Source organism: Mesorhizobium sp. B1-1-1 (assembly GCF_006442955.1).
Lineage (GTDB): Bacteria > Pseudomonadota > Alphaproteobacteria > Rhizobiales > Rhizobiaceae > Mesorhizobium.
On record NZ_VFWW01000012.1, the window covers coordinates 114,367 to 171,253 of the forward strand.

Below are 56,887 nucleotides of genomic sequence, written 5' to 3' on the forward strand. Positions count from 1 at the left end.
TCCTGTCGCACGGCAATGAAGGCACGCACGCCGCCGGCTACGTCATCGCCGGCTTCTCCAAACTGGTGATGGCCAGCGATTTCGTCATCGGCCTGATCGTCTTCATGATCCTGATCGTGGTGAACTTCATCGTCATCACCAAGGGCGCCACCCGTATCGCCGAGGTCGGCGCCCGTTTCACCCTCGACGCCATCCCCGGCAAGCAGATGTCGATCGACGCCGACCTCTCCGCCGGCATGATCGATGACAAGACAGCGCAGTTGCGCCGCCGCGAGCTGGAAGAGGAATCCTCCTTCTTCGGCTCGATGGACGGCGCCTCGAAATTCGTCCGCGGCGACGCCATCGCCGGCCTCATCATCACCGCCATCAACATCGTCGGCGGCATCGCCATCGGCTATATCAGGCACGGCATGGGCATGGGCGAGGCCGCCGACGTGTTCATCAAGCTGTCGGTCGGCGACGGTCTGGTCACCCAGATCCCGGCGCTCATCGTCTCGCTCGCCGCCGGCCTGCTGGTTTCCAAGGGCGGTACACGCGGTTCGACGAACCAGGCCGTGTTCGGCCAGCTCGGCGCGCATCCGCGAGCGCTCTATGTGGCGGCGGCGCTGCTGGTGCTGCTCGGCCTGATGCCCGGCCTGCCGTTCTTCCCCTTCTTCGCGCTCGCCGGCGGCATGGCCGGCCTCGGCTATGTCATTCCGATGCGCCACAACCGGGCCATGGCCGAGGCCGAGGCGCTGAAGAACCAGGAGAAGGCGACCAAGGCCGAGGAAGAGAAGAACTCGGTCAAGGCCTCGCTCGCCACCGCCGAGATCGAGCTTCTGATCGGCAAGCAGCTTTCGACCCGGCTGCTGGTCTCGCATCAGGAGCTGGTCTTCCGCATGGCCAAGATGCGCAAGAAGTTCGCCCAGCAATATGGCTTCGTCGTGCCCGAAGTGCGCGTCGCCGACGATTTCGCCATCCCGCCGAAAAGCTATCAGATCAAGGTGCACGGAACGGTGGTCGCCGAATATTCGATGCGCGTCGGGGAGATCATGGTGCTGCTCGGCAACCGCGACGTTCCCGAAATTCCGGGCGAGGAGATCCGCGAACCGGCCTTCGGCATGCGTGCCTATTCCGTCATGGAAACATTCGCCGAGGATCTGAAGCGCGAGAACTACACCTTTGCCGACAACATGTCGGTGCTGCTCACCCATCTCTCCGAGGTCATCCGCAACAACCTGCCGCAGCTTCTGTCCTACAAGGACATGAAGGCGCTGCTCGAGCGCCAGGATCAGGAATACCGCAAGCTCGCCGACGAGATCTGCACCACGCACATCTCCTATCCCGGCCTGCAGGCAGTGCTGAAGCTGCTGCTGGCCGAGCGTGTCTCGATCCGCAACCTGCACCTGATCATCGAGGCCATCGCCGAGATCGCGCCGCATGTGCGCCGCACCGAGCAGATCGTCGAGCATGTCCGCATCCGCATGGCGCAGCAGATCTGCGGCGATCTTTCGGAGGGCGGCGTGCTCAAGGTGTTGCGTCTCGGCAACCGCTGGGACCTCGCCTTCCACCAGAGCCTCAAGCGCGACGCCAAGGGCGAGGTGCGCGAGTTCGACATCGATCCGCGCCAGCTCGAGGAATTCGGCCAGGACGCCACCAAGGCGATCAAGAAATTCCTCGAAGCCGGCGAGCGTTTCGTCCTCGTCACCGCGCCCGACGCGCGCCCCTATGTGCGCATGATCATCGAGCGGCTGTTCACCACGCTGCCGGTGCTCTCGCATGTCGAAATCGCCAAGGGCGTCGAGATCAGGGTGCTCGGGACCATATCGTGAGCGTTCTCTCGCAAGCGGTCGTCATCGCGGCGTTCCTCGCCTTCTGCCGCATCGGCGCCTGCTTCATGCTGATGCCCGGCCTGTCCAGCGCCCGCATCCCGGTGCAGGTCAGGCTGTTCGTTGCGGTCGCCGCCACCGGCGGCCTGCTCGCCTTCCTGTGGGACAAGATCTTTCCCTTCGTCGATCCGCGTCCGCAGATCCTGGTGCCGATGATCGTTTCCGAACTCCTGGTCGGCGGCCTGATCGGCGCCATGACCAGGCTCTACATGGAAGCCCTGCGCTTCATGGGGTCGGCCATCGCCATGCTGATCGGCTATGGCGGCTCGGGCGGGCCAGCGATCGAGGAGCCCGAACCGCAGGCGGCGCTCGCCGCCATGATCTCGTTCTCGGCACTGCTGCTGCTGTTCGTCTTCGACTTCGACCATGAGATCATACGCGCGCTGGTGACGTCCTATACGGTCGCGCCGGTCAACGTCTTCTTCAACCCGCAGGCGGCACTGGTCGATGTCGCCGACACGGTGTCGGACACCTTCTTCCTGGTCATCCGCCTCGGCAGCCCTTTCGTCGCCTATGCCATTCTCGTCAACCTGACGATCGGCTTCGTCAACAAGCTGACGCCGCAGATCCCGATCTATTTCATCTCCCAGCCCTTCGTCATCGCCGGCGGCATGCTCATCTTCTATTTCGCCGTCGGCTCCATGCTGTCGCTGTTCGTCGACGGCTTTGTCGACCTGACGCTGGCGAGGTGACATGAGCACGCGCAAGGACCGCCTGAAGAAGCTGGTCAAGGTTCAGGAACAGTTGAAGGCGCTGCACGAGACGCGCCACGCCACCCTCCTCGCCGCCGCAAATGCCGCCGAAGCCGAGGCCAAGGAACTGGTCGAGCATTTCGACAAGGACAATTCCCTCTCCGGCCTTTTCCCCGATCTCTACCACCGCCGCATCGCCCAGGCCGTCGTGCGCCAGGAGGCGAACCTCGAAAGCGCCAGGAAGGAGGCCGGCCTCGTCGCGTCGGCAACCGCGCGCACCAACATGGTCGAGCGCGCCTACAAGGACGTGCGCAACCGCGACGAACGCGAACGCTCCGACCGCGAACGCCTCGATCTGATCGCGCAGAAGCGGGGACAGGAGTAGAGGAGGAGGTCTGGACGCAAAGCAAGCCTTCGCAGCGGAATCCTGACTGACCGCTTTGCGCCTCGTACGGGCTATGGATGCAATTTCGCGTCTACCCAGAAGCCGCCCGTACAGCCTGTCGAAGAATGTGCCGAGCCTCCGCATTGCGGAGGATCGTAAAAAGGCGACGTTTCAGCTAGCTTGTTATCTGTTCGGCGGCAGCTTCCTCGAGGCCCGCTGCCGCTTGGAGGGCAAGACCGCGAGCCGCTGCCTGTGAATCGTAAAATTCCTCCAGCGCATGGACCCTGCCCCACCGCAGGGTAAACACGTGGAGACCTCGGTTGATGTACGACGTGTCGCCGTTGAGTAGGGTCGCGGTGCCATCCCACTGGGCAAACACAGTGGTATGCCATGGCCAGCCCTCCACCCAGATGTGATTGACCGTGAGATGGAGGGTGGGCAGAACACGGCCGAGGCGTTCAAACCAGCGGCGCAGGGCTTCCTTGTCGTGGCGCTCTCCACCAAGCGCGTGGGCGCCGCCAACCCGATGATGGACATGCGGCGCGAGTGCTTTCACCGCCGCATCCCAGCGATGATTGTTGACGTCATCGAAGCTCTTTCGGATCGATTTCTCGACAAAATAACTATATAGCATATCACTCTCCTCCAACTCATTCGGTAGCGCGATCGAAGGTACCTGTGGCGAGCTGTTCGGACGCAGCCGACGCCACGCAGGGTCTGCGCGTCAGCGCATTGTCGCGTCGGCTCGCAGGTATGTGTCGGTCTCGGTCGAGATCGTGACCTCCTCGCCCGACCTTGAGAACGCGTAAAGCGAATCCTGGTGGCCCGGCATGGAAAAGGCCACGGAGTCGCCGTCAGCAAGGCCCATGACGAAGCGCAGCGGATCACCTCCGATCTTCGGCGCGAAGGTGGCGGTGACCTCCAGCAGGCCGCCGTTGACCGGGACGTAGTAGACCACCATGTCGAGCTGTCCCTCGTGCAGGCTGGCAGCTTCGATCGGCCGTCCGATGGTCGCTTCCTCGGCAAAAGCCGGGTTCGCAAGAAACATCGCGGCCAGAACGGACGCACTCAGGGTTTTGCGGATCATCTCATATCTCCTTTTTTGGATTGCGTTCGACCTCTATATAATGTATAGATTACGAATGCAATCTAAAAAGGAGATGGCGATGCGCGTAAGTCGCACTCAGGCCGCGGAAAACCGCGAAACCGTGATCAATGTGGCAAGCCGCCTTTTTCGGGAGCGAGGTTTTGACGGCATTGGCCTCAAGGATCTGATGAAGGGCGCCGGGCTGACCCAGGGCGCCTTTTACAAGCAGTTCGAGTCAAAGGACGACCTGGCGGCGCAGGCATCCAGGCGCGCGATGGAAAGCGCCACCGACAAGTGGTCGGCCGCGACCGCGGCAAACCCTGGGAAACCGCTCGACGGGGTGATCTCATTCTACCTCAGTATGGATCATCGCGCGGAAAAGATGGACGGCTGCCCGGTCGTCGCGCTCGGCTCGGATGCGGCCAGGCAAGGCGCCGAGGTGAAGGCCTCATTCGAGGCCGGCATCAAGGAGTACCTCGAGATGCTCGGCAGTTGGGTTGGCGAGGACGACAGCGAAAAGGCCGGCGACAAGGCAATGGCCGTTCTCTCGACAATGGTCGGCGCGGTCATGCTCTCTCGGGTGGTCAACGACCCCGACCTCGCGCAGGCTTTTCTGGATGCGGCGGCCGATCAGGTTCGCGAGACAGTCGCCATCTGAACCATGCGGGCAGCGGCGCCTGATCCATCGCTCACCGCTCGGACCGAACCGCCGCGCGCGACTGCGAGGAAGTAACGGATAGTCGTCCCAGCCGGTCGATCATGGAGAAGTTCGCGTCGTCACGTGAAGCCTCCGGTGCGATTTCGCACCACCGTAATGCGTATCTTCCGACTGCATAGCGCGCCTGGGCATGCCTACCTCTTGGCGTGAGGCAGCGGCGATGCGTCCGCCCGAAGGAGAAGCGCGATGAGCTATTCCACCATGAGATTTGGGGCTGTTGGCCAGGCATTGGCCCGTATGTTCGGCCGCCAGGAAATGGCGGTGTGCGTGGCAAGCACCCGGCTCGGCGCCCTTCGGCACTAACATCGGAACGCCTGCGCGCGCTCGCGCGGCTCATCTAGCTGAGCGGCATCAGCTGACCTCCGGGCCATCTGTCCGGTCGTCCGGCCATTTATAATCGGAGATCAAGGGCATGAACATCGAACTCAAGGGCCGCAAGGCCATCGTCACCGGATCGACCGCCGGCATCGGCCGCGCGATCGCCGAAGGGCTCGCGCGCGCAGGCTCCGCCGTCGTCGTCAATGGACGTACGGAAGAGCGGGTCGCCGCGACGCTCCGGGAACTGCGCGCGCTGCTGCCTGACGCCGACCTCACCGGCATTGCCGCCGATCTCGCGACGGCCGAGGGCTCGGCGGCGCTCGCGGCGCAGGCGCCGGATGCCGACATCCTCGTCAACAATGTTGGCACTGCACGTCCCAATGGCTTCTTCGAGCAGGACGACGCCGCATGGCTCGACCTCTTCCAGCTCAACGTGATGAGCGGCGTGCGCGCCGCGCGCCACTATATGCCGGGTATGGTCGAGCGCGGGTGGGGACGGGTCGTCTTCATCAGCAGCGAGTCCGCGCTCGCTATCCCCAAGGAGATGATCGACTACGGCATGACCAAGACCGCGTTGCTGGCCGTGTCGCGCGGGCTGGCCGAACTTGTCGGTGGCACCGGCGTCACGGTCAACGCTGTCCTGCCGGGGCCGACCGACTCCGAGATTCTCGGCGGCTGGATGAAGGCCACCGCGAAGGAGCAGGGCATCACGCAAACGGACGCCGAGCATAATTTCCTGAAATCGCTGCGTCCGACCACGCTCATCAACCGGTTCGCGACAACCGAGGAAGTCGCGAACATGGTCGTCTACACCTGCTCCGAGCAGGCCTCGGCGACCACCGGCGCCGCACTGCGCGTCGACGGTGGTGTGCTCCGCTCGATCGGATGAGCCGCGTCCCACCGCCGCGGTGGCATGAGGGTCGCCGCGGCTGAGCCAGCCTCAAATCGGCGCCGGCTCGGGTGACTCCTGTCGGCAGCGATTGTCGGATCGTCGAGCCGCCTGGGGTGCGCCGCCGATCGACCGGGCCGAGGTCAAGATCGACGAGGGGCCGTGGATCGCCAAGAAACATACCTGTCGGGAGAGCAACGGACAGGTGACCGCCGTATTCAGGTCAGTTGACGGCTCGGCGCGTCGAGCCGAGCAGCCTGGAAGCTGTGTTTGCTGATGCCAGGAGCCGCCGTCTGCTCTCGGCCCTTACGCGTGCGTGCAGCAATGCGCCACTGTCCGGAATTACGGTTGGGAAGAGCGCTCGTCCGCCGGTTGCGGGAATTGCCCTTCGTTGTTCATGCTTACTTCTGTGACCAGCTTGCGGCGAAGCGCCGTGCTGTAATCGTTTGGCCCTTTCGGCGTCATGACGAAGGCCTGGGAACCGCCAATGACCGATTTGGCAAAATAGGATGCCAGCGAATTGCCGGGATCGTCGCCTTCGGTGGGAATGGCGATCGCGTTGATCGTATATCCCTTGGCAATGGCGTTCAGCCTGCTCGGCTGAACAGGAAGTCCGTCGTTGTTCTCACCATTGGAAGAGATATCGATGACCTTCTTGGCGGCATTTCCAGGAAACTGGTCCAACAGAAGACTGCCAATGTCGATAGCCGAGGAAACCGATGTTCCGGATCGCCCTCGACGGATGACGCCGGTATCCCCTTTCCTGCTGATCTCCGCCGCCGCCGCTCTTGCATCTTCCAGTCCGCAAATGCTTGTCCACGGCAGTATGGTGCGTGCGTGTCCGGGGCTCGACCATTCAAAGTAGGCCACGCCGATGCAGCCGACGTAATTCCGGCCGATGGCGGCGATGATCTCGGGCGACGTGAGTGCCGCGGCATGTCCCTCGCGTTGCAGATCGGCGATCTTTGGATCAATCGATGACGAGAAGTCGACCGCGAACACGATGGCAACGTCGACATTCGCTGCATGCGCCGGGAGATTCCAGAACGCAGAAGCTGCAAGTATCCCCGCCAGTCTCAGGAGTGAATTGGCTCGCCTTGCCAGCCCCCTTCCCGATGGCTTTGTGGGCGAAAAAAGATTGGCCCCGCCTATCGGCTGCACCCGCCCGCGAAAGGAGACCGCTCCAGAAGAGGGACCGGCGTCCTGATACATACCTATAAACATGCCATTCTCCATCGCGACAACCGATCGTTGTCAAAGCCGCCCATTTTCAACATGTGGAAATTTGACGAGGGACCTTGGACCCGACGCCGAACAGCAGCAGATCGGCCTTGGTCCACAAAAGATAACAGCCGAGTAACGTCAGCGGCATGATGAGTGCCGCGAAGGACTCGCCCGACCAGACCACCGGCAAAGCCTGGCCGAGGGCGACGGTTGTCGCCACCACTGCCGGCAACCTGCTGGCGAGCACCGCACTGCGGAACGGATCGGGCCAGGCGGTCGGCCACACCGGAACCGGCCTGCCCGGCCTGTGAAAGGTGCTGCCGAACTTGCCGAGCGCATGCAGCAGGCCGGAGGTCGCCGCAAGCAACGGGTCGCCGAGCAGCAAGAGCGCGATGCCGAGCCCGATTGCGCCTAATCCCGAGAGGAAGTCGCCCAGACGATTGAGGGCGGGATCGGGAACATCCGGCTTTGCCCAAGCCCGGTGGTAGGCTTCGCCGCCCCAGAAAAAGACGAGGGTAGCCAAGGTGAGCGCAACAGTGCCATGGCTGCCCGCGAAATAGTCCATCACCGCCGCGATGACAGCGCTTTCCTCATGCTGGCCGACTGGCGCGGCCGCAATTTGGGTTGCAAGACCTACGATGAGGCCAAGCGCGTTGCCACTGTTGTAATAGCCGCCGGGTCCCTTCATGCGGGCACCAAGGGCCGATCTCAAATGTGCGAGCGGAAGAAGGACTGTCCACGCGTTCATCGCAGCGCACCCGCGGCCTGTCCGGCCGCGCTCGATACGGCGACGTTCGCATCAGCGGCAGTGGTCATCGCATTCCTCCACCGGACCTGAACTGTTGACGCGGCGTTCGCCTGCCCCGCTTGCCGGCGCTGTTGCAAAGGCAGGGGCAATGTCGAAGCGTTGGTTCGAAGCGGTCCGCAAGGACGCACGTGCCTGCGGCGCTCGGTTCGATCGTGCCACGGAAAGGATCGCACCGAGAATGATCGCTGCTCCCAAGGCGCCCGGCCACGAACTCCGCTCGCCCAGAAAGATCGTCGCGCCCAGCGCCCCGAAGACGCTTTCGGCACTGACGATCACGGCGGCGTGGCTGGCCGGCGTGAAGCGGAGGGCAGCCGTCTGTATGCCGAAGGCTATCGCGGTGGAGAAGACGCCGAGTATCGCCAATTCCGGGCCGGCTGCGAATGCGGCGGCCAGCGACAGGTTGCCTTGCATTGCCCCGAGCGGCAGGGCGAAGACTGCGGCGCCGAGGAATTGTGCCGCGGCGGCGGTGAACGGCCGCGCATGGGCCTGCATGTGCCGGCCGAGCTCGACCGCCCAGAGCGCATAGCAGGCAGCCGACAGGATGGCGGTGAGATCGCCGCTGCCGAGGCCGCCGATCCCATCCGACAAAAGCAGGGCTCCGACCAGGGTCAGCCCGGCAGCGATCGTGAGGCCAGCTGTCGGACGCTCGCCGACGAGCAACCAGGCGGCCAGAGGTGTCATTACGGTTGCCGTGCTCACCAGAAAGCTTGCATTGGTGACCGAGGCTCCGACATAGCAAAGCTGCTGAAGCGTGATGGAGATGGCGAACAGCGCGCCCACCCTGGCCAGGCTCGGAAAATAGCCCGCCCCGATCGCCACTCGCCTTTCGGTCAAGACAAAGGGCAGCACCAGCAGCCCGCCGATCAGGCAACGCAGACTTACCGCGCTCATGGCGTCGAGATGGACCAGCACCGTCTTTTGCGAGACGTTGCCGAAGCCCCACAATGCGGCTGCAAGGAGCAGCAGCAAATTGGCTCTTGTTCTGGACACGCGTCCCCCTTGAACCAAGCATTGCGTTGACTTGGCCGCCTAATTTAGCGAAGTCTAAATGACCTGCCGTCACGGGAGCGCTTGAAGCGCGGTGACGGACGATTGCGGAACGTTAGATTTGCGTTAGAATTTCGTCAGGCTGAGGCAGCAGATGCAAAGTGACGACGGCGGCGCTGCAAATAGAATCTCACTCTTCGGCGGCTTCCGTATTGAAACAACTGGCCCGCTTCGACTGGTCGGGAAACGCGGCCCGGCAATCGTTGCTTATCTGGCCCGATGTCCGGGCATGGCAGCGACGCGGGAGAGACTGGCTGATCTGCTATGGGGCGACAGCGATGGCGAACATTCGCGCAACAGTCTTCGCCAAGCGCTCAGCGTCCTGCGCCGCGATCTCTCGGGTGTCGATCTTATCCATTCCACCGGAGAGTTGATCCACCTCAGGCCAGAGGCGTTCCGGGTCGATGTGGAGGAGTTCGAGACGGGTTTATCGGCCCGCTCCGCGCAGGAACTCGAAAAGGCTCTGGCGAACTACACCGGCCCGTTCCTCGACGGTCTCCATGTGGGAAGCAATGGCTTCGACGACTGGGTCGCGTCGGAACGCGACAGGTTGCTCGGTCGTGCGCTTGAATCGTTCGAGAAACTGGCTCGCCTCGTCGACGCTGAAGCGGGCCTCGTCCTGGCCGATCGCGTCCTGGCTATGGATCCGGCGCGGGAAGAATCCTATCGGCTCAAGATGGAATTGCTCCTTGCTTGTGGTCAACGCGACAAGGCGCTCAGGACATACGAGGCTTGCAGAAGCATGCTGAAGAAGGAGTTCGGCGTCGAAGCCGGCCCTGAGACGCGGGCACTATGGCAGTCCCTGCTGCTCACTTCCGACACGGCGTCACACGCACCGTCGGCAGGTGGTGTTGCGGCCAGCCATCGTCTCGGACACCCCTCCATCGGCGTTGCCGACTTCACCAATCTGACCGGAAAACAAGGCGACAATTTTTTCTCCAAGGGACTGGTCCAGGACATCACGACAGCCCTTTCCGAGGTGGCCGACTATGTCGTGCTCTCCGCGGTTCCCCCGACAGATAAGATCGGCCCGCGCCAGGAAGGTAAAGCGCCGGGAGCGCTGCGGGCACAATATGTGCTCAGCGGCAGCATCCAGAGATCCGGCAATGGGCTGAGGGTGAACATCCAGCTTGTCGATGCCGTCGGCGGTCATCATGTCTGGGCCCAGAAGTTCGACGGCCACTCCGAGAATGCGCTCGAATTCCAGGACAGGATCGCCCAGTCCGTCGTTCTGGCGGTGATCCTCGAACTTCAACTGACCAACTGGAAGGTCCGCGACAAGAGTCCGCCTGGTCCCCCTGAAGTGCGCAGGTTGGTGAACGAGGCGCTCATGAAATATTTTGAGATGACCCACGACTCGCTGCTGGTCGGGATGGAACTTGCGACGAAGGCGCTCTCGACAGGGCCCGACAACGCCCGTGCGAAGCGGACGCTCTCGATCATGATTTCCATGGGCATCGCGTTTGGCGCGCTGCCCCGCGAGCAGGGCAATATCGAGTATACGCTGGCGCTTGCCGAGGCCGCGGTGCGGGCGGTGCCGGACGATGAAATTGCCCGGTGCATCTTGTCATTCGCTCTCGAAAGTTGCGGTCGTATCGACGAGGCGATCGTCGAATGCCGGCACGCGATCAGCCTCAACCCAAATTATCCGAGCGGCCACGGCGACATTGCGATGCTCTTCGCGCTGCGCGGACAGGTCAGCGAAGCCGTGCGCGAGGCGAACGAGGCGATCCGGCTGGGAACCCATGACGTCATCGACTACTGGCGTCACCACGGGCTCGTTATGGCGCTGTTCGCCGGCGGAGACGATCAGCGGGCGCTCGAGGTCGCGCGCAAGGTGGTCAGGACAAAGCCGGGCTTCGTTCGTGGCGCGCTTTATTGGGCCGCAGCCGCGGCCGCAACCGGCAATCGCGATGAAGCGTCGCGGGCCATCCATCATTGCCTGTCACAACTTCCGCATCTCAATCTGAGCAATGTCTGCCCTGGCTTTGTGCCGCGCTATGTGAAGGATCATCACCATTCCCGGTTCCTTGAAATGCTGTCGAGGGCCGGTCTTCCCCCGTCCTGAAGCCCCTCGCGTTCGAACGGATTCGGGCGAGACGCTTTCTGCAGGTCGTTCTCCCAAAACCGGAAGCCACTTTTTACGCGACATGCGTTGTTGAAAATCTGGCTACGCGGCTGGATACAGAGAACCCTGGCCTTCCTTCCTCCCCCCGCAAGCCTGCCACAAGCTTGTTGAGGCATGGTCTGGCCAAGGAAAACCGATAAAAGGCGGACTTTCTTGGCGATCTCTCCACCCAGCGACATCGTGATGGATGTTGTCCGAGCAGCCGAGCCGGCGGATCTCGCGGCCGCGCGCGCCGCACTGACCAGGCATGCGGGCGGCGTTGCCGGCAGCTTTTCGGTCGAGGCCGCTTCGGCCGGGACGATGCTGTCGCGCGCCACCGCCGACCAGGCCGTGGCGGCCGATCCATCCAAGAAGTTCAAGAAATTCGAAGCCATGGTGCTCCAGACCTTCATCCAGAACATGATGCCCAAGGACACCGAGGGCGTGTACGGCAAGGGCCTGGCCGGCGACATGTGGAAATCGCAGCTCGCCGAGCGCGTCGCCGACGTCATGGCCGAGCGCGGCGGCATCGGCATCGCCAAATCGCTGCTCGCCGACCATTATCTCGAAGGCAAGCGCAAGGTGCCGATCGGCCCGGTCTCCGGCGGGCCTGAAAAGACCGAGATCGACCGGCAGAGCCGTCTGTCCACCTCGCTCGTCCAGGAGCTGCAGCGCAAGGCCGCCAGGTCCATGACCGGCGATGAAACGACCACAAAGACAGACATCAAGATCTAGACTGGGAAACGCCATGGCCGACTTTTCGGAATTCACCGCCAACCTGCCGGCGCGCACGGCCACATCGGAAGCCCCGGTCGCACTCGCGCGGCCCGGAAACCTTGCCGCCATCATCGGCCGCATCGAGGAAGTCGTCGAGCAAGAAACGGCCGGGCTGCGCAGCGACACCGGCTACGACCTCAAGGCATCGAACGCGCGCAAGAGCCGCTATCTCTATGAACTGACCCGTGCCATGCGCGGCGGCAGCGAAGCCGAGTTCCTCGAACAGCACCGCGAAGGCCTTGTCCGGCTTCGCCAGAAGCTTGCGAAGAACGAGGCAGCGATCCTGGCGCATCTGAGCGCCGTCAACGAGGTCGCTGGCCTGTTGCGCACCGCCATCCAGCGCGCCGAAACCGACGGCACTTATTCCGCCGGCGAGTTCGGCCGGGCGCGCGGTTAGCGCGTGGTCGCCGGCTCGGGTGCCTGAATGGTCAAGGTCATCGCCATCGCGGTCTGGATCTGCGTCGCCACCCTCGGCGCGGTGTTCTATTCGTTCCAGGCCGCCGGCGAACGCGGCGTCGGCGAAAAGCCGAAGCCGATGCTGGGCGGGCTGGACTACGTCAAGACCGAGGTCATCTCGGTGCCGCTGATCCGCAACGCCAGGATCGACGGTTATTTCCTGACCAAGTTGGTCTACACGGTCGAACCCGAGCAGATCAAGAAACTGTCGATCCCGGCCGAGGCACTGATCACCGACCAGGTCTATTCCTACCTGTATTCCAATCCGCAGATCGACTTCACCAAGAAGGAGACGATCGACCTCGACGCCTTCCGCGCCGCGATCCGCGATACCGTCAACACACGCGTCGGCGCCACACTGGTGCATGAGGTTCTGGTCGATCAGGTCAATTTCCTGAGCAAGGATGAGATACGCGACAACTGGTTGCGCCGCCGGCAGGAAGCCGGCGCCACTGCGTCCGAGATGACCAAGGCCTTCAAGTCGCATTGAGCCCCCGGGCATGCCACTGGCCAGGCACGGTGATCCGGTCCTCGCCCGGTGCGGCGATAGGAACCAGGCCCTGCAATTCGCGTTGACGTAAACGTCAATCCAAAGCTATATGCGGCAGCGACCGTGGCCGCGAAGATGCATGGCCCTCGGGCGGATCGATGTGTCGTGGCGCGACAGATGCAACCAGATAAGCAGATGCAACCGAACAGGCAGATGCAACCAGACAGGAGAACAGCGTGAGCGTTCAGGAGATTGCCGACAAGATCAGGTCGCGCGTGGCCAGCAGCGGGTTCGATCGTTCCGTGAAATTCGACACCGGCAGCGATGGCGTCATCGTCATCGACGGCGCCGATGTCTCGACCGCCGACGGCCCCGCCGACTGTACCATCAAGCTCTCGCTCGACGATCTGGACTCGCTGATATCGGGCGATCTCAACCCGACCATGGCGTTCATGACCGGCAAGATAAAGGTCGAAGGCGACATGTCTGTCGCCATGGCGCTCAGCCAGTTGATCGGCTGAGACAGAAGACCGCCGAGACTGTTCTCGGGACGAAAACGCCGCCGTTTCGGGCGGCGTTTTTCGTTCGTTTGGGGCTCAGCGCCTCAGGCCGCCAGCGCCTTCAGCTTGCGTCCCGCGGCCTTCAGCGTGCCATGGACGCCGTCGAGCGCGCCCTCCACCAGTTCCACCGCGAGCAGCCGATGCCGCTCATACGGGCCCGGCATGGCCAGCGAACCGGTCTTTGCGGCTGAGAAGCCGAAGCGGCCGTAATAGGGCGCGTCGCCGACCAGCAGGATCGCCGCGTGGCCGAGACGCGCGGCTTCGGCGACCGCATGGCGCATCAGCGCCGAGCCGATGCCGGCACTCTTGAGCGAAGGAGCGACCGCCAGGGGCCCAAGCAACAGTGCTGCCGGACCGCCCTCGCCCAGCGTGACGTCCCAGAGCCGCACCGTGCCCATCACGGCGCCCGATGCGTCGCGCGCGACGAAAGCCAGGCCTTCGGAGGGCCGCCGGCCCCGCCGCAGCTTCTCCGACGACTTCGTCTTGCGCTTCGGCCCCATGGCGGCATCGAGCAACGCCTCGCGCGCCACGATGTCATCAGGCGTTTCGGCAACGATGGCGAAAGCACGGGCACTCTCCCCCCTCGAGGGGGAGATGTCGCCGAAGGCGACAGAGGGGGTCGCCGCGCGTGAAGCGCTAGCCCCATGCGGTCCAAGAGACGTCGAGGCGGCTGAGACAAACCCCTCCGGCCAGTTCGTGACCATCTCCCCCTCAAAGGGGGAGATGTCGCGCGCAGCGCCTTCGACAACGAAATTTGCAATGTCCATTTCCGCGATCCCTTCACGAGCGGAGACTGTTCCACAGGCGAGCCCGGATGGGCGACAAACGCCCACCTGGGATGATCTGACGGTTCTTTCGAACCGTCAGATCACGTAGGATCGGAGAGGCTCGAAGCCGTTGAAGGCGACCGCCGAATAGGTGGTCGTGTAGGCCCCGGTGCCTTCGATCAGCACCTCGTCGCCGATGGTCAGCGACAGAGGCAGCGGATAGGGCGTCTTCTCATACATCACGTCCGCCGAATCGCAGGTCGGGCCGGCGAGCACGCAAGGCGCGGTTTCCGAGCCGTCATGCGCGGTCACCAGGGGATAGCGGATCGCCTCGTCCATCGTCTCGGCCAGGCCGCCGAATTTGCCGATGTCGAGGAACACCCAGCGCACATTGTCGTTGTCCGCCTTCTTCGAGATCAGCACGACTTCCGACTTGATGACGCCGGCATTGCCGACCATGCCGCGGCCCGGCTCGATGATCGTCTCGGGAATGGCGTTGCCGAAATGCTTGCGCAGCGCCGAGAAGATGGCCTGGCCGTAAGCCTGGGCCGCCGGCACGTCGCGCAGGTAGCGCGTCGGGAAGCCGCCGCCCATATTGACCATCTTCAAGACGATGCCTTCTTCGGCGAGCGTCGAAAACACGGTCTTGGCATCGGCCAGCGCGCGATCCCAGGCCGTCAGGTCGGTCTGCTGCGAGCCGACATGGAACGACACGCCATAGGCGTCGAGCCCGAGCGCCTTGGCATGGCGCAGCACGTCGACGGCCATCGCAGGCACGCAGCCGAACTTGCGCGACAGCGGCCATTCGGCGCCCTCGCCATCGGTTAGCACGCGACAGAACACGCGGGCGCCTGGAGCGGCGCGGGCGATCTTCTCGACCTCCTCGACGCAATCGACGGCGAACAGCTTGATACCGAGCTGGTAGGCGCGCGCGATGTCGCGCTCCTTCTTGATGGTGTTGCCGAAGGAGATGCGGTCCGCCGGCGCACCGGCGTCCATCGCCATCTCGACTTCGGCAACGGAAGCGGTGTCGAAGGACGAGCCCATCGCAGCAAGGAGGCGCAGGATTTCCGGCGCCGGGTTTGCTTTCACCGCATAGTAGATCCTGGAATCGGGCAGCGCCTTCTCGAAGGCGCGGAAATTGTCGCGCACGACATCAAGGTCGACGACGAGGCAAGGACCGGTCGGACGTCGGGTGGCGAGGAAGTCGAGGATGCGCTGCGTGGCCATCGGGTTTCTCCATCACGCCTTTCGGCGCGCACAAGGGTGCGGACGCGGGCTGTCGGCCTCGCGAACACGCGGTGGACAAAGGCGGGACGGAAATCCATGGAACCAGCCGGTGGAGACCCCGGAACCATGAAACGCCGTCTCGCGGCGATGAACCTTGGCCTTGCCCGGCTTCGGTTCGCTTTGTCTGCCTTGGCTTGGACTGGGAGAACCCCGTTCCGCACTGCCGGCAATGATGGTGTGCCTCTTCAGTAACCCCGGTCTTTGGACAACCGGCAGAGAACCAGAAAGGCCCGCACCGTCGTTGCTTCAAGGTGTCCTCGGTCTGGCGGTTGGCCGCTAAACCGACTGGAGGGGTTGGCTCCAGTTACCTTACCGATTTCCCTCACCATTCAGAGGGTCGGCGGACACCCACAGGCACGTGCGACTTTGGGCAAGCGCGATATAGGGGCAGAGAGATTCACAATCAATAAAAATCGTATCGCAGGTTGTAAAAATTCCGGCATCGAACAATGTTGGTTTCACCGTATCCGGATATCGAACGATGACAGGCACGCACGCCCCTCTCGACGCCCTTCGGCACCCTCGCAAGCTATCGGTGGTCGGGCCTGTCGCTGGCCCTTCCGGCGGCGACATTGCCCTGATACGGCTCGGCCGAAATCTCGATGCCGCACGAAAGGCCTGATTCATGGACACACTGACCCGCATGCGCGCCTTCATCGACGTGGTCGAGGCCGAGGGCTTTTCGGCGGCGGCGCGCAAGATCGGCCGCTCCAAGGCGCTGCTGTCGAAATATGTGCGCGAGCTGGAGGACGAGCTCGGCGCGCTGCTGCTCAACCGCACCACCCGCCAGTTCTCGATGACCGAGGCCGGCCACACCTATTATCGCCGCGCCTCCGAGATCGTGCGCGAGGTCGACAGTCTTGCCGACGCCGTGCGCGAATCCTCCGGCGATGTGCGCGGCAGGATCAAGCTGTCTGCGCCGCGCACCTTCGCCGACGCGCCGATCGGCCAGTCGCTGATCGACTTCGCCAAGCAATATCCCGACATCGTGCTCGACATCCAGCTGGACGACCGCTTCGTCGACCTCGTCGAGGAAGGCTTCGATCTCGCGGTGCGCATCTCGCGCCTGGAGAACTCGTCGCTGATCGCCAGGCGTCTGGCGCCGTTCTCGACGCGGCTGTGCGCATCTCCCGAACTCATCGCAAAACATGGCATGCCGGTACGGGCGCAGGATCTCGGCCGCATGCCCTGCATCGTCGACACCAATGGCCGCGGCTTGAACAACTGGCAATTCAAGGGAGACGGCGAGGATACGGTGAGCGTCTCGGTCTCCGGCCCGATCGAAGTCAACAGCCCGATGGCGGCACGGGCTGCTGCCCTGTCGGGGTTGGGATTTGCCATCCTGCCGGATTTCATCGCCGTGCCGGATATTGCGAGCGGCCGGCTGGTGACGGTGCTGGATGACCGCACCCTGTCGGGTGCCGGCATTTTCGCCGTCTATCCGCACCGGCGCTATTTGCCCGCCAAGGTGCGTGTCTTCGTCGATTTCCTGGTCCAGTGGTTCAGGACGCGCGAAACCGCATGACCGCCTTCAATTGCGGCGCGGTCCCATTTTCGCCCCCTTTCTGGTAACTGTCCACTTCTCTCCGAAGCCAAGGGAATCGCGACCGCGAATGCATCTGAAACGGCACGCAATCATGCTGGCTTCGGCCCTGGCGGCGACATTGGCCGCCGTTGGACCGGCCGAGGTGCATCCGCACGTTTTCGCCGAGGCCCGCCTCGACGTGATCCTCTCCCCGGATCACCAAAGCGTGAAAGCGCTGCGCCATCTCTGGCGCTTCGATGATCTGTTTTCCAGCACTGTCATGATGGAGTTTGACAAGAATTCCGACCTGAAGCTTGACGACAAGGAGTTGAAGGAGGTCGCGGACACGGTCCACGCCTCGCTGGCCGAATTCAACTACTTCCAGCTCGTCACCCAGGACGGCAAGGACGTGCCGATGACGCCGCCGCCGCATCTGATGGCCAATTTCGACAACGACCAGCTGATCATCCTGTTCGAGTCCGAACCAAAGGCGCCGATCAAGCTCACCGGCAAGATCGATATCGGCGTCTACGATCCGACCTTCTACACGGCGATCGACTTCACCGAGGACGCCAACATCACGGTCGAGGGCCTGCCCCCGAACTGCACCGACAAGGTGGTCCGCCCCGACCCGGATGAGGCCATCAAGGAAAACCAGAAGACCCTGACGGACGCCTTCTTCAACGACCCGACAGGCACCGACATGAGCAAGATCTTTGCCACCAAGCTCGAACTGACCTGTCAGCCAGAAGGATGAACCCGGTGATGAGACCATCCCTGCGTTTGGCATTCGGCCTGTTGGCCATCAGCTTCGCGATGGTGCATTTCGCCGGCTCGGCTCATGCCCAGAGCTCGCTCGGCATCGGCGTCAACGATGGCATGGCGCCGACCACCGGCCCGTTCGCCCACATCCTGATGTGGATCAATCTGCGGCAGCAGGAATTCTATCGCGCGCTCGCCACGGCGATGAAGGCGATGCGCCAGGACAACAGCAAGCTCTGGGTGCTCATCGGCCTGTCCTTCGCCTACGGCATTTTCCACGCCGCCGGCCCCGGCCACGGCAAGGCGGTGATCTCGTCCTACATGGTCGCCAACGAAGTGGCGCTGCGGCGTGGCATCCTGTTGTCGTTCGTCTCGGCCCTGCTGCAGGGCCTGACCGCGGTCGCGGTCATGGCAGTCGCCTATTTCGTCCTGCGCGGCACCGCCGTCTCGATGACCGACGCGGCCTGGTTCATGGAGATCATGAGCTTCGTCTTCGTCACCCTGTTCGGCGCCTGGCTGCTGTGGCGCAAGCTCGGCCCCTCCGTCCTGCGCCTGTTCGGCAGAGGTCCCGCCTACAGCCTGTCGGCGGCTCACGCGGGGCATTCCCATGCGGGCCATTCGCATGCCGGTCATACAGGTCACACGGGCCATTCGCATGCCGCTCACAGCCATTCGGCGAACGCGCTGCATGGGCATGAACATCACGACCATGGGGATGACCATTCGCACGATCACCATGACCACGGCGCGCATGACCATCACCACGATCATGGCGCGCACGATCACGCGCACGCGGCGGGCGAGGTCTGCGAGACCTGCGGCCACTCGCATGCGCCAGATCCGGCGCTGCTGTCCGGCGACCGCTTCGACTGGCGCACCGCCTGGACGGCGGTGGCCGCGGTCGGTATCCGCCCCTGCTCCGGCGCGCTGATCGTGCTCAGCTTCGCCCTGCTCAATGGCCTGTGGCTCGGCGGCCTGCTGTCGGTGCTGGCGATGTCGATCGGCACCGCCATAACCGTCTCGGCGCTGGCCACGATCGCGGTGACCGCAAAGAACTGGGCGGTGTATTTCGCCGGCGACGGCCGCATGGGCAACCGCATCCATTCGATCGTCGAGATCGGCGGCGCCGCCTTCGTGTTCCTGTTCGGACTGCTGCTGCTGTCGGCGAGCCTGACGGGTGGCGTTTGACCCGGAAGTAGCGCCCCAAGGTGTGTTGAGATTCAGGTCAGGCCGTGCCGAGAACGGTTGATATCGAGAACCGGAGCGGAGCGTACTTAAAGTACGTGAGCACCGGAAGCGCAGGTATCAGCCGTTCGCAGGCCGGCATCACCTGAATATCAATACACCTTGCCGCCGAGTTCATCCTCGATATGAGCGCGGATAATCTCGTCAAAGCTCTTCTCGGCACTGAAGCCGAGTTCCCTTGACCGCCGCGCCTCGAACCGCGTCGGCCAGCCCTTGACGATCGCCCAGATCGTCTCGTCCGGCTCCTCGCGGATCAGGCTCACCGCCTTCGGCCCGGCGATGCGTTCCAGCGCCTCGATCTGCTCGCCGACGGTGACGGCGACGCCTGGCATCGTCAGGTTGCGGCGCGGCCCGACGGCGGCGCCGTCGATCCCGGCCGCATGGATCAGGAAATTCACCGCCGAGCGTGGGCTGGCGTGGGTATGGACGACGGTGCGCGGCACCGGCAGGATCGCCTCCTGACCGTTCAGCGGCTCGCGGATGATGCCGGAGAAGAAGCCGGAGGCCGCCTTGTTCGGCTTGCCCGGCCGCACGCAGATGGTCGGCAGCCGGATGCCGATGCCGTCGAAGAAGCCGCGCCTGGAATAGTCGGCCAGCAGCGCCTCGCTCATCTGCTTCTGCGTGCCGTAGGAGGTCAGCGGCGTAGTGTGGAATTCATCGGGAATGACGTCCGGGAACGGCGCGCCGAACACCGCGATCGACGAGGTGAACACGACGCGCGGCGCAAACCCAGCCAGGCGGACGGCATCGAACAAGGCGCGCGTGCCGTCGAGATTGACGCGGTAGCCGAGATCGAAATTGGCTTCCGCCTCGCCCGATACGATGCCGGCGAGATGGAACACGACGTCGGGCCGCGACGCGACCAGCCTCTCGGCGGCGCCCGCCTCGGCGAGATCGCCGGTATGGCTGTGGATGCTGACGCCATCGATGGCCGGCGCCTGTGGCGGTACGATGTCGTGCAGGTCGAGCGCGGAGATCTTCTGGCCGCGCAGCCTGCCGTCCTTTGCCAGCCGTGCAATGAGCTTGCGGCCGACCATGCCGGCGGCGCCCGTGATCAGAATGCGCATGTCGAACTTCCCTTATTTGCTCTGATTTTTGCGTTGGCTGCGCGCGCGCAGCCAGAACACCAAGAAAAACGCCAGCACGAACGCGGTGCCGAAGATGCCGGCGAGCACGGTCGAAAGGCCGCCGAGGGCCAGCATGATGTTTGGCAGGAAATAAACGGCAATGCCGAACAGCAGCATGATCGACAGCGCGGCGATGGCGGCGTTCTTGGTATCGCGATCCATTATGCTGTCCCGGCGTGGCCAGGGGTCGTCGAGCTCGGATTCAAGGCGCTTGGGTTCCCTGCGTCAGTGATGGTGGCCATGATGCAAAGCCGCGTCATGCCCCTGGTGGTGATCATGGTCATGACCATGGTCGTGCTCGTCGCCGTCGTCGGCGCACTGGCCGAATTCAGGTTCCACCGTGGCATGGCTGATGCCATGCTCCGACGCAAGCCGCTTCTTGATCGCGCTGACCGCCTTGTGCGCGTCCACGCCCTCGTTGAGGCAGGCATGCAGCGTCGCCATGCTGCTGGTGCCGTCGATCGACCAGATATGCATGTGGTGCACCTCGCGCACCCCCTGGACCGTCGTCGCGATGTCGCTGGCGATCAGGTCCCGGTCGAGGCTCGGCGGCACCCCTTCGAGCAGGACGTGGGCGGCCGCGCGCATCAGCGACCATGCCGTGGACAGGATCAGCAGCGAGACCAGCACCGACAGGATCGGATCGATCGGGGTCCAGCCGGTCGCCAGAATGACGATCGCCGCCACGATTGCCGCGGCCGAGCCGAGCAGGTCGCCGAGCACATGCAGTATGGCGCCGCGCATGTTGAGGCTCTCACGGTCGCCGCCATGCAGCACCAGGAAGGAGCCGATGTTGACCAGCAGGCCGAGGATCGCCACCACCAGCATCGGCCCGCCCAGCACCGGCGCCGGCGTCTGCAGGCGCTCCCACGCCTCGTAGACGATCCACAGCGCGATGACGAAGATGGCGATGCCGTTGGTGTAGGCCACCAGCGTCTTGACCCGGCCGAAGCCATAGGTCAGGCGGACGGTCGCCGGCCGGTCCGCAAGATGAAACGCATACCAGGCCAGGCCGAGCGCAATGGCGTCGGCAAGCATGTGGCCGGCATCGGCCAGCAGCGCCAGAGAGCCGGTGAAGAGGCCGCCAAGCGCCTCCGCCACCATAAAGCCCGCCGTCAGGCAGGCCGCGATCAGAACGCGCTTCTTGTCGGTCGAGCCATGACTATGCCCGCTGTGGCCGTGCCCGCTGTGGCCGTGCCCGCTGTCGTCGTGACTGTGCGCCAATGGCAAACTCCCATGCCCGGATTCAGCTCAAGCGCCGAATTCCGCGCGAAAATCCTCGAGCCGTCGTTTCTGCTGGCCGGCACCGTCGAAATTGGCCGGATCGAGCCACGCCTCGTAGGCTTTGCGCAAGGCCGGCCATTCCTTGTCGATGATCGAATACCATGCGGTGTCGCGGTTTTCACCCTTGACGATCAGGTGCTGGCGGAAAACGCCCTCGAACTTGAAGCCGAACCGTTCCGCGGCGCGCTTCGACGGCTCGTTGCGGTTGTTGCATTTCCATTCGTAGCGGCGATAGCCGAGCTCGTCGAAAATGTATTTCATGAACAGGAACTGCGCTTCCGTCGCCGCCGGCTTGCGCGCGATGAGCGGCCCCCAATAGATGTTGCCGATCTCGATGACGCCATAGGCCGGATCGATGCGCATCAACGTCTGGCGCCCGGCGACCTTGCCGCTCGGTTTGTCGATGACGGCGAAGAACAGCGGATCCTCGCTCGCCTCCACCTTGTCCAGCCAAGGCTGGAAGGCGGCGCGGGTTTCCGGCGGATAGTCGGGCAGCCAGGCGAAGCGGCCATCGACGTCGGCCACGGAAGACGCTTCATAGAGGCCATCGCCATGCTTCGCGGCGCTCAGCGGCTCAAGCCTGACATAGCGGCCCTCCAGCACCTTGCGCTCCGGGCGCGGACGCGGTTGCCAGTCCTTGAGATTTTCCGACACCGAAAGCTCCAATCCGTTTGACTTTTGCGGGCCGAAGCTCACAAAAACGCAACCGCATAGCAAGAACCACACGGACGGGAAAAATGCTCCACACGATTTCGGCCTTCGATCGTCTCGGCGAGGAAAACGCCTTCGCCGTGCTCGCGAGGGCCACGGCACTCGCCCAACAAGGCCGCGACATCGTCAATCTCGGCATCGGCCAGCCCGACTTCAAGACGCCGCAGCACATTGTCGAGGCGGCGATCAAGGCGCTGCGCGACGGCCACCACGGCTACACGCCGGCGAACGGCCTGTTGGCGACGCGCGAGGCGGTGGTGCGCCGCACGCTGACCACGACCGGGGTCGAGGTATCGCCCGAGGCGGTGATGATCCTGCCCGGCGGCAAGCCGACCATGTTCGCCGCCATCCTGATGTTCGGCGAACCCGGCGCCGAGATCCTCTATCCCGATCCCGGTTTTCCCATCTACCGCTCGATGATCGAGTTCACCGGTGCGGCACCCATCCCCGTGCCGATGCGCGAGGAGAACGGCTTTGCCTTCTCGGCCGATGAGACGCTGGCGCTGATCACCTCGAAGACGCGGCTCCTGATCCTCAATTCGCCGGCCAACCCGACCGGCGGCGTCACGCCGCGGGCCGAGATCGAGAAGCTGGTCAAGGGACTGGAGGCACATCCGCAAGTGGCCATCCTCTCCGACGAAATCTATGACGTGATGACCTATGATGGCGAAAAACACTGCTCGCTGCTCGAGTTTCCCGAAATCCGCGACCGGCTGATCGTGCTCAACGGCTGGTCGAAGACCTGGGCGATGACCGGCTGGCGCATGGGCTGGTCGATCTGGCCGAACGGCGACAAGGGCGCCCATCTCTACGACAAGGTGCGCAAGCTGGCGGTCAATTGCTGGTCCTGCGTTAACGCGCCCAGCCAATTCGCCGGCATCGCCGCCATAGACGGCCCGCAGGACGACGTCGAAAAGATGATGCGCGCCTTCGATCGCCGCAGGAAGATCGTGGTCGAGGGACTGAACGCCCTGCCAAACATATCCTGCATCACGCCCAAGGGCGCCTTCTATGCCTTCCCCAACGTGTCGAAGACCGGCTGGAAGGCGAAGCAACTGGCCTCCGCCCTGCTCGACGACGCCGGCGTGGCACTGATCGGCGGCCCCGATTTCGGCATTCTCGGCGAGGGCTATGTCAGGCTCTCCTACGCCAATTCCGAGGAGAACATTTTGCGCGCGCTGGACAGGATCGGAGCGTTCCTGGCCAAGTGAGGCCTCCGGCGTTCGCCGCGAGTCCGCATCGATTGCCGCTGGCGGCATGGCAATGTCATGATGCGTCGGGAGGCGCATGGCCAAAGACTGTGCCTGCGTGCGGGGAGCCGCTACGATCGTCGGATCAGGATCGAAATGGGGGGCCTCGATGTTTTATGCAATTCTTGCCTATCACGTGGAAGACGCGATCAAGGCACTGACGCCGCAGGAAGATGCGGCACTGATGACCGACCTGCTCAAGATCCACGACGGGCTCTATGCGAACGGCAGCCTCGGCCCCTCGGCGCGGCTTGGAGCGACCCAGTCGGCCTGCACCTTGCGCGGACCCGGCGACGGGATCGTCATCGACGGCCCCTTCGCCGAGACCAAGGAACAGCTTCTCGGCCTCTATGTCGTCGATTGCGCCAAGCGCGATGACGCGATCGCCATCGCGCGCGATCTGCGCCGCGTCAACCCGACCGCCGTCTACGAGATCCGCCCGATCGCGCTCTATCTGCCGGGCGTGGCGCTGGCGGGGGCCTAAGGCAACTCCAGAAAGCGCGTAGAGGTTTCCCGGGAAAAGCGCGTAGCGCTTTCCCTTGGGAATTGCGCAAAAATAAAGGCTTGGTCAGCCTCTGCCCACGAACGGCATCTTGGTCGCCATCACGGTCATGAACAGCACATTGGCCTCGAGCGGCAGGCTGGCCATGTGGACGACGGCGTCGGCCACGTGCTGGACGTCCATCACCGCTTCGGCGGCAATGGAGCCGTTGGCCTGTGGCACGCCGACCGTCATCGGTTGCGCCATGTCGGTCAGTGCATTGCCGATGTCGATCTGGCCGCAGGCGATGTCGTAGGGGCGGCCGTCGAGCGCCAGCGTCTTGGTCAGCCCGGTGATGGCATGCTTGGTCGCGGTATAGGGCACCGATCCCGGGCGCGGCGCGTAGGCCGAAATGGAGCCGTTGTTGATGATGCGGCCGCCCATCGGTTTCTGCTTGCGCATGGCGCGGAAGGCCGCGCGGGCGCACAGGAACGAACCGGTGAGATTTACGCCCACAATATCGTTCCACACCTCGACCGGGATCTCGTCGATCGGCGCCGACTTGTAGCCCATGCCGGCATTGTTGAAGAGCAGGTCGACGCGGCCGAACGCCTCCGCCACCGTCTCGAACAAATCATCGACCTCGCCGGGCTTGCTGATGTCGCAGGCGACAGCCAGTGCCTTGGCATCCGTCTGCTCGGCCGCGGCGATCGCCTCGTCCAGCAGCGCCTTCCGGCGTCCGCAGAACACGGTGTTCCAGCCGGCTTTGAGCAGCGCGGTGGCGACGCTCTTGCCGATGCCCGTGCCGGCGCCGGTGACGATGGCGGTTTTTTCGGTCATGGCAGATATCCTCCGGCTGCGCCGCCTTTTGCTCGACTGATTTTCAGGTGGTCCAGGGACAAAAGGCATCGCAAATGACGGCGGCGATGGCAAGCGGGACACTGGTATCCAGGGCAACGAATCCAAGCTGACAGGTCTCTTCGGGCCTTCGACCCCGCGCTGTCGAGGGAGCATTGAACGGAAAAACCGCCTGTGCGGCGGGTCCCTGGCGCAACTCAGCACCATAACCAAATATCTACCATAGTTGCCTTCACCCAGTCAAGGAAAAAATTCCTATCAAGGGTTCGGAGCCTGGCCGGGTGCCGAAAAGTACAATTCCTTTTTGGGAGAAGCCCGGAGGGCCGCCAAAAAGGGCGGTCATTGGCGACCGCCCTGATCTGGACCGGACTTGGGAGGAGGAAAGCCGATCCGACTGTCTAGAATCATGCGCTTCCTGGGTTAACGAGAGGTTAACGCCACGAAGGCCCGCCTGTTCCGTTTTGGCCTACCAGCGTGGATTGGGTGAGGTCCCGGCCTTGGCAGCCGGCACTTTGACCGCCGAAACCGTTGCCTCGACATGGTCGATCAGCGCATCCGGCAGGCCGAGCCGGCCCGCGAGCAGATCGAGATAGCCGCGCTCGGCGCGTGTGTCGGGATCGATTGTAAGGCGCGACGCGGTGTAGAGCTCAAGCTTCTGCGCGTCGGTCTTGGCGCCGGCCACCAGCGTGTCGAGGTCGAGCGGGTTCTCCAGCTCCGCCATCAGGAATTTTTCCGCATCGGAACCGATCCCCGCGAGGCTCAGCTTGCCGGCGATCTTCTTGCGCTCCTCATCGTCGACATGGCCGTCGGCCTTGGCCGCCGAGATCATCGCCCGCACCAGGGTCAGCGTGAATTCGTCCTCGCCCTGCGGCGCTTGCGACGGGTGGAACGCAGTGTCCTTCGGCGGCGGCAGCAATTCCGGTTCGCCGGCCGCCGGCGCCTGCTCGGGTGCATTGCCGGCCTTGTAGTTCTGGTAGGCCTTGTAGGCGAGGCCACCGATCGCTGCCAACCCACCGAGCTTGACGGCGGCACCGGTGACCTGGCGCCCGGCGCCGGTTCCAAGCAGCACCGCGGCCAGCGCGCCCGCCGCAAGAGGATTGTCCTTGGCCATCTGCACCGCCTGTCCGGCCTTGTCGCGGACCGTGCCGCCGGTGCCGGGAATTTGCGAGCCGAGCAGATCGTCGAGAAGCTTCTTGGGATCGAACATCAATGCCTCCAGGATTGCCCGGCCGAACGGGCAGGTTTCGAACGCCGAAGACGTAGGTCCCTAAACCTGGCATTGCAATGACGGGCGGCCGCTTTGCCCCGGCCCAGGCGCCTTGATCAGGACCCGATATGCGGTCCCCTGCCCCGCGCCTGCGCCAGCTCGACCTGCCGCTGGCGCTCGGCATAGCGCTGGCGGTCGTCGTCCGACCGAGCGTCGAAACAATGCGGGCAAGAAACGCCGGCGGCAAATTTCGGCGATGTCAGCTCGTCCAAGGTCAGCGGATGGCGGCAGGCGCGGCACAGCTTGGCGTCGCCCTCGGCGAGGCCGTGCGACACCGAAACCCGTTCGTCGAAGACGAAGCATTCGCCTTGCCACAGGCTTTCCTCGGCCGGCACTTCTTCGAGATATTTCAGGATGCCGCCCTTGAGATGGAACACCTCCTCAAGGCCGAGCGACCTGACATAGGCCGTCGCCTTTTCGCAACGTATGCCGCCGGTGCAGAACATGGCGATCTTGCGGCCTTCCAGCTCCGCGCGGTGCTCTTCCACCCAGGCCGGGAATTCGCGAAAGCTCGCGGTCGCCGGATCGATGGCGCCCTTGAAGGTGCCGATCGACACTTCGTAGGCGTTGCGCGTGTCGATGACGATCGTGTCGGGTTGCGAAATCAGCGCGTTCCAGTCGGCCGGCGCGACATAGGTGCCGGCACTCTTCGCCAGGTCAATGTCTTCGACACCCATGGTGACGATCTCGCGTTTCAGCCGCACCTTCATGCGGTGGAAGGGCATTTGCGCGGCGCTGCTGTATTTCACCTCGAGGCCGGACAGCCCGTCGATGGCTTCGAGATGTTCGATCAGTTCGGCAATCGCCGCATCGCTGCCGGCGACCGTGCCGTTGATGCCTTCATGCGCCAGAAGCAGCGTACCCCTGATGCCGCGCCCACAGCAGAAGGCAGCCAGCGGCGCCCGCAGCGCCTGGAAGGCGTCGAGCCGGGCAAATTTGTAGAGCGCGGCGACGCGGACAGGCTGGGATGGCGCGGACGGTGTCATTGCCAGAGCAACTAGACGCTCGTAAAAGCCGTTTCAAGGTGAAACGGGTTGGACGGCCTGCCATGGCCCTGTTCCGGAAGAGCCCGTAAGCTACCCGGCGTGCGTGACATCACGACACGCCCGGTTGCGTGGACAGGAAAATACCCGTCTGCTAATCGGTTGAATTGACAACGATATGGAGAAGAAGATGCCCAGCAAGACCGAAAAACTCCTGTCGTTGCTCAACGGTCAGCCGGTCATCCCGGTGTTGAAGATCGCTGATGTTGCCAATGCGGTGCCGTTGGCCCGCGCCCTGGCGCGCGGCGGCCTGCCGGCGATCGAGATCACGCTCAGGACCGCGGATGCGCTGGAAGCGATCCGGCGCGTGGCCGGCGAGGTCGAGGAAGCCATCGTCGGTGCCGGCACCATTCTGGATGCCCGCCAGTTCGATGAGGCGGCCGCCGCCGGCTCGCAATTCATCGTCAGCCCGGGCATAACCCGCGAGCTTCTGGCAGGCGCCGCCGACAGCGAGGTTCCGCTGCTGCCCGGCGCCATCACCCCCGGCGAGATCATGGCCGCGCGCGAAGCCGGCCTGCGCTTCCTGAAGTTCTTCCCGGCCGAGCAGTCCGGCGGCATCGCCTCGCTGAAGGCATTCGCCTCGCCGCTCGCCGACGTGAAATTCTGCCCGACCGGCGGTATCACCGGCAAGAACGCGGCCGACTATCTCAGCCTGCCCAATGTCATCTGCGTCGGCGGCTCCTGGGTCGCCCCCGACGACATGGTCAAGGCCGGCAGGTGGGACGAAATCGAAGCTCTCGCACGCGCCGCGAGCAAGCTCGCCGGATAAGCGCTTTCGCGTTCACCAGCGCAGCGGGCCATTCTCGTCGAAATAGCCGGCGGTCGGACCATCGGCATCGAGCGTCGCCAGGCGCACGATGATCTCGGCTGCCTGCTGCACCGTGCGACCGCCCCTGTGCCCGTTGAGATCGGTCGCGGTGTAGCCGGGAGCAGCGGCATTCACCTTGATGCCGCGCGGCGCGAGCTCCCTGGCGAACGCCACCGTGATGGCGTTGAGCGCCGTCTTGGAGCTGCCATAGCCCATTATGTTGGGCGACTGGTTTTCGCCTGTTGCGTCCTGCGCGCGGGCGATCGAGCCGATATAGCTGCTCACCATGACGATGCGGCCGGCGGGCGATGCCAGCAGAAGCGGCAGGAATGCCTGGGTGACGCGGACCGGGCCGAAGACGTTGACATCATAGGTGGCCTTGATGTCGGCGATATTCTCCCGGCTCGGCGGCAACTCATACCGCCCGTTCGAGCCGAGCGCGTCGACATATCCAGGAGCAATGCCGGCATTGTTGACCAGCACGTCGAGGCTGGCTACCCGCGCCGCGACGGTCCTGGCGGCGGCCGCCACGCTTTCGTCATCGACGACGTCGAGTTCGAGCCACTCGACGTCGAGCCCTTCGCTGCGCAGCGCCTGTGCCGCTGCGGTGCCGCGTGCGGCGTCGCGGGCGCCGAGCCAGACCTTGAATCCCGTTGCCGCCAGGCGCCGTGCGGTCTCCAGGCCGATGCCCTTGTTGGCGCCGGTCACCAGTGCGCGCTTCGATGTCGTCATATCCAAATCTCCTTTGTGGAGGCCTGACGCCTGTCGCCTGGAAGTGGCCCGGTCCGGGAAAACGACATGCATAAAACAAAGGCCCAAGACGCGTCGCCAAACGCGACGCGCCTTAGAGATGGCGGATTGCGGCCCGCCTCGCGCGCCGAAAACTCTCTTGCTCTTGCCTGATCCTCTCACCTGGTTGCGCGGCCCACGCGGATCGGCAATGCTGAAACGATGAGAGAGGCGCTGCTGGAATTGATCGCCATCGCCGGCCGCCATGCGCATGGGCGGCGGACAAGGACGGCGATCCCTCGCGTTACGATCGGCCGCAGCGAGGTCCCGACGCCGCCGATGCCCGAGCTTTGTCAGCCGACGGCGCTGTTCGTGCTGCAAGGCACGAAATCGGTGCTGATCGGCGAGCGCACGCTTCGTTATCAAGCCGGCAGCTATTTCGTCTACGCGGTCGAGACACCCGCCACCAGCCAGCTGATCGAGGCGAGTATCGCGCATCCCTATGTGGCCATCGGTTTCGCCCTCGATGTCAAGGCGATCGCAGCCCTGCTCATCGAGCACGAGCCGGCCGTCGGTGGCGACGATTTCATGACCTACCTGGCCAATGACGACCTGCTCGACGCGTGGCGCCGGATGCTGCGGCTGCTCGACAGGCCCGCCGAGATTCCCGTGCTCGCTCCCCTGCTCGAGCGCGAGATATTGTTTCGCCTGTTGCAAGGCCCGCAAGGCGCGAAGTTGCGCCAGCTCGCCGGCGCCGACAGCCGCTTGTCACAGATCCGCCGGGCGACCGCCTGGATCCGGGCTCACTATGACGAGCCTATCGAGGTGCGGCGGTTGGCCGAGCTCGCCAATATGAGCAGCGCTGCGTTTCATCGCCACTTCAAGGCGGCGACGGCGATGAGCCCGATCCAGTACCAGAAGCAGGTCCGCCTGCTGGAGGCCCGCCACCTGCTGCTGGCCCAGCCGGGAAACGCCGCGCGGGTTGCCTTTACCGTGGGCTATGAAAGCGCTTCGCAGTTCAGCCGGGAGTATGCGCGTCAGTTCGGGTTGCCGCCTGCACGCGATGCCGCGCGGCTTCTGGCGCGGGGCGAAGCGGCCGCGCTGGACATCGACTGAACCATCCCGGGCGGCACGAAAAAGCCCGGCCGGCTTGCGCCGATCGGGCTAGTCTGGTGCCATGATAGTCAGTGGTGTCTTGGCGGTCAGTTGCAGACCCTGACGTTCTCGACCGCCTTGTGGTGATGCTTCCAATGCGTGACCATCTTGGTCCGGCAGTGATGCTTGCCATTTTTGATGATCACGGTTTCGGCTTGCGAGGGAGCAAAAGCCGCCGATGCCGCCACCAGCGCCAGGACGGATGCCAACAGGATCTTCTTCATGAATATCCTCGGGGTTGGAACGCAGCCATTCTAGCCGGGAAACAGGCAGCTTTTACCTTTTCACGAGAAGTTCAGGCACCCGTGATCCCGCGGGGCCGGGGCCGGCTTCATGCATGCCGGTTGTGCCCGCACACAGCCGGCTGACAACGAAAAGCCGCGCCGGTTGCCCGGCGCGGCTTTCGGAATGCCCGGTCTTTACTTCGTCTGGAAGCGCGCGACGGACAGGAATTTTACGGCATTGCCGGTGAAACGGTTGGCATCCGCCATCTGGTCGCCCTGCTGGAAGCCGGCCGTGTAGACCTCGCTCGGCGGCGTGTGGACCACGTTGTAGGCGTAGCCCGGCGCCGTCGTGGCGCTCGAAACCGTCGCGACATTCTCGCCGCTGGTCAGCGCCCAGCGGGCGGCCTGCGGTGCGGCGGCAACCACGATGGCCTTGGGACCGGGTTTCAGGTCGCGGGCGGTGGCTCTGGCCTCCTTGCGGGTCGTCTTCACGCCGGCGCCGATCGCGGCGACCGGATCGGAACCGGCAGCGCGGGCGACGACGGCCTCGCGCGGCGATGCGGCATCGACGCCGGACGGGTCGTTGAAAGCCGAACGAGGCTCGGACAACGACGCAACCCGATAATAGTCAGCCTGCACGGGAAGCGCCTCGGCCTCGTCGAGCACGGCTTTGACCGCATCGGGCTTGACCGCATCGGGCTTGGCCGCATCGATATTGGTCATATCCGGCCGCGCGCTCGGCAGCACCGAGAAGGCATCGGTCGCGGTCTTGCCACGCTCGGCCGTCTCGGCCAGCGCCATCAGCACATCCTTGCTGGGCGCAGGCGCCAGCACCGCCGGCAACGTGTGTTCGGGGCGCCATGTCGGCAAAGGTATGTTGTTGGCGGCAACCTGCGCTGCATCGGCGGCGACCGCCGAGGGATCAGCCTTGCCGAAAGGCATATTCGCCGGCGTCTGCACGGTTGCCACGGTCTGTTCGGTGCTGGCCGTCGCATCCGCCATGCCGAAGGGAACATTTTCAGGCGGCTGCGCGCCGACATCGACTTTCGGCCGCGGCGCGAAATCGGGCAGCGGGATGCTGCGTGCCGGCAACGCCGCGATGATCGTCTCGGGCGTATCCTTTTCCGGCTCCGGGGCCTGCTCCTCGGCGACCTGCGGGATCTCGGCGCGCTTGGCGTTCTCGGGCGCCACGATCGCGATCCCCGGCAGGGTGCCGCTCTTGGCGGTGCTCGCCGGTACCGGCTTCACGCTTCTCGGCTTCGGCGCCGGCTCTGCCGATGCGACATCGGCGCTGTCGTCGGCCTCGTCGTCGCCGCCGCCGAAGAAGGCAGCCAGGAGTCCGCCGGACCTTTTGGAACCACCGCCGGCGCTGGCCAGCTCGATGGCGGCGCCGCCGGAGCCCTTGCGTGCCTTGTATGAGGCAAGCGCCTGCTCAAAGCCAGGCAGCGGCCGGCCGTCGCTCGGCACGTGCAGCGTCTTGCCGTTCGGGAACAGGCTCACCAGTTCCTGTCGGCTGATGCCGGGCCAATGGCGCACATTGCCGACATCCATGTGGACGAACGGCGAACCGGATCTCGGATAGTAGCCGACGCCGCCGCCCTGCATCTTGAGCCCGATATTGCGCAGCTTCTTCAGCGGCACGCCCGGAATGTAGAAGTCCATCGCCTTGCCGAGCATGTGCTGGCTCTTCTCGGCGACACCCTTGCTGCGACTGCGCAGCATCGAGTTCGTCGACGGCGAGCGATAGCCGCAAACCACCTGGATATAGTCGGTGGCGCCGCTTTCCCGATAGGCTTCCCAGACCAGGTCCAGCAGGCGCGGGTCCATCTTGGTCGGCTCGTTGCGGCGCCAGTCGCGCAGGATGATGTTGATCTTCCTCAGCCCGGCCTGATCGTAACGGCCGTTGCGCTTGTAGACGATCTCCGCCTTCTCGTGCGTGTGGAGGTGGTAGAGCTTCAGCGAACGCACTTCGGCCCTGGCGCCGGTTGCGGCAGCGGCAAGAAAACCAAATGCGACAATCATGGCCGCCAGCCACTTCGGCCAGACGCTCAAATGATAGTGCCGCCCGTTTGTGTGTCGTTCGATTCTGTTCAAATCAAAAGGCCTTGCAGGCTGCCGTTTGTCCCCGGATTTGCCCAAACGGACGTGTCGTTGTCACATCCGAATATCGATCCTAATGGTTAATCATCGCTTATTGAAGCCGAAATGCGGTAAGACCGTGGCGATATCCCGCCAAAAATTGTCCACAAGGTTTCTTGGTAAACCGCTGGTTTAGATCATGATTCCTCGTTTGGCCGAAACACGATCTGTTACCGTTAGCCTTAATGCGTGAACGGGACCGTCGGGGACGTCGCCATCGGCGCGCCACACTCCGGTCCAGTCAATGCACCGGCGACATGATGGCAGCGCAAGCTGGTCCCGGCCTTGCGTGACCGCACTCGGGCCGACCGCTCTCAGGCCGGACATCGGGCGGCTGTGCGCGATAGCGCCCTCAGGAAGCGAGCCGGTCGAGCCTGCCGGTTTCCGGATCGATGCCGTATTCCTTGAGCTTGCGGTAAAGCGTCGAGCGGCCGATGCCGAGGCGGCGGGCGACTTCGCTCATCTGGCCGTTGTAGTGATCGATGGCGAGCTTGATCATCTCCAGTTCGACATCCGCCAGGGCGCGCACATTGCCGCGTTCGTCGAGCGCGCGCAGCGTGCCGAAGCGTGGCTGAAGCCGCATCGGCGATTCGGGTTCGGCAGCCGAAACGCCCTCGCCGGCCAGCGCCCGCTCATCGCGCGGTTCGACAGCCAAGAGCGGCCCGGCCGGCGCGATGTCCACATCGAGGCGGACCGTGCCCTCCACCTGGGCGCGGATTTGCGGGAAATCCTCGACGCCGAGCACATCGCCTTCGCACAGCACCGAGGCGCGGAAGACGGCATTTTCCAGCTGCCGGATATTGCCGGGCCAGTCATAGGCCTGGAGCACGGCGAGCGCCGCCGCCGAAATGCCCCGCAGGCGATGGCGCGGGTCCGCCGGAGCCACCTTCTCCATGAAATGTGTGACCAGATCGGGAATGTCGTCGCGGCGGTCGCGCAATGGCGGCACATAGATCGGGTAGACGTTGAGCCGGTAGAACAGGTCCTCGCGGAACTTGCCGTCCTTGACCTGCTGCAGGAGATTGCGGTGCGTCGCCGAAATCAGCCTGATGTCGACCCGGACCGTGGCGCGGCCGCCGACCGGATCAACCTCGCCATCCTGGACGGCGCGCAGCAGCTTGACCTGCACGTCGAGCGGCAGGTCGCCGATCTCGTCCAGGAACAGCGTGCCCGAATGCGCTTCGACGAATTTGCCGGTGTGCTTCTCCGTAGCTCCGGTGAACGAGCCCTTCTCATGGCCGAACAGGATCGATTCGACCAGATTGTCGGGAATGGCGCCGCAATTGACGGTGACGAAAGGTTTCGAGCGGCGGTCGCCGCTGCCCTGTATGGCGCGCGCCACCAGTTCCTTGCCGACGCCGGATTCGCCCTCGATCAGGATCGGGATGTTGGATGCCGCCGCTTTCTGGCCGAGGCGGATCACCTTGTCCATGGCGGGACTGTGCGTGATCATGTCCCTGAAGGTCAGCAGCCCGCCGCGCCGGCGCGACGTGCGCTTGACCTCGCCTTCGACAGCCTCGACCTTGAGCGCGTTGGCGATCGAGGCCTGCAGCCTGTCGGGAGAGGCCGGCTTGACGACGAAGTCGAAGGCGCCGTGGCGCATCGCCGAAACCACGGTCTCGATGCCGCCCTGGGCGGTCTGCACGATGACCGGGATGGTGATGCCGCGCTCGCGCATCGCCTTGAGCACGCCGATGCCATCGAGATCGGGCATGACCAGGTCAAGGATGACCACCGACACGTCGCGGGCGCCGGGTCCGTCGAGGGCGTCGAGGCCGGCAGCGCCCCCGTCGACCACGATTGCGGTGTGGCCGAACCGCGTCACCGCCGCCTCGAGCAGCCGGCGCTGCACGGGATCGTCATCGACTATGAGTATGGAACCTGTCATGACTGTCTTGAGCCGCCCGCCTGATATCCCCATGGACCATCTTGGCACAGGGTTCTAAATAAGGTTTCAAAAAACCCGGTGAACGAATTCCTTAGGATTTGACCGGCTTCTCCGTTCTCCTTGATTCTGGCCCTGGCCCGGCCACTTGATTCAAAAGAAGGTATTGTCGATGCGCGTGATGTTTGATCGGCGGCTTGCGGCGCCAGCTTCCGGTCAGGGCGCCGCCGAGCTTGGCGATCTGCCGGAATGGAATCTTACCGACCTCTATGCGGGCATGGAGGCGCCGGAGTTGAAGCGCGACATCGCCAAAGCCGCCGCCGATGCGATCGCCTTCGAGAGCCGCTGGAAGGGCACGCTATCCGCCGAGGCCGAGCGCGGCAGCGCAGGCAGGCTGGGCGAGGCGCTTGTCGCCTATGAGGCTCTGGAAGAGCTGATCGGCCGCATCGTCTCCTATGCCGGCCTCATCTACGCCGGCAACACCGCCGATCCGCAGCGCGCCAAGCTCTATGGCGACATCCAGGAGAAGATGACCGACGCCAGCGCGCATCTTCTGTTCTTCGCGCTCGAACTGAACCTGATCGACGACGCGGCCATCGAGGGCGCGCTCGCCGCCGACCCCGCCTTCGGTCATTACCGGCCCTGGGTGCTCGATCTGCGCCTGGACAAGCCCTATCAGCTCGAGGATCGCGTCGAGCAGCTGTTCCACGAGAAGTCGATCACCGGGCGCGGCGCCTGGAACCGGCTGTTCGACGAGACTATGACGGACCTGCGCTTCGACGTCGACGGCGAGGAGCTGACGCTGGAACCGGCCCTGAACCGATTGCAGGATGCCGACGGCGAGGTGCGACGCCGCGCCTCCGAGGCGCTCGCCCAGACCTTCCGGAGGAATTTGCGCACCTTCACGCTGGTCACCAACACGCTGGCCAAGGACAAGGAAATCTCGGACCGCTGGCGCGGTTTCGAGGACATCGCCGATTCACGCCATCTCGCCAACCGCGTCGAGCGCGGTGTGGTCGATGCGCTGGCTTCGGCGGTGCGCGAGGCCTATCCGCGCCTGTCACACCGCTATTACCGGATGAAGGCGCGCTGGCTGGGCATGGAGGTGATGAACCACTGGGACCGCAACGCGCCGTTGCCGGAGACGCCGCAGGCGGTGATTGGCTGGGACGAGGCCAGGAACACGGTGCTGTCCGCCTATCAGCGCTTCTCGCCCGAGATGGCCGAGATCGCGCGGACTTTCTTCGACCGCAACTGGATCGACGCGCCGGTGCGCCCAGGCAAATCCCCCGGCGCCTTCGCCCATCCGACCGTGCCTTCGGCGCACCCCTACGTACTGCTCAACTACATGGGCAAGCCGCGCGATGTGATGACGCTGGCGCATGAGCTTGGCCATGGCGTGCATCAGGTGCTGGCCGGCGGCCAGGGCGCGCTGATGGCCTCGACGCCGCTAACGCTGGCCGAGACGGCGTCCGTTTTCGGCGAGATGCTGACCTTCCGCTCGTTGCTCGAGCAGACCACCGACAGGCGCGAGCGCAAGGCCATGCTCGCCCAGAAGGTCGAGGACATGATCAACACGGTCGTGCGCCAGATCGCCTTCTACGAATTCGAGCGCAAGGTGCATGCGGAGCGCCGCAACGGCGAACTGACATCCGACAGGCTCGGCCAATTCTGGCTGGAGGTGCAGGCGGAAAGTCTGGGCCCGGCGATAAAGTTGCGCGACGGCTACGAAGTCTTCTGGACCTACATCCCGCACTTCATCCATTCGCCCTTCTACGTCTACGCCTATGCGTTCGGCGACTGTCTGGTGAACTCGCTCTACGCGGTCTACCAGAACGCCGAGCGCGGCTTCCAGGACAAATATTTCGAGATGCTGCGCGCCGGCGGCACCAAGCATCATTCGCAGCTTCTGGCGCCTTTCGGCCTCGATGCCACCGATCCCGCCTTCTGGCAGATCGGGCTTGGCGTGATCAGCGGCTTGATCGACGAGCTGGAAGCGCTCGACAACTGAGGCGTCTTCTGTACGTCGTCCCCACCTGCTCAGAACAGTTTAGCCGGAATGCATATTGGGCCCACACTATTCTTGGTCTAAATATCTGTTCTTGAATAACTCTCTTTCGTAGTTTTCCCATAGCTTTCCGTAAGCTCTATGATAGCCTCCCCGCCAAGCTCAGCCGGAGCATGCGGGTCGGGCGGGGAAGTCTCAGCCGATCGCGGCGTTCCGGTGCACGCGACGACGGCCATTGGCCATGGCTTGCAAAGCCGACGCCGACGGCTCGACTGAGGCCGGCTGTTCCGCAGGCGGCCGAACCATCATCGAGTAGTCCTTCGCCGAAGGTCATTAAGTCCAATGCCGCGGCAGACGGATCTGACTGGAGAGAGAGACAATGGGCACTTTTTTCTACATGCTCCTGGCGTTCCTTGTGGGTGTGCTGGTTGGCTGGTTCATCTGGGGACGCCTGCGCGGTGAGCTCGACAGCTTGCGCGGCGACCTCGACCGCACACGCAGCGAGCGCGACCGGCTGCGGGCCGACAGCGATCGCCTGACCGGCGAGTTGGATGCCTGCGGGCGCACCCGCGCCGATCTCGAGCGCCAGCTGCGCGAGGCCTCGACCGGCTCCGGCCCGGCAAAGGCGGCGGCGCCGGCGCCGGCCGCCTTGATGTCGACGCCCACCCCTGCCAAATCCGCTCCGGCGGCCAAGCCGGCGCCCAGGAAGCCGGCTGCGGCCAAGGCCGCTTCCAGCGCCGCGAAGACTGGCGCGCCGAAGGCCGCTGCCGCCAAGGCGGCACCCAAGGCCAGCGTGGCGCCCAGGAAGGCTGCACCGGCGAAGGCCGCGCCGGCCAAGGCGGCTTCCGGCAAACCCGACAATCTGCGCCGGCTGATCGGTATCGGCCCGGTCAACGAGAAACTGCTCAGGGCACAAGGCGTCACCAGCTTTGCCCAGATCGCCGCCTGGACAGCCGCTGATATCAAGCGGATCGAGGACGTCATGAATTTCGACGGCCGTATCGCGCGCGAGCGCTGGATCGAGCAGGCCAAGCTGCTCGCCGCCGGCAACGAGGCGGAATTCGCCAGGCAGTTTCCGTCGGCTGGAACCGCCAGCAACACCTGAGCGACAGGGCAGATCCGACGATTGCGGCCGGCGGCGCGAACGAAGCGCCGCCGGTTTGCTTTTGGCCGCAAGGTCTGCCCACGGATCGGGCGACAGGTCGGGTTTAAGTGGCAAGGTGCCGCTCCCTCGATTGCGCGCGGCTGCCCCCCCATATAGAGCCATCATTGGCTTCATCGATCCACGCCCGAGTTCCATGCCCCTGCCCGCCGCAATTTTCCGCAATGACGAAAGCGCGCGCCAGCTCGTTTTCGACCGACCGGACGACATCATCACGGCGCACGAGGCCCGGGATTTCTCGGCCGCGCTGCAGGCGGCCCAGGCCGCGCATGATGCCGGCAAGTGGCTTGCCGGCTACTTCTCGTACGAGGCGGGCTACCTGCTGGAGCCGAAGCTGGTTCCGTTGCTGCCGGCCGGGCGCCGCGCCCCGCTGGTCTGCCTGGGCGTCTTTGACGCGCCGGTGCAAGAGCCGGTGCCGCCCCGTAAGGCGGCGGCGACCAACGGCCCGATCTTCGATGCAAGGGCGACATGGTCGTTCGAGGATTACGAGAAGCGGTTCTCGCGGCTGCACCGGCACATCAGGCAAGGCGACTGCTACCAGGGCAACCTGACCTTCCCGGTGCATGCGCAATGGTCGGGCGATCCGCTCGCCGCCTTCGACGCGCTGACCGAACGCCAGCCGGTGAAATATGGTGCCCTGGTTTCGCTTGGCGATCCGGTCGTGCTGTCGCGCTCACCCGAACTGTTCTTCGAGATCGACGCCCAGGGCATGGTCGAGACCCATCCGATGAAGGGCACGGCGCCGCGTGGTGCGACGGAAGCCGACGACGAGCGCCAGAAAACCTTCCTGCGCAATGACGAGAAGAACCAGGCCGAGAACCGGATGATCGTCGACCTGCTTCGCAACGACATCTCGCTGATCAGCGAGGTCGGCACGCTGGAAGTGCCCGAGCTGTTCCGCATCGAAACCTATCCGACCGTCCACCAGATGGTGAGCGACGTCAGGGCGAAGCTGCTGCCGGGCCTCACGATCCGCCAGATCTTTGCCGCGCTGTTTCCCTGCGGCTCCATCACCGGCGCGCCGAAAATCCGCGCCATGGAGATCCTGCATGACCTTGAAGGCACGCCCCGTGATGTCTATTGCGGCGCCATCGGCTGGATCGCACCAGGCGGCACGATGCGCTTTTCCGTGGCGATCCGCACCATCTCGCTCTTTCCCGGCGGCGAGGCCGTCTACAATGTCGGCGGCGGCATCGTCTTCGATTCAACCGCGCAGGAGGAGTATCAGGAGTGTCTCTTGAAAGCCCGCTTCGCGACGGGAACGCCGCCGGTTTCGAATTGATCGAGACCATGCGCTGGGAGCCGGCCACGGGCTTCCTGCGCTTGGAGCGGCATCTGGCGCGCCTCTATGGTTCGGCGGCCGAACTCGGTTTTGCCTGCGACCCGCAACGTATCGGTGACGTGTTGGGCAAGGCTGTCGATGGCGCGCGCAACGCCTTGCGCACGCGCCTGGCTTTGGCGCGCAGTGGCGACGCGGCCGCCTCGGTCCAGCCCTATGAGCCGCTCGCCGCCGATAAGGTTTGGACGCTGCGGCTGGCGCGCACGAGGCTCGATTCGAACGACATGCTGCTGCGCCACAAGACCAGCCGCCGGCAGGTCTACGCGCATGCCCGTGCCGAATACCTCATCACCCAGGCCGACGAAGTGCTGTTGGCCAACGAGCGTGGCGAGATGTGCGAAGGCACCATCACCAATGTCTTCGCCGATTTCGGCGACGGCATGCTTTTGACGCCCCGCCTCGATTGCGGGCTGCTGCCTGGCATATTGCGCGGCGCGCTTCTGGATGAAGGCCGCGCCCGCGAGGCGATCTACAGCTTTGACGACTTGAAATCCGCCAGGGCGCTCTATGTCGGCAATTCACTGCGCGGCTTGATCCCGGCAAAACTGATCTGAAGCATGACATCGCTGCCCACCCACACGCCCTATGATGGCTCGTCCAAGCTGTTCACCATCGGGCTGAAGCCGCTTGCCCTGGCCGACTGGATCGAAGTCGACGAACATCTCCTGCCGTTCCTCGCCGAGAAGCAGCGGCTCTATGCCGAAATGCCCGGCACCGTGTTCGTCGAGGAAGACGGCACGCGCGATGCTCAGCGCGAAGTGCTCGACCTGCTCGAAGCGCACTTGCCGCGGGCATTTCCCGAGACCCATCGGCGTGCCAGTGGCGGGGTCGAGGTGATCGGCGCCGCCGGCAATCCCGAGGGCGACTTCGCCAAGGCGCCGCTTGTCGCGGCCTCGCTGCTCGTCCAGGAAGACCTGATCCTGATGCGCCGCGGCGAAGACGGCTGGCGGCTCGCCGCCGGCTCGCTCTGCTTTCCCTCGTCCTGGTCGCTGCTCGAAAAATTCGGCAAGCCGTTGCAGCAGATCCATGCGCCCGTGCCGGGTTTTGGCCCTGGCACGCGGCCGGCCGAGCTGATCAACCGCATGTTCGACGGCCTCCAGGGCCAGGCCGTGGAGCGCTACAACTGGTCGATTCAATCGGGCGATGCGCTCTACCATCCGCTATCCAATGTCGAGCGAATCGAGCGCGCCGCCAGCCGCCCGTCGCGATTTGCCGATGGCGACGCCAATGCCCACGCCTTCATCCGCGTCGAGCGGCAGACGCTTCGAAAATTGCCCGTCTCGGGCGACATCCTATTCACCATCCGCATTCATCTCGACCCGCTGGCGGCGTTGGCGCATCACCCCGACCGGGCAACGCTGGCTCCGGCTTTCGCTGCCCAGCTCGAAGCGCTCGACATCGCCCAGCTCGATTACAAGGGCTTGACATCAGACCGCGACCGGCTGGTCGGCGTCCTTAACCAAATGGCGAACGCCGCCTGACCGGCGGTTGGCGCTTTTCACTGGTTTATGACAATGATCTGTGATGTAGCGCATGCCCGTTGGGCGAGAATGCCCGGGTTTGCACCTGTCTGAAGGAGTGCTCGATAAAATGGCGAATGAAAACTGGCCCGTTTACGGTGAGATCACCGGCCCTGTGGTGATGATCGGCTTCGGCTCGATCGGACGGGGCACGCTGCCGCTGATCGAGCGCCATTTCAAGTTCGACAAATCGCGCATGACGGTCATCGACCCGCTCGGCACCGACCGCGCGCTGCTCGACGAGCGCGGCATCACCTTCATGCAGGATGCGGTGACCGAGAAGAATTACAAGAAGCTCCTGACCCCGCTTCTGACCAATGGGGGCGGCCAGGGTTTTTGCGTCAACCTGTCGGTCGACACCGGCTCGGTGGATCTGATGCGGCTCTGCCGCAAGCTCGGCGTGCTCTACATCGACACGGTCGTCGAGCCATGGCTCGGTTTCTATTTCGATGCCGAGGCCGACAATGCCAGCCGCACCAACTATGCGTTGCGCGAGTCGCTGCTCAAGGAAAAGCACGACAAGCCCGGCGGCGCGACCGCGGTCTCCACCTGCGGCGCCAATCCGGGCATGGTCTCGTGGTTCGTCAAGCAGGCATTGGTCAACCTGGCCACCGATCTCGGCCTCGAGTTTTCGGAACCCGCGCAGGAAGACCGCGAGGGCTGGGCGAAGCTCATGAGGAAGGCCGGCGTCAAGGGCATCCACATCGCCGAGCGCGACACCCAGCGCACCAAGAAGCCGAAGCCGATGGACGTGTTCTGGAACACCTGGTCGGTCGAGGGCTTCATCTCCGAGGGCCTGCAGCCCGCCGAACTCGGCTGGGGCACGCATGAGAAATGGATGCCCAAGAACGGCAAGAAACACAAACATGGTTCCAAGGCCGCAATCTATCTGGAGCAGCCCGGCGCCAACACGCGCGTGCGCTCGTGGTGCCCGACGCCAGGTGCCCAATACGGCTTCCTGGTGACCCACAACGAGGCGATCTCGATCGCCGACTTCTTCACCGTGCGGTCCAAAAAGGGCAAGGTTCAGTACCGCCCGACCTGCCACTACGCCTATCATCCCTGCAACGACGCGGTGCTGTCGCTGCATGAAATGTTCGGCGCTGCCGGCAAGGCGCAACCGGTACACCATGTGCTGGACGAAAACGAACTTGTCGATGGCGTAGACGAGCTCGGGGTGCTGCTCTACGGCCATGACAAGAACGCCTACTGGTACGGCTCGCAACTGTCGCTCGCCGAAGCGCGCAAGCTGGCGCCTTACCAGAACGCAACCGGCATGCAGGTCACCTCGGCGGTTCTGGCCGGCATGGTCTGGGCGCTGGAGAACCCCGAAGCCGGCATCGTCGAGGCCGACGAGATGAACTACAAGCGCTGTCTGGACGTGCAGTCGCAATATCTCGGACCGGTGAAGGGCTATTATACCGACTGGACACCGCTCGATAATCGGCCCGGCCTGTTTCCGGAGGACCTCGACCGGAACGACCCGTGGCAATTCCGCAACATCCTGGTGCGATAGCGTCGCGCCAAGCATGCCTCACTGCCTTGCAATCGCCCGGAAATCGGGCGATTGAAGGATGCGGACGGGAGCAAGCCGCGTCCATCTGGACGCATGAACTACGCTCTTGAAACTTGGATGCATGCACCGTGCTTTCCGAAAGTCGTTTTCCGATTTCGGGCCGACGGGCGAGGAGAGGATTTTTACATGACCATTGCGCGCAAGATTCTTTCGATGAGTGTTGCGGCGGCCACGATGGTGGGGCTGGCCGCTTGTGCAACCAGCGGTCCCGACGAGCCGTCGATAGGGGCCGCGCCGAAGGGCGTAGAAGGCTCCTGGATCGACGCCAAGGGCACCGGTCTTTCGACCTTTGCCGGCGGAACCTTCACCACGGTAGCGACCGATACCGGCCAGAAGCTGTCCGACGGTACCTATACGATGACCGGCGCCACTTCGGTCGAGATCCACGGTACCTCGCTGATCCGGCAGACGCCGGTGAGCTTCAACTGCTTGCTGGTGTCCACCAGCCAGCTCAACTGCACCAGCGGCTCCGGCCAGAATTTCGTGTTGACCCGGCGCGCCTGAACCGCCAGGCATTCAGACATCCAAGGACGGCGGCCAATGGCCGCCGTCCTTTTTTGTGCCCCGCAGAGATCAACGGGGTTTTGCCCCGATTTTCCCTTGCATGCTCCGGAACGCGATGGGAACATGGCTGAAAAAGCCGGCTGTTAGAGACCGGTCAAGCAAGAGCGCTAAACGGCTCTGATCAGCCTATCCGGGAGACGAAGATGAAGAAGCTTGCCGCCATTGCCGCCCTTTCCGCGTCGACGCTGGGCCTGTCGGCCGGCGCATCTTTTGCCGATTACACGCTGAATATCCTGCACATCAACGACTGGCACAGCCGCATCGAAAGCAACAACAAATACGAATCCACCTGCTCGGCCGACGAGGAGACAAAGGGCGAATGCGTCGGCGGCGCCGGCCGGCTGGTCACGGCGATCGCGCAGGAGCGCAAGAAGCTGGAAGGCCAGAACGTGCTGTTGCTCAGCGCCGGCGACAATTTCCAGGGCTCGCTGTTCTACACGACTTACAAAGGCAAGGCCGAAGGCGAGTTCCTCAACGACATGAAGTTCGATGCCATGGCGCTCGGCAACCATGAATTCGACGACGGCGAAACGGCATTGGCGCCGTTCCTCGACATGATCAAGTTCCCCGTGCTCGGCGCCAATGTGAAAGCCAACGCGCAGTCCAAGCTCGGTGACCGCGTCAAGCCGTCCATCGTCGTCGAGGTCGGCGGCCAGAAGATCGGCATTATCGGCGCCGTCACCAACGATACGCCCGAACTCGCCACTCCCGGCCCCAACATCGCCATCGAGGACGACGTCAAGTCGATCACGGCCGAGGTCGAGAAGTTGAAGGGAGAGGGCGTCAACAAGATCATTGCCGTGACCCATATCGGCTACAACAGGGAGCGCGATGTCATAGCGAAGATCCCGGGCGTCGACGTGGTCGTCGGCGGCCACAGCCATACGCTTTTGTCCAACACCGATCCGAAGGCGGCAGGCCCCTATCCGACCATGGTCGACAATCCGGACGGCTACAAGGTGCCGGTCGTGCAGGCGGCGTCCTATTCGAAATATCTCGGCGAGTTCAAGGTCGTGTTCGACGACAATGGCGTCGTCAAGTCGGCGAGCGGCGACCCGATCCTCCTCGACAAGTCGATCACGCCCGATCCCGCCGTGCTCGCCCGCATAAAGGAGCTCGGCGCGCCGATCGAAGCGCTTAAGAACAAGGAAGTGGCCGAGACGACCGACGTCATCGACGGCAGCCGCGAGAGCTGCCGCGCCCGCGAATGCGCGATGGGCAATCTCGTCTCCGACGCCATCCTCGACCACGTCAAGGGACAGGGCGTCGAGATCGTCATCTCCAATGGCGGCGGCCTGCGCGCCTCGATCGACAAGGGCACCGTCACCATGGGCGAGGTGCTGACCGTGCTGCCCTTCCAGAACACGCTGGCGACCTTCCAGATCTCGGGCAAGGACCTTGTTGCCGGGCTCGAAAGCGGCCTCAGCCAGGTCGAAGACGGCGCCGGCCGCTTCCCGCAGGTGGCCGGCCTGAAATACGCCTTCGACAAATCCGCCCCGGCCAATGCCGGCCGCGTCAAGTCTGTCGAGGTGATGGAGAACGGCGCCTGGACGCCGCTCAATCCCGACAAGGACTATCTGGTCGCCACCAACAACTATGTCCGCCAGGGCGGCGACGGCTACAAGGTTTTCGCCGAAAAGGCCAAGAACGCCTATGATTACGGCCCCGGCCTCGAACAGGTGGTCGCCGACTATCTCGGCGCGCACCGGCCCTACACGCCCAAGCTCGACGGCCGCATCACCGAAATCGCCGCGACGACAGCGGCCGCGCCTGCGGCGGAGCCCGCCAAGCCAGCCGAAGCAATGCCCGATCTGCCTGCCAACTCCGGCGATATCGCCAACACGCCGCCGGCCGTGTCGACCGAGGCCGCGCCTGCGCCCGCACCGGCAACGCCTGCCGCTCCGGCAACGCCAGCACCTGCGGAACCGGCAAAGCCTGCCGAAGCCGCCCCTGCCCCGGCAACACCCGCGCCGGCTGAGCCGGCAAAGCCCGCCGAGGCCGCACCGGCCGAAACCAGCCATGTCATCGTCGCCGGCGATACCTATTGGGACCTGGCAAAGAAGGCCTATGGCGACGGCACCAGGTGGAAAGTCATTTCCGAAGCCAACAAGGGCTACGAGCCGCGCCGGCTTCCGGTCGGCGCCACCTTGACCATACCGCCGAGGTAACCGCCTTCGCCTTTGCGCGCAGGGACACCCGCCGAAACAGGGCGGGCGTCCTGTTTTTGGTAAGGTGCGGCCAGACGCTGCATTGAAAAGCAGCGCGGCGTCGCTACTTTCGCGCCGTGTTCGGAGACCCGCAATGCCGCCTTCCATCCCTGTCGACGCCAAGCCCGCGAGGACCGTGGGACCGAGACCGGCCGGACATTCGCCGGCCAAGGCGGGCAAGGTCGGCGTCATGCTGGTCAATCTCGGCACGCCGGACGGCACCGATTTCAGGCCGATGTGGCGCTATCTCCGCGAATTCCTGTCCGACCCACGCGTCATCGAACTCAACAAGGCGATCTGGTATCCGATCCTCTACGGCCTCGTGCTGACCACGCGACCGAAGAAGTCGGGCGCCAACTATGCCAGGATCTGGAATCGCGAGAACAACGAGTCGCCGCTGCGCACCTATACCCGCGCCCAGGCCGAGAAGCTGACCGTGGCATTGCGCGACCTGCCCGACGTGGTCGTCGGCTGGGCGATGCGCTACGGCAATCCCTCGACCGCGAGCGTCGCCGAAAGCCTGGTCGCGCAGGGCTGCGACCGCATCCTGACCTTTCCGCTCTATCCGCAATATTCGGCCACCACCACGGCGACTGCCAATGACCAGTTGTTCCGGGCGCTGATGAAGATGCGTGCGGCGCCTGCCGTCCGCAGCGTGCCGCCCTACTATGCCGAACCGGTCTATATCGAGGCGCTCGCCCATTCGATCGAACGGCATCTGGCGAGCCTCGACTTCGAACCGGAGGTGGTCATCACCTCCTATCACGGCATCCCGAAACCCTATTCCGACAGAGGCGATCCTTACCGCGCGCATTGCCTCGAGACGACACGGCTGCTGCGCGAGAGGCTCGGCTGGAACGAGAAGAAGCTGATCACCACCTTCCAGTCGCGCTTCGGCGCACAGGAATGGCTGCAGCCCTACACCGACAAGACGGTGGAGAAACTGGCCAAGGACGGCGTGAAATCGATTGCCATCGTCAACCCCGGCTTTTCCGTCGACTGCATCGAAACGTTGGACGAGATCGGCCGCGAGGCGGCGGAAACCTTCCATCATGCCGGCGGCGGAAGATTCGCGCACATCCCCTGCCTCAACGACAGTCCCGAAGGCATGGCGGTGATCGAGGCGATGGTGCGGCGCGAACTGTCCGGCTGGATCTGAACCCGGGAACAATGGACGTTCCGGGGCGTTGAGGCGCGCCCTCCGGAGACTATCGATGCCCCGCAAGCTCGACCTCAGAAGCGGGCGGCCAGTCTGGTCCGCCTATCGGGCACCCGCTGTCCCGACAAGCGCTCTGACCCGTGACGCCAAGGCCGATGTGCTGGTGATAGGCATGGGCATCAGCGGCGCCATGATCGCAGAAGCGCTGACGGCGGACGGCCATTCGGTGGTCTGCATCGACCGGCGCGGCCCGCTGAGAGGGTCGACGTCGGCGACCACCGCCCTGGTGCAGTTCGAGATCGACCAGCCGCTGACGGCACTCGGCAGGATGATCGGCAAGGCCTCGGCGGAACAGGCCTGGCGGCGCTCGCGTCTGGCCGTTTCCAACCTTGCCGGCCGCATAGCCGAGCTCTCCATCAACTGCCGCCTGAGCCGCGCCCCCTCCCTCTATCTGGCCGGTACCGTGCTCGGCCCATCGCAGTTGCGTGACGAGACCGAGGCGCGGCGACAGGCGGGCATCGCCGCGACCTATCTCGCCCCTGCGCCGCTGGCTGCGCGATTCGGCATCGAGCGCGACGGCGCCATCCTCAGCCATGGCAACATCGCGCTCGATCCGCGCAAACTGACCGCCGGATTGCTGCTGAAAGCGCTGGAGCGCAAGGCGCGCCTCTACGCCCCGGTCGAGGCGACCACGATCGAAGACAGCGCCAAGGAGGTCGTCGTCGCCACCAGGGGCGGCCCCACAATCACCGCGCAGCACGTCCTGCTCGCGACCGGCTACGAGTTGACCGACATCGTGCCGGCAGCCGCCCACCGCGTCATCTCGACATGGGCCATCGCCACACGCTCGCAGCCGCGAAAGATCTGGCCGGACGCGGCCCTCATCTGGGAAGCGTCGGACCCCTATCTTTATGCAAGGGCGACAGCCGACGGCAGGGTGATCTGCGGCGGCGAAGACGAGGATTTTATCGACAAGGAACGGCGTGACGCGTTGATCGCCGGCAAGAGCCTGAGACTGGCCAGGAAGCTCGGCCGCCTGTTCCCGGATCTGGACACCAGGCCCGATTTTGCCTGGACCGGCTCCTTCGGCACCACAACCACCGGCCTGCCCTATATCGGCGCCATCCCTGGGCATCCGCGCATCCAGGCCGTGATGGGCTATGGCGGCAACGGCATCGCCTTCTCGCAAATCGCATCCGAAATCGTTTCTGCCGCCATCGCCGGATCGGAAGATACGGACGCAAGCCTGTTCGCCTTCAGCCACCGGCAGCAGCGACACAAACAATCCCTCATCACCTGATTGTAACGTTGTTGAAACACACTTAAGTGTTTGCTGAAGCCGGCTGCGGGAGAATGGCTCCCATGGCTTGCCTCTTGAGGGAGAGCCAAATGGATTTCAGTGGTTTCGATATCGCGATTATTGTTCTGGTCGCTCTTGTCGTGCTGGTGCTGTTCAAAGGCATAAAGACAATCCCGCAAGGCTACAATTATACGGTCGAACGCTTTGGCCGTTACACGAAAACGCTGTCGCCAGGCCTCAACCTCATCGTGCCGTTCATCGATCGCATCGGCGCCAAGTTGAACATGATGGAGCAGGTGCTCGATGTCCCGAGCCAGGAGATCATCACCCGCGACAACGCCATCGTCGGCGTCGACGGCATCGCCTTTTTCCAGATCCTCAACGCGGCGCAGGCGGCCTACCAGGTTTCCGGCCTGCAGAACGCCATCCTCAACCTGACCATGACCAACATCCGCACCGTGATGGGCTCGATGGACCTCGACGAGCTGCTGTCGAACCGCGACGCGATCAACGAGCGCCTGCTGCGCGTGGTCGACGAAGCGGCCCATCCCTGGGGCATCAAGATCACCCGCGTCGAGATCAAGGACATCAATCCGCCCGCCAACCTGATCGAATCGATGGGCCGGCAGATGACGGCCGAACGCAACAAACGCGCGCAGATCCTTGCCGCCGAGGGCCTCAAGCAGTCGCAGATCCTCGAGGCCGAAGGCCGCAAGGAAGCCGCCTTCCGCGATGCCGAGGCACGCGAACGCTCCGCCGACGCGGAAGCCCGCGCCACGCAAGTGGTGTCGGAAGCGATCTCCAAGGGAGATGTGCAGGCGCTCAACTACTTCGTCGCCCAGAAATACACCGAAGCGCTGGGCAAGATCGGTTCGGCCACCAACAGCAAGATCGTGCTGATGCCTTTCGAAGCGTCGTCGCTGATCGGCTCGCTGGGCGGCATCGGCGAGATCGCCAGGGAAGTGTTCAAGGGCGACGGGCCGTCCGGCACGCAGCGGCAGGTCTCACGACCTCCGGTCGTCAGGCCGAGCGACAACTAATGCCTTTGTGAGTGGATCAAAACCATGATCGACCGCATCGTTTCCGAACTCGGCCCGTGGAACTGGATGGTTCTGGGCTTCGTGCTTTTGGCGATGGAAATCATCGCACCGGGCATCTTCATGTTGTGGACCGGCATCGCCGCGCTGATCGTGGGCGCGGTATCGCTGCTGGTCTGGGATGCGGCCAGCTGGACCTGGCAGGTCCAAGTGCTCGTCTTCCTCGCGCTGTCGCTGGTCTCGGCATTGGTCGGCAAGAAACTCATCGGCGGACGCGACGAGCCGACCGACCAGCCGCTGCTCAACCGCCGTGGGGCGCAGATGATCGGCAGGATGGCGACGCTGGCCGAGCCGATCCGCGACGGCCGCGGCCGCATCAAGCTCGGCGACACGCTGTGGCGCGTCTCTGGCCCTGACCTGCCGGCCGGCACCCAGGTGCGCGTCACCGGAGCCGCCGACACCGATCTCGAACTGACCGTCGAGCGAGTGTGAAACCGGCTCCGCGCTAGCGCAATTCCAGGAAAAGTGTGTACGGTTTTCCGTCCGGAATTGTGCAGAAACAAAGAGATAGAGCAGTTCGCCGTTTCCGTGAAACGGTGAACTGCCCTACGCAGCGCCGATGCGCAAAAGATCGTGCAGGTGGACGAGCCCGACGGGCTTGTTGCCCTCCACCACCATCAGGCTGGTGATGGCTGAATTGTTGATCGTCTGCAGTGCGGTCGCCACCAGCGTGTCCGGCGCCGCGGTCTTGGGAGATCTCGTCATCACCTGATCGACGGTCATCGCCGTCAGGTTGCTGCCTATGTGACGCCTGATGTCGCCATCGGTGACGATGCCGATCAGCGCGCCGTCGGCGGCGGTGACCGCCACGCAGCCGAAGCCCTTGCGCGACAACTCCAGGATCGCGTCCTGCATGCCGGTGCCCGAAACGACCAGCGGCAATCTCTCGCCGACATGCATGATCTCGCGGATCTGCATCAGGTTGGCGCCGAGCTGGCCGCCGGGATGGAAGGTGCGGAAATGATCGGGCGTGAAACCCCGCGCCTCGAGCAGGGCGATCGCCAGTGCGTCGCCCATCACCAGTTGCAGCAGTGCCGATGTCGTCGGCGCCAGGCCATGCGGGCAGGCTTCCGGCGCACGCGGCAGCAAAAGCACGACATCGGCGGCGCGCGCCAGCGCCGATGTCTCACCGGACGTGATTGCAATGAGCGGGATGGAGAAGCGCCTGGAATAGGCGACGATGCCCATCATCTCCTTGCTTTCGCCCGACCATGACATGGCGATGATGGCATCGTCCCTGGCGATCATGCCGAGATCGCCGTGATTGGCTTCAGCGGGGTGGACGAAAAAGGCCGGCGTTCCGGTCGAGGCCAGGGTCGCGGCGATCTTCGAGCCGATATGGCCGCTTTTGCCGACGCCGGTGACGATGACCCGGCCTTCGATCCTCGAGATCATGTCGACCGCTTCGGCAAAGGGCTTCGCCAGCCCGTTTTCGAGCGCCTCGGCCAGCGCTGCCACTCCCGCCTGTTCGGTCGCCACCGTTCTTAGCGCCGAAGCGATCGAGGCCTGTCTGTTCAACGGCTTCTTGTCGAGGGATCGCGCATCCATGGCCGATGCGATTAGCGCTTTGTGCCGCGCCTGTCCAACGGAAATGCCTCCCCCGACCGTCTAGGAGAGCGGTTCGAATGAACGAAGCGCAAGGTCACGAATGTCGAGGCCTGGAACAATGAGCGCTTGGAAAAGCAATCGCCCCCCGCCTCAACCCTCCGTTAACCATCCCCATTTACGGTTCGGTAAGTATGGCGCGCGCTCGCGCCGCGCAAGCAGTGGTGGCGATGTCCGGGGCCCAGTCAGAAAAGACGAGAAGGCGAAAGAGCAAGGCTGCCTGCGCCTTGCTGCTGGCGACCAGCATCTTCGGCCTGCCGCGACCGACGCTGTCCTTCGCCCAGGAAACGGAGCTGCGCGGCGAGGTCTCGGAATCGGCGATCCTGTCCGACCAGCAGCGCAAAGCGAGACTGGCCGCCATAGCCGGTCAGGGTCAACAGCAGCCAGCGAATGCCGCCGGTCAGGACGACACGCCGTCGCGCACCTATCTGCCCGCCAGCGCCGGCGCTGCTCCTGACGATAGCGGTGCCGCCTCGCCCACTGGCAGCATCTTCGACCCGCCGGCGGCCGGTGACGACGTGACCGCCGACAATCCGCCTCCGCCCAAACCACGCCGGCCATCGGCCACCGGGCAGGCCAATGCGGACAAGGCCGCCGACAGGGCGAAGACAAAGAAAAAGAACACCACCGCGACGACCGACGCGACCACGACCGCCAGCACGGCCGACGATGCCGACGCCACCGTCACCGGCACCGGCACCGGCACCGACCAGGAGACCGCCAACCGCCGCGCCGTCACGATCGACAGCGTCGACCGGCAGCAGCTCGATCCGGGCGCCGAACGCACCGCTTCCATCGAAGGGCAGAAGAAGAAAATCGAGGACGATCCGTTCGCCGCTCCAGGCATCAAATGGGGCTCCTTCGTCATAAGGCCGACGCTGGAGCAGGGCCTGACCGCCACCTCGAACGGCGATTCCAGCAGTGCCGGCAAAGCGGCGCTGCTGTCCGAGACGGCACTGCGCTTTTCCGCCGCCTCCGACTGGCGCGAGAACTCCGCGACCATTGATGGTTATGGCCTCTTCCGCGAGACCGTCTCGGGCTACCCGGTTCACAATGAGCAAGGCCGCATCGAAGGCCAGCTCAATGTCGACCTCGACAACGAGCAACGCGCCGTCGCCAAGCTCGGTTACGAGGCCGTGCCGGAATCGGCCTCGTCGCCCGACGCCATTGCAGGCGTCAGCAAGCAACCGCTGCGCCAGACCATCGACGGCAGCCTCGGCATCGAAAAGGACGTCGGCAAGGCGCAATACACTTTGACCGGCGCGGTCTCGCACGACTTCTATGGCGATGCCAAGCTTTCTGACGACACCTCGCTGTCGCAGAAGGATCGTAACTCCACGCTTTATACGGCGACCTTGCGCACCGGCTACGAAATCTCCCCTGCCCTTACGCCTTTCACCGAAATCGAGCTCGGGCGCAGGGCCTATGATCAACGCTTCGACAATGAAGGTTTCGAGCGTTCATCAACGCGGCTTGGTGCCCGCGCCGGCCTCGAGCTCGACATGGGCGAGAAGCTCGCCGGCGAGTTCTCGGCCGGCTGGCTGCGGGAAGCGATCGACGACGACCGCCTGGGGGCGATCGCGGGTGCCACCGTGGACGCCGACCTGAAATGGTCGCCCGAACGCGGCACCACGATCGGCCTGACCGGGCGGACCACGGTCGAGCCCACGACCACCGCAGGTGAAAGCGGCGACATCCTCTATTCCGGCCGCCTCACGGCCGAACGCCAGATCCGCGCCAACCTGACCGGCAATGCCGCGCTGGGCCTGGACTGGCGCGATTATATCGGCATAGACGGCCATGACAGGGTGCTGAGCGCCGAAGCCGGGCTGACATGGTGGCTGAACCGCTATGCCGGCCTCACCACCCGCGCCAGGACCGAGAAGCTCACCAGCAACCTGCCTGGCCGCGACTACACCGCCAACAGCATCTATCTCGGCTTGAAGGTGCAGCGGTAAGCGCGGGCCGCTAAGCTGCGTGCCGCATCCGAGACATCGGCCAGACAGCGCCTCCCTTAAAGCGCCGCCACAACGTCCTCCGAAGGCGCCATCTCGTCGAGAAGCCTGCGGATAACGCCGGCCATGCTCTGGTTCATGTCGTTGCGCCAGAGCGCGAAGGCCACATTGGCCTCGACGAACCCTTCCGGCGATCCGCAATCGAAGGTGCGGCCCTGAAAGTGGTAGCCGTAGAAGGGCTGCTGCTTCTCCAGCTTCAGCATTGCGTCCGTGAGCTGGATCTCGTTTCCGGCGCCCTTCTCCTGGCCTTCGAGGATTTTGAAAATCTCGGGCTGCAATATGTAGCGGCCATTGATGTAGAGATTGGAGGGCGCGGTGCCGGTCTTCGGCTTTTCCACCATCTCGGTGATGCGGAAGCCATGATGGGTGGCTTCGCCCCGGCCGACGATGCCGTATTTATGGGTCTCGGCGGGATCGCATTCCTGAACCGCGATGATGTTGTTGCCGGTCTCGGCATAGAGGTCGACCATGTCCCTCATGCAGCTCTTTTCCGACTGCATGATCATGTCGGGCAACAACAGCGCGAACGGCTCGTCGCCGACCAGTTCGCGCGCGCACCAGACGGCATGGCCAAGTCCGAGCGGCACCTGCTGGCGAGTGAAGCTGGTCTGTCCCGGCCCGGGCTGCAGCCGCTGCAGCCTGGCGAGCTGGTCGTCCTTGCCGCGCTGGGCGAGCGTGTCATAGAGCTCGAACTGGATATCGAAGTGATCCTCGATGACCGCCTTGTTGCGCCCGGTGACGAAGATGAAATGCTCGATGCCTGCCTCGCGCGCCTCGTCCACCACGTATTGGATGACGGGCCGGTCGACGACGGTAAGCATTTCCTTGGGGACGGCCTTGGTGGCCGGGAGAAACCGCGTGCCGAGACCTGCGACCGGGAAAACTGCCTTGCGAACTCTCTTCATGCCTTCAATTATCCGTTTGCAGGCCGGCTCCGCAATCCCGCGCCGCGACATTTTCACGCCGGAATTCAGGATTATCGGGCGAATGAAGGGAAACTTGCACCGGTAGAAGCATCGAGGCGCCTTTTCGTTCCAGGGGCGGCCTATGGTAAACCAATTCCTAACCTGGTTCGGCGATGAATGGTCTTTCCCAAGACGGAGAAGGAGGAAAAGATGTCCGTTCGCAATGCCGCAAAGCGTTTAACCAGCGTCATGACGGCCGCCAGCCTCTCGCTCGCCATGCTGATGCCTGCCGGGCCGGCCTTCGCCGATGCCGGCTTCCGGCAATGGGTCGCCGGCTTCCGCGCCACCGCGGTGCAGGGGGGCGTTTCCGGCGCCGTCTATGACCGCGCCTTCAGGGGCATCGACGAACCCGATCCGGTGGTGCTGGAAAAAGCCCGAACCCAGCCGGAATTCACCGCGCCCGCCTGGGATTATTTCGACAACCGCGTCCACGACCAGTCGGTCGCGGTCGGCCAGCAGATGGCCAGGAAATGGAAGCCGTGGCTGGACAGGATCGAGGCGAGGTTCGGCGTTGACCGCAACGTCCTGCTGGCCATCTGGTCGATGGAATCCAACTATGGCGAGATCCTCAAGCGCGACGACATCATGCGCAATGTCGTCCGCTCGCTGGCGACCCTGGCCTATGGCGATCAGAAGCGGTCGAAATATGCCCGCACGCAACTGGTCGCCGCACTGAAGATCCTCCAGACCGGCGACATCGACGAGAGCCACCTCATGGGTTCCTGGGCGGGCGCCATGGGCCAGACCCAGTTCATCCCGACCAGCTACCAGCACTATGCCGTGGACATGGACGGCAACGGCAAGCGCGACATCTGGAATTCCATTCCCGATGCGCTGGCGACATCAGCCAATCTGCTCAAGAAGAATGGCTGGCAGGCCGGCAAGACCTGGGGCTACGAGGTGGCCTTGCCGGCCGGCAAGCTGCCCGCAGGCTCCAGGACGCTGGCGCAATGGCAGGCGCTCGGCGTGGTCAGGGCGAGCGGCAAGCCGTTCAGGAACCTCAGCGACAAGGCGACGTTGAAAGTACCGGATGGCCGCGGCGGCCCCGCTTTCCTGATGATCAGGAATTTCTCGGTCATCAAGGCCTACAACAATGCCGACAAATACGCGCTCGCCGTTGGCCTTCTTGCGGACGAGATCGCCGGTTCCAGCGGCCTCGTACAGGATTGGAAACGGCCTTTCACCAAGCTGACGTTCGAGGAAAGGCAGGAATTGCAGAAGCGGCTTTCCCAGCACGGCCTTTATGATGGCAAATTCGACGGCAAGATCGGCGACGGGTCGAAGTCGGCCATCATGGCCTATCAGGCAAAGGTCGGCTTGACCCAGGACGGCTATCCGAGCATGGAAGTGCTCAAATGGCTCAGGCAAAAATAGGGCCTGTCATGAACTGAGGAGGAGCGATTGGCTTGGGCTGCGCGCATCGGGACGTTCGTTCCCCGCATGCTGGTGCTGTTCCTGGCCGTCGCCGTGCTCGCCGTCGCCATGGCAGGCGCCTTCCATGCGCCCGCCATGGCGCAGGAGCAGCAAGGCCGCGGCTGGTCATTGCGTGACCTTCTGTTCCCGCGCCGCAGCGAGCGGATCGAGCCGCCGCTGGACATCCAGAAACCAAGGCCCAGGCCCAAGGCAAAAAAGCCGCGCGCGCCGCGTCCGCCCGCGGAACCGGAAATCCCGATCGCCGAGAAGGCGCCGGACGCCCGGGTCGTCCTGGTGGTCGGCGATTTCATGGCGGCCGGGCTCGCCGAAGGTCTCGACACCGCCTTTGCCGAGAATACCGGCGTCAGGATCGTCGTTCGCTCCAATGGCTCGTCGGGCTTCGTGCGCGATGATTTCTACAATTGGCCAGAACAGATCAAGTCATTGGTAGAGACAGAAAAACCCGCCGCCGTGGTCGTGATGCTGGGTTCCAACGACCGCCAGCCGATGAAGGTGGGGGATGTGCGCGAGCAGCCCCGTTCCGAGACCTGGACCAAGGAATACGAGCGTCGCACCGAAGCGTTCGGCAAGGCCATCGCCACGACCAAGGTACCTTTCCTGTGGGTCGGCATGCCGGCGTTCAGGGTTTCGAAGATGACATCCGACATGCTCGCCTTCAACGACATCTACCGTCAGGTGGCCGAAAGCCATGGCGGCGAATTTGTCGATATCTGGGATGGATTCGTCGATGAGAACGGCGCCTTCGTCACCAGTGGCCCCGACATCAACGGCCAGCCCGTGCGGCTGCGCTCCGATGACGGCATCAACATGTCGAAGGCCGGCAAGCGCAAGCTCGCCTTCTATACCGAAAAGCCGTTGATGAAGGTCCTGGGCCTGGCCGCGCCGGGAAGCGTCGCCCCGACCGCTGCTCCTGCCGGCGCGCCGGTCGAGGCGCCGGCGCCGGCCGCCGCTCCCATCGTCATTGACCGCACCGCGCCGATGCTGCTCAGCGATCCGGCGCTCGACGGCGGCACGGAACTGCTCGGCGCCGGACCGCCCGCGAAGGCCAACCCGGGCCTGCCCGGCGAAAAACTGGTAGTCGAGGGCAAGGCGCCGGTGGCTTCGCCCGGCCGCGCCGACGATTTCGCCTGGCCGCCGAAGACAAATCCGGCAGCCGCGGCCGCCAGGGCTGGCACGACGACGGCCATCACTCCTTAGCAACGCGGAGGGCCCGAAACCGTTTTCGGAACTCGCTGCTGCGAGCCATAGGATGGCGTTTTCGAGAACCGGAGCGAGCGTACTTTTTGGGTACGGGAGCACCGGAAGCGCAGAAAACGCCTTATGGCCGCAGCAGTAGAGTTTCCAAACGGGCTCAGCGGGGCAGGACGCTCGAACCCATCAATGCCTCGTCGATCGAACGCGCCGCCTGCCGACCCTCGCGGATCGCCCAGACCACCAGCGACTGGCCGCGGCGCACGTCACCCGCGGCATAGAGCCTGTCGACGCTGGTCCGGTAGTCGCGGTCATTGGCCTCGACATTGCGGGAGCGTCGGCTGTCGGTGACGATCTTCATATCCCCTTCGAGCTCCGACACCACGCCGGCCATGGCCGGCCCGGCAAAGCCGATGGCGATGAAGGCGAGATCGGCGCGGATGACGAACTCGGTGCCGACGATCGGTCGGCGCTTATCGTCGACCTCGCAGCATTTGACACCGGTCAGCTGGCCTTCCTCGCCGATGAATTCGAGTGTCGCCACCTGGAATTCGCGCTCGGCGCCCTCGGCCTGCGAGGAGGAGGTGCGCATCTTGGTCGCCCAGTAGGGCCAGACGGCGAGCTTGTCTTCCTTCTCCGGCGGCTGCGGACGGATGTCGAGCTGCGTGACGCGCACGGCGCCTTGGCGGAAGGCGGTGCCGACGCAGTCGGAAGCGGTATCGCCGCCGCCGACGACGACGACATGCTGGCCGCTGGCGATGATCGGGTGCGACGGCCACGCCACCGACTGGATCGGCTCGCCGCCGACACGCCGGTTCTGCTGCACGAGATAGGGCATCGCGTCATAGACGCCGCCGAGATCGTCGCCGGGGATATTGGCCGCGCGCGGGGTCTCGGATCCGCCGCAATAGAGCACCGCGTCATGCTCGGCGAGCAGTTCGGCCACGGGCTTGTCGATGCCGACATTGACGCCGCAATGGAAGGTCACGCCTTCGCCCTGCATCTGCTCGATGCGACGATCGATATAGTGCTTCTCGATCTTGAAGTCCGGAATGCCGTAGCGCATCAGCCCGCCTGGCCGGCTTTCGCGCTCGTAGACATGGACATCATGGCCGGCGCGGCCGAGCTGCTGGGCGGCGGCCATGCCGGCCGGGCCGGAGCCGATGACGGCGACGCGCTTGCCCGTCTTCCTCTCCGGCGGATAGGGCCTGATATGGCCGGTCTCGTAGGCCTTGTCGGCGATCGCCTGCTCGACCGTCTTGATGGCCACCGGAATGTCCTCGAGGTTCAGCGTGCAGGCTTCCTCGCAAGGCGCGGGGCAGATGCGGCCGGTGAATTCGGGGAAATTGTTGGTCGAATGCAGGTTGCGGATCGCATTGTCCCAGTCCCTGTTATAGACGAGGTCGTTCCAGTCCGGGATCTGGTTGTGGATCGGGCAGCCGGTCGGCCCGTGACAGAACGGGATGCCGCAGTCCATGCAGCGCGCGGCCTGTTTCTCGACCTCCTTGTCCGACATCGGCAGCGTAAACTCGCGGAAATGCCGGATGCGGTCGGAGGCCGGCTGATACTTGTGCACCTGCCGGTCGATCTCGAGAAAGCCTGTTACCTTGCCCATAGTCCAGTTCCTGCTGTCCAGATGGTGCGGTTTTCGCCGCACCCGTTAACCTCTTCAGGCAGCCGTGGCAACCTTCCGCGAGAGGTCAAATTATCAGTGACATGGAGCCGGGAAGCCTGGGCTTCCCGGCCTTTGCGAAGATCTATTCGGCCGC

General features: G+C 64.2%; 54 protein-coding genes (2 of these 54 running past the window's edge). 32 read left to right on the top strand and 22 right to left on the bottom strand.

Annotated elements, in window-relative coordinates; all coding sequences use genetic code 11:
• The 3 genes in view from flhA to FJ986_RS24420 are tightly spaced (at most 1 nt apart) and all read left to right on the top strand, a layout consistent with a single transcriptional unit that may run on beyond the window.
• Positions 1–1,811 carry the 3' portion of a flagellar biosynthesis protein FlhA gene (flhA, locus tag FJ986_RS24410; protein ID WP_140496240.1) on the top strand. Its footprint begins 277 nt before the window's first position, so the window shows 1,811 of its 2,088 coding nt (coding positions 278–2,088); its start codon lies beyond the left edge, outside the window; its stop codon occupies positions 1,809–1,811.
• Entirely contained in the window at positions 1,808–2,560 is a 753-nt protein-coding gene (fliR, locus tag FJ986_RS24415; protein WP_140496241.1) for a flagellar biosynthetic protein FliR, read from the top strand. Before flhA ends, fliR begins: the two co-directional genes overlap by 4 nt.
• A gap of 1 nt (position 2,561) precedes the next feature.
• The gene (locus FJ986_RS24420; RefSeq protein WP_140496242.1) at positions 2,562–2,945 is read left to right on the top strand and encodes a hypothetical protein; all 384 of its coding nucleotides are present in this window, start codon (positions 2,562–2,564) and stop codon (positions 2,943–2,945) included.
• Positions 2,946–3,120: 175 nt separating this feature from the next.
• On the opposite strand, the gene FJ986_RS24425 is transcribed toward FJ986_RS24420, so the two are convergent.
• On the bottom strand, positions 3,121–3,579 hold the full coding sequence (locus tag FJ986_RS24425) for a nuclear transport factor 2 family protein (RefSeq protein WP_140513653.1): 459 nt from the start codon (positions 3,577–3,579) through the stop codon (positions 3,121–3,123).
• Positions 3,580–3,669: 90 nt separating this feature from the next.
• Positions 3,670–4,032 (bottom strand): hypothetical protein, encoded by a 363-nt coding sequence (locus FJ986_RS24430; protein WP_140584610.1) that lies wholly within the window; start codon positions 4,030–4,032, stop codon positions 3,670–3,672.
• A gap of 79 nt (positions 4,033–4,111) precedes the next feature.
• Between FJ986_RS24430 and FJ986_RS24435 the strand changes: the two genes are divergently transcribed.
• Complete coding sequence (locus FJ986_RS24435) at positions 4,112–4,690, top strand: TetR/AcrR family transcriptional regulator (protein ID WP_140496245.1); 579 nt, start codon at positions 4,112–4,114, stop codon at positions 4,688–4,690.
• Positions 4,691–5,162: 472 nt separating this feature from the next.
• On the top strand, positions 5,163–5,957 hold the full coding sequence (locus tag FJ986_RS24440) for an SDR family oxidoreductase (RefSeq protein WP_140496246.1): 795 nt from the start codon (positions 5,163–5,165) through the stop codon (positions 5,955–5,957).
• 342 nt (positions 5,958–6,299) lie between these two features.
• Here the strand turns inward: FJ986_RS24440 and FJ986_RS24445 are convergent, their stop codons facing one another.
• The 3 genes from FJ986_RS24445 to FJ986_RS24455 all read right to left on the bottom strand — a co-directional run bounded on the left by FJ986_RS24445 (position 6,300) and on the right by FJ986_RS24455 (position 8,979).
• Positions 6,300–7,193 (bottom strand): DUF1194 domain-containing protein, encoded by an 894-nt coding sequence (locus FJ986_RS24445; protein WP_318012902.1) that lies wholly within the window; start codon positions 7,191–7,193, stop codon positions 6,300–6,302.
• 34 nt (positions 7,194–7,227) lie between these two features.
• Positions 7,228–7,869 carry a hypothetical protein gene (locus FJ986_RS24450; protein WP_246671678.1) on the bottom strand — a complete coding sequence of 214 codons (642 nt, stop codon included), beginning with the start codon at positions 7,867–7,869 and terminating at the stop codon, positions 7,228–7,230.
• A 111-nt stretch (positions 7,870–7,980) separates the two neighbouring features.
• Positions 7,981–8,979, bottom strand: coding sequence for a DMT family transporter (locus tag FJ986_RS24455; RefSeq protein WP_140496248.1), 999 nt, complete (start codon positions 8,977–8,979; stop codon positions 7,981–7,983).
• A gap of 151 nt (positions 8,980–9,130) precedes the next feature.
• Between FJ986_RS24455 and FJ986_RS24460 the strand changes: the two genes are divergently transcribed.
• The 5 genes from FJ986_RS24460 to FJ986_RS24480 all read left to right on the top strand — a co-directional run bounded on the left by FJ986_RS24460 (position 9,131) and on the right by FJ986_RS24480 (position 13,387).
• Positions 9,131–11,104, top strand: a complete 1,974-nt coding sequence (locus FJ986_RS24460) for a BTAD domain-containing putative transcriptional regulator (RefSeq protein ID WP_140671449.1) — start codon at positions 9,131–9,133, stop codon at positions 11,102–11,104.
• 174 nt (positions 11,105–11,278) lie between these two features.
• A complete protein-coding gene (locus FJ986_RS24465) occupies positions 11,279–11,878 on the top strand; it encodes a rod-binding protein (RefSeq protein WP_181175344.1) in 600 nt (199 codons plus the stop codon).
• 13 nt (positions 11,879–11,891) lie between these two features.
• Positions 11,892–12,317: a hypothetical protein gene (locus FJ986_RS24470; protein WP_140496250.1), complete on the top strand. Its 426-nt coding sequence runs from the start codon at positions 11,892–11,894 to the stop codon at positions 12,315–12,317.
• 27 nt (positions 12,318–12,344) lie between these two features.
• Positions 12,345–12,866, top strand: a complete 522-nt coding sequence (locus tag FJ986_RS24475) for a hypothetical protein (RefSeq protein ID WP_140496251.1) — start codon at positions 12,345–12,347, stop codon at positions 12,864–12,866.
• Positions 12,867–13,102: 236 nt separating this feature from the next.
• Positions 13,103–13,387 carry an SCP2 sterol-binding domain-containing protein gene (locus FJ986_RS24480; RefSeq protein ID WP_140496252.1) on the top strand — a complete coding sequence of 95 codons (285 nt, stop codon included), beginning with the start codon at positions 13,103–13,105 and terminating at the stop codon, positions 13,385–13,387.
• A gap of 83 nt (positions 13,388–13,470) precedes the next feature.
• Here the strand turns inward: FJ986_RS24480 and FJ986_RS24485 are convergent, their stop codons facing one another.
• Both FJ986_RS24485 and odc2 read right to left on the bottom strand, forming a co-directional pair.
• Positions 13,471–14,022, bottom strand: coding sequence for an N-acetyltransferase (locus tag FJ986_RS24485; RefSeq protein WP_224684928.1), 552 nt, complete (start codon positions 14,020–14,022; stop codon positions 13,471–13,473).
• Between the two features lie 267 nt (positions 14,023–14,289).
• On the bottom strand, positions 14,290–15,423 hold the full coding sequence (gene odc2, locus FJ986_RS24490) for an ornithine/lysine decarboxylase (RefSeq protein WP_140496253.1): 1,134 nt from the start codon (positions 15,421–15,423) through the stop codon (positions 14,290–14,292).
• Between the two features lie 685 nt (positions 15,424–16,108).
• Between odc2 and FJ986_RS24495 the strand changes: the two genes are divergently transcribed.
• From FJ986_RS24495 to FJ986_RS24505, 3 genes are all read left to right on the top strand, one after another.
• Entirely contained in the window at positions 16,109–17,008 is a 900-nt protein-coding gene (locus FJ986_RS24495) for a LysR family transcriptional regulator (RefSeq protein WP_140496254.1), read from the top strand.
• Between the two features lie 88 nt (positions 17,009–17,096).
• Positions 17,097–17,765, top strand: coding sequence for a DUF1007 family protein (locus tag FJ986_RS24500; protein ID WP_140556584.1), 669 nt, complete (start codon positions 17,097–17,099; stop codon positions 17,763–17,765).
• On the top strand, positions 17,762–18,958 hold the full coding sequence (locus FJ986_RS24505; protein ID WP_140556582.1) for a nickel/cobalt transporter: 1,197 nt from the start codon (positions 17,762–17,764) through the stop codon (positions 18,956–18,958). Before FJ986_RS24500 ends, FJ986_RS24505 begins: the two co-directional genes overlap by 4 nt.
• 149 nt (positions 18,959–19,107) lie before the next feature.
• Here the strand turns inward: FJ986_RS24505 and denD are convergent, their stop codons facing one another.
• From denD to FJ986_RS24525, 4 genes are read right to left on the bottom strand one after another with little or no spacing between them, the layout of a single operon-like run.
• The gene (denD, locus tag FJ986_RS24510) at positions 19,108–20,082 is read right to left on the bottom strand and encodes a D-erythronate dehydrogenase (protein ID WP_140513663.1); all 975 of its coding nucleotides are present in this window, start codon (positions 20,080–20,082) and stop codon (positions 19,108–19,110) included.
• 12 nt (positions 20,083–20,094) lie between these two features.
• A complete protein-coding gene (locus FJ986_RS24515; protein ID WP_140513664.1) occupies positions 20,095–20,307 on the bottom strand; it encodes a hypothetical protein in 213 nt (70 codons plus the stop codon).
• 60 nt (positions 20,308–20,367) lie between these two features.
• Positions 20,368–21,366, bottom strand: coding sequence for a cation diffusion facilitator family transporter (locus FJ986_RS24520; protein ID WP_140676067.1), 999 nt, complete (start codon positions 21,364–21,366; stop codon positions 20,368–20,370).
• A gap of 27 nt (positions 21,367–21,393) precedes the next feature.
• A complete protein-coding gene (locus FJ986_RS24525; protein ID WP_140522370.1) occupies positions 21,394–22,080 on the bottom strand; it encodes a GNAT family protein in 687 nt (228 codons plus the stop codon).
• 83 nt (positions 22,081–22,163) lie between these two features.
• On the opposite strand from FJ986_RS24525, the gene FJ986_RS24530 reads away from it, so the two are divergent.
• Both FJ986_RS24530 and FJ986_RS24535 read left to right on the top strand, forming a co-directional pair.
• Positions 22,164–23,348 carry a pyridoxal phosphate-dependent aminotransferase gene (locus tag FJ986_RS24530; protein ID WP_140513667.1) on the top strand — a complete coding sequence of 395 codons (1,185 nt, stop codon included), beginning with the start codon at positions 22,164–22,166 and terminating at the stop codon, positions 23,346–23,348.
• Between the two features lie 148 nt (positions 23,349–23,496).
• Positions 23,497–23,871, top strand: coding sequence for a YciI family protein (locus tag FJ986_RS24535; protein ID WP_140496262.1), 375 nt, complete (start codon positions 23,497–23,499; stop codon positions 23,869–23,871).
• Between the two features lie 84 nt (positions 23,872–23,955).
• Here the strand turns inward: FJ986_RS24535 and FJ986_RS24540 are convergent, their stop codons facing one another.
• The 3 genes from FJ986_RS24540 to FJ986_RS24550 form a co-directional block, all read right to left on the bottom strand.
• A complete protein-coding gene (locus FJ986_RS24540; RefSeq protein ID WP_140513668.1) occupies positions 23,956–24,708 on the bottom strand; it encodes an SDR family oxidoreductase in 753 nt (250 codons plus the stop codon).
• Positions 24,709–25,192: 484 nt separating this feature from the next.
• The gene (locus tag FJ986_RS24545; RefSeq protein WP_140513669.1) at positions 25,193–25,933 is read right to left on the bottom strand and encodes a tellurite resistance TerB family protein; all 741 of its coding nucleotides are present in this window, start codon (positions 25,931–25,933) and stop codon (positions 25,193–25,195) included.
• A gap of 116 nt (positions 25,934–26,049) precedes the next feature.
• The gene (locus FJ986_RS24550) at positions 26,050–26,979 is read right to left on the bottom strand and encodes a rhodanese-related sulfurtransferase (protein WP_140665893.1); all 930 of its coding nucleotides are present in this window, start codon (positions 26,977–26,979) and stop codon (positions 26,050–26,052) included.
• 187 nt (positions 26,980–27,166) lie between these two features.
• On the opposite strand from FJ986_RS24550, the gene FJ986_RS24555 reads away from it, so the two are divergent.
• Complete coding sequence (locus FJ986_RS24555) at positions 27,167–27,805, top strand: 2-dehydro-3-deoxy-phosphogluconate aldolase (protein WP_140566208.1); 639 nt, start codon at positions 27,167–27,169, stop codon at positions 27,803–27,805.
• Positions 27,806–27,817: 12 nt separating this feature from the next.
• Here the strand turns inward: FJ986_RS24555 and FJ986_RS24560 are convergent, their stop codons facing one another.
• A complete protein-coding gene (locus FJ986_RS24560) occupies positions 27,818–28,576 on the bottom strand; it encodes an SDR family NAD(P)-dependent oxidoreductase (RefSeq protein ID WP_140566205.1) in 759 nt (252 codons plus the stop codon).
• 219 nt (positions 28,577–28,795) lie between these two features.
• Between FJ986_RS24560 and FJ986_RS24565 the strand changes: the two genes are divergently transcribed.
• On the top strand, positions 28,796–29,689 hold the full coding sequence (locus FJ986_RS24565; RefSeq protein ID WP_140556570.1) for an AraC family transcriptional regulator: 894 nt from the start codon (positions 28,796–28,798) through the stop codon (positions 29,687–29,689).
• A gap of 86 nt (positions 29,690–29,775) precedes the next feature.
• Here FJ986_RS24565 and FJ986_RS30555 read toward each other — a convergent pair whose 3' ends face one another.
• From FJ986_RS30555 to FJ986_RS24575, 3 genes are all read right to left on the bottom strand, one after another.
• Complete coding sequence (locus FJ986_RS30555) at positions 29,776–29,952, bottom strand: hypothetical protein (protein ID WP_181181916.1); 177 nt, start codon at positions 29,950–29,952, stop codon at positions 29,776–29,778.
• 195 nt (positions 29,953–30,147) lie between these two features.
• Positions 30,148–31,974 carry a DUF882 domain-containing protein gene (locus FJ986_RS24570; RefSeq protein ID WP_181168319.1) on the bottom strand — a complete coding sequence of 609 codons (1,827 nt, stop codon included), beginning with the start codon at positions 31,972–31,974 and terminating at the stop codon, positions 30,148–30,150.
• 469 nt (positions 31,975–32,443) lie between these two features.
• Complete coding sequence (locus FJ986_RS24575; protein WP_140513675.1) at positions 32,444–33,979, bottom strand: sigma-54 dependent transcriptional regulator; 1,536 nt, start codon at positions 33,977–33,979, stop codon at positions 32,444–32,446.
• A gap of 169 nt (positions 33,980–34,148) precedes the next feature.
• On the opposite strand from FJ986_RS24575, the gene FJ986_RS24580 reads away from it, so the two are divergent.
• The 12 genes from FJ986_RS24580 (at position 34,149) to FJ986_RS24635 (ending at position 48,340) form a co-directional block, all read left to right on the top strand.
• Positions 34,149–35,987, top strand: a complete 1,839-nt coding sequence (locus tag FJ986_RS24580; RefSeq protein WP_181181917.1) for a M3 family oligoendopeptidase — start codon at positions 34,149–34,151, stop codon at positions 35,985–35,987.
• Between the two features lie 376 nt (positions 35,988–36,363).
• Entirely contained in the window at positions 36,364–37,089 is a 726-nt protein-coding gene (locus FJ986_RS24585; RefSeq protein ID WP_140496270.1) for a proton-conducting membrane transporter, read from the top strand.
• Between the two features lie 193 nt (positions 37,090–37,282).
• Positions 37,283–38,428 carry an aminodeoxychorismate synthase component I gene (locus FJ986_RS24590; RefSeq protein ID WP_140513676.1) on the top strand — a complete coding sequence of 382 codons (1,146 nt, stop codon included), beginning with the start codon at positions 37,283–37,285 and terminating at the stop codon, positions 38,426–38,428.
• Positions 38,377–39,039 (top strand): aminotransferase class IV family protein, encoded by a 663-nt coding sequence (locus FJ986_RS24595; protein WP_140522390.1) that lies wholly within the window; start codon positions 38,377–38,379, stop codon positions 39,037–39,039. Before FJ986_RS24590 ends, FJ986_RS24595 begins: the two co-directional genes overlap by 52 nt.
• Before the next feature lie 3 nt (positions 39,040–39,042).
• On the top strand, positions 39,043–39,966 hold the full coding sequence (locus FJ986_RS24600) for a DUF3445 domain-containing protein (protein WP_140522392.1): 924 nt from the start codon (positions 39,043–39,045) through the stop codon (positions 39,964–39,966).
• 109 nt (positions 39,967–40,075) lie between these two features.
• Entirely contained in the window at positions 40,076–41,521 is a 1,446-nt protein-coding gene (locus tag FJ986_RS24605) for a homospermidine synthase (RefSeq protein WP_140522394.1), read from the top strand.
• Between the two features lie 186 nt (positions 41,522–41,707).
• Entirely contained in the window at positions 41,708–42,085 is a 378-nt protein-coding gene (locus FJ986_RS24610; protein ID WP_140496275.1) for a hypothetical protein, read from the top strand.
• Between the two features lie 203 nt (positions 42,086–42,288).
• Positions 42,289–44,313 (top strand): bifunctional metallophosphatase/5'-nucleotidase, encoded by a 2,025-nt coding sequence (locus tag FJ986_RS24615; RefSeq protein ID WP_140624316.1) that lies wholly within the window; start codon positions 42,289–42,291, stop codon positions 44,311–44,313.
• Positions 44,314–44,446: 133 nt separating this feature from the next.
• Positions 44,447–45,511: a ferrochelatase gene (hemH, locus tag FJ986_RS24620; protein ID WP_140513681.1), complete on the top strand. Its 1,065-nt coding sequence runs from the start codon at positions 44,447–44,449 to the stop codon at positions 45,509–45,511.
• A gap of 55 nt (positions 45,512–45,566) precedes the next feature.
• Positions 45,567–46,811 (top strand): FAD-binding oxidoreductase, encoded by a 1,245-nt coding sequence (locus FJ986_RS24625; protein WP_140513682.1) that lies wholly within the window; start codon positions 45,567–45,569, stop codon positions 46,809–46,811.
• Positions 46,812–46,900: 89 nt separating this feature from the next.
• Complete coding sequence (locus FJ986_RS24630) at positions 46,901–47,851, top strand: SPFH domain-containing protein (protein ID WP_140676070.1); 951 nt, start codon at positions 46,901–46,903, stop codon at positions 47,849–47,851.
• A 24-nt stretch (positions 47,852–47,875) separates the two neighbouring features.
• A complete protein-coding gene (locus FJ986_RS24635; RefSeq protein WP_140496280.1) occupies positions 47,876–48,340 on the top strand; it encodes an NfeD family protein in 465 nt (154 codons plus the stop codon).
• A 114-nt stretch (positions 48,341–48,454) separates the two neighbouring features.
• On the opposite strand, the gene FJ986_RS24640 is transcribed toward FJ986_RS24635, so the two are convergent.
• On the bottom strand, positions 48,455–49,456 hold the full coding sequence (locus FJ986_RS24640) for a KpsF/GutQ family sugar-phosphate isomerase (RefSeq protein ID WP_140671438.1): 1,002 nt from the start codon (positions 49,454–49,456) through the stop codon (positions 48,455–48,457).
• Positions 49,457–49,683: 227 nt separating this feature from the next.
• On the opposite strand from FJ986_RS24640, the gene FJ986_RS24645 reads away from it, so the two are divergent.
• On the top strand, positions 49,684–51,471 hold the full coding sequence (locus tag FJ986_RS24645) for an outer membrane beta-barrel protein (protein ID WP_181167716.1): 1,788 nt from the start codon (positions 49,684–49,686) through the stop codon (positions 51,469–51,471).
• Between the two features lie 56 nt (positions 51,472–51,527).
• Here the strand turns inward: FJ986_RS24645 and galU are convergent, their stop codons facing one another.
• Entirely contained in the window at positions 51,528–52,442 is a 915-nt protein-coding gene (galU, locus tag FJ986_RS24650; RefSeq protein ID WP_181165245.1) for a UTP--glucose-1-phosphate uridylyltransferase GalU, read from the bottom strand.
• Between the two features lie 201 nt (positions 52,443–52,643).
• Here galU and FJ986_RS24655 point away from each other — a divergent pair, with 201 nt between their 5' ends.
• On the top strand, positions 52,644–53,867 hold the full coding sequence (locus FJ986_RS24655) for a lytic murein transglycosylase (protein ID WP_140513685.1): 1,224 nt from the start codon (positions 52,644–52,646) through the stop codon (positions 53,865–53,867).
• Between the two features lie 27 nt (positions 53,868–53,894).
• Positions 53,895–55,124, top strand: coding sequence for a DUF459 domain-containing protein (locus tag FJ986_RS24660; RefSeq protein ID WP_140513686.1), 1,230 nt, complete (start codon positions 53,895–53,897; stop codon positions 55,122–55,124).
• 154 nt (positions 55,125–55,278) lie between these two features.
• Here the strand turns inward: FJ986_RS24660 and FJ986_RS24665 are convergent, their stop codons facing one another.
• Both FJ986_RS24665 and gltB read right to left on the bottom strand, forming a co-directional pair.
• Complete coding sequence (locus tag FJ986_RS24665; protein ID WP_140496285.1) at positions 55,279–56,733, bottom strand: glutamate synthase subunit beta; 1,455 nt, start codon at positions 56,731–56,733, stop codon at positions 55,279–55,281.
• Positions 56,734–56,875: 142 nt separating this feature from the next.
• On the bottom strand, positions 56,876–56,887 hold the final stretch of the coding sequence (gene gltB, locus FJ986_RS24670; protein WP_140513687.1) for a glutamate synthase large subunit. 4,713 nt of this gene lie beyond the right edge of the window; the window shows 12 of its 4,725 coding nt (coding positions 4,714–4,725); the start codon falls outside the window, past its right edge — the gene reads right to left on this strand; the stop codon is at positions 56,876–56,878.

Excerpts from the sequence above, each read along its gene's own strand:
- FJ986_RS24420 (WP_140496242.1), top strand. The coding sequence starts at position 2,562 with ATGAGCACGCGCAAGGACCGCCTGAAGAAGCTGGTCAAGGTTCAGGAA.
- FJ986_RS24425 (WP_140513653.1), bottom strand. The coding sequence starts at position 3,579 with ATGCTATATAGTTATTTTGTCGAGAAATCGATCCGAAAGAGCTTCGAT.
- FJ986_RS24430 (WP_140584610.1), bottom strand. The coding sequence starts at position 4,032 with ATGATCCGCAAAACCCTGAGTGCGTCCGTTCTGGCCGCGATGTTTCTT.
- FJ986_RS24435 (WP_140496245.1), top strand. The coding sequence starts at position 4,112 with ATGCGCGTAAGTCGCACTCAGGCCGCGGAAAACCGCGAAACCGTGATC.
- FJ986_RS24440 (WP_140496246.1), top strand. The coding sequence starts at position 5,163 with ATGAACATCGAACTCAAGGGCCGCAAGGCCATCGTCACCGGATCGACC.
- FJ986_RS24445 (WP_318012902.1), bottom strand. The coding sequence starts at position 7,193 with ATGGAGAATGGCATGTTTATAGGTATGTATCAGGACGCCGGTCCCTCT.
- FJ986_RS24450 (WP_246671678.1), bottom strand. The coding sequence starts at position 7,869 with ATGAAGGGACCCGGCGGCTATTACAACAGTGGCAACGCGCTTGGCCTC.
- FJ986_RS24460 (WP_140671449.1), top strand. The coding sequence starts at position 9,131 with ATGCAAAGTGACGACGGCGGCGCTGCAAATAGAATCTCACTCTTCGGC.
- FJ986_RS24465 (WP_181175344.1), top strand. The coding sequence starts at position 11,279 with ATGGTCTGGCCAAGGAAAACCGATAAAAGGCGGACTTTCTTGGCGATC.
- FJ986_RS24470 (WP_140496250.1), top strand. The coding sequence starts at position 11,892 with ATGGCCGACTTTTCGGAATTCACCGCCAACCTGCCGGCGCGCACGGCC.
- FJ986_RS24475 (WP_140496251.1), top strand. The coding sequence starts at position 12,345 with ATGGTCAAGGTCATCGCCATCGCGGTCTGGATCTGCGTCGCCACCCTC.
- odc2 (WP_140496253.1), bottom strand. The coding sequence starts at position 15,423 with ATGGCCACGCAGCGCATCCTCGACTTCCTCGCCACCCGACGTCCGACC.
- FJ986_RS24495 (WP_140496254.1), top strand. The coding sequence starts at position 16,109 with ATGGACACACTGACCCGCATGCGCGCCTTCATCGACGTGGTCGAGGCC.
- FJ986_RS24500 (WP_140556584.1), top strand. The coding sequence starts at position 17,097 with ATGCATCTGAAACGGCACGCAATCATGCTGGCTTCGGCCCTGGCGGCG.
- FJ986_RS24505 (WP_140556582.1), top strand. The coding sequence starts at position 17,762 with ATGAACCCGGTGATGAGACCATCCCTGCGTTTGGCATTCGGCCTGTTG.
- denD (WP_140513663.1), bottom strand. The coding sequence starts at position 20,082 with ATGCGCATTCTGATCACGGGCGCCGCCGGCATGGTCGGCCGCAAGCTC.
- FJ986_RS24530 (WP_140513667.1), top strand. The coding sequence starts at position 22,164 with ATGCTCCACACGATTTCGGCCTTCGATCGTCTCGGCGAGGAAAACGCC.
- FJ986_RS24535 (WP_140496262.1), top strand. The coding sequence starts at position 23,497 with ATGTTTTATGCAATTCTTGCCTATCACGTGGAAGACGCGATCAAGGCA.
- FJ986_RS24540 (WP_140513668.1), bottom strand. The coding sequence starts at position 24,708 with ATGACCGAAAAAACCGCCATCGTCACCGGCGCCGGCACGGGCATCGGC.
- FJ986_RS24545 (WP_140513669.1), bottom strand. The coding sequence starts at position 25,933 with ATGTTCGATCCCAAGAAGCTTCTCGACGATCTGCTCGGCTCGCAAATT.
- FJ986_RS24550 (WP_140665893.1), bottom strand. The coding sequence starts at position 26,979 with ATGACACCGTCCGCGCCATCCCAGCCTGTCCGCGTCGCCGCGCTCTAC.
- FJ986_RS24555 (WP_140566208.1), top strand. The coding sequence starts at position 27,167 with ATGCCCAGCAAGACCGAAAAACTCCTGTCGTTGCTCAACGGTCAGCCG.
- FJ986_RS24560 (WP_140566205.1), bottom strand. The coding sequence starts at position 28,576 with ATGACGACATCGAAGCGCGCACTGGTGACCGGCGCCAACAAGGGCATC.
- FJ986_RS24565 (WP_140556570.1), top strand. The coding sequence starts at position 28,796 with ATGAGAGAGGCGCTGCTGGAATTGATCGCCATCGCCGGCCGCCATGCG.
- FJ986_RS30555 (WP_181181916.1), bottom strand. The coding sequence starts at position 29,952 with ATGAAGAAGATCCTGTTGGCATCCGTCCTGGCGCTGGTGGCGGCATCG.
- FJ986_RS24570 (WP_181168319.1), bottom strand. The coding sequence starts at position 31,974 with ATGATTGTCGCATTTGGTTTTCTTGCCGCTGCCGCAACCGGCGCCAGG.
- FJ986_RS24575 (WP_140513675.1), bottom strand. The coding sequence starts at position 33,979 with ATGACAGGTTCCATACTCATAGTCGATGACGATCCCGTGCAGCGCCGG.
- FJ986_RS24580 (WP_181181917.1), top strand. The coding sequence starts at position 34,149 with ATGCGCGTGATGTTTGATCGGCGGCTTGCGGCGCCAGCTTCCGGTCAG.
- FJ986_RS24585 (WP_140496270.1), top strand. The coding sequence starts at position 36,364 with ATGGGCACTTTTTTCTACATGCTCCTGGCGTTCCTTGTGGGTGTGCTG.
- FJ986_RS24590 (WP_140513676.1), top strand. The coding sequence starts at position 37,283 with ATGCCCCTGCCCGCCGCAATTTTCCGCAATGACGAAAGCGCGCGCCAG.
- FJ986_RS24600 (WP_140522392.1), top strand. The coding sequence starts at position 39,043 with ATGACATCGCTGCCCACCCACACGCCCTATGATGGCTCGTCCAAGCTG.
- FJ986_RS24605 (WP_140522394.1), top strand. The coding sequence starts at position 40,076 with ATGGCGAATGAAAACTGGCCCGTTTACGGTGAGATCACCGGCCCTGTG.
- FJ986_RS24610 (WP_140496275.1), top strand. The coding sequence starts at position 41,708 with ATGACCATTGCGCGCAAGATTCTTTCGATGAGTGTTGCGGCGGCCACG.
- FJ986_RS24615 (WP_140624316.1), top strand. The coding sequence starts at position 42,289 with ATGAAGAAGCTTGCCGCCATTGCCGCCCTTTCCGCGTCGACGCTGGGC.
- hemH (WP_140513681.1), top strand. The coding sequence starts at position 44,447 with ATGCCGCCTTCCATCCCTGTCGACGCCAAGCCCGCGAGGACCGTGGGA.
- FJ986_RS24625 (WP_140513682.1), top strand. The coding sequence starts at position 45,567 with ATGCCCCGCAAGCTCGACCTCAGAAGCGGGCGGCCAGTCTGGTCCGCC.
- FJ986_RS24630 (WP_140676070.1), top strand. The coding sequence starts at position 46,901 with ATGGATTTCAGTGGTTTCGATATCGCGATTATTGTTCTGGTCGCTCTT.
- FJ986_RS24635 (WP_140496280.1), top strand. The coding sequence starts at position 47,876 with ATGATCGACCGCATCGTTTCCGAACTCGGCCCGTGGAACTGGATGGTT.
- FJ986_RS24640 (WP_140671438.1), bottom strand. The coding sequence starts at position 49,456 with ATGGATGCGCGATCCCTCGACAAGAAGCCGTTGAACAGACAGGCCTCG.
- FJ986_RS24645 (WP_181167716.1), top strand. The coding sequence starts at position 49,684 with ATGTCCGGGGCCCAGTCAGAAAAGACGAGAAGGCGAAAGAGCAAGGCT.
- FJ986_RS24655 (WP_140513685.1), top strand. The coding sequence starts at position 52,644 with ATGTCCGTTCGCAATGCCGCAAAGCGTTTAACCAGCGTCATGACGGCC.
- FJ986_RS24665 (WP_140496285.1), bottom strand. The coding sequence starts at position 56,733 with ATGGGCAAGGTAACAGGCTTTCTCGAGATCGACCGGCAGGTGCACAAG.